Genomic DNA, 40,826 nt, shown 5'->3' on the forward strand with positions numbered 1-40,826 from the left:
GCTCTCCGCCTGGAACATCCAACTCTGATGTTCCGGACTAACCGCTGACCTGCCACAACTTGCTCTGAGCGGGCCGGGATTCCGGGATCCTTCCGCCCGACTGAGCAGATTCCCCCTGAGGGGCAGTCTCACCCGGCTCGGCCCACGCCGCATCCAGCACGCCACGCGTCTGCTCCTCCGCCTCGGCGAACAGGTGAGCGTACGTCCGCAGCGTCGTCATGACGTCCTTGTGCCCCAGCCGCTTTTGTACGACCTTCGGATTCTCCCCACCAGCGATGAGCACGGAGGCGTAGTGGTGGCGCAGCTCGTGCCAACGCCGCGCCTGAAGATCCGCCTTCTTGCAGATGTTCTTGACCGCCCAGTCGAGCGTCGACTCGCCGATCGGCTTGTGCCCCGGCATCGTGAACACGAGCCCGGCCCACTCCCCGCCAGCCGCTGTCGGGTGCGCGGCAACGTAGGCCGCGAGCAGGTCGACCGCTCGTTGTGTGAGTGGGATGGTGCGAAGGCCGGCGCCGGTCTTCAGCTTGTCGAAGTACAGACCCTTGCCCCCCTCGTACACCATTTGCCGGTCAACGCGCAGGGTCCGCCGGAGGAAGTCGATGCGGTCGAGGGTGAGTCCGCGAATCTCGCCGGAGCGGAGGCCTGTCAGCGCGGTAAATTCGATCATGGCGGCCCACAGCGGCTTGTACGCAGCTGCGATCATCTGCCGGACCTCGGCCACATCCGGAGGCTGCACGGTGGCCTCAACGAGCGTGGGGGCTTTGATGCCGTCGAACGGACTCACGGCGATGACGCGGTCGACGACGGCCAGCTTGAAAACGCCACGCACGTACCGCGCGACGCGGTTCGGGTAGCCGCCCTTCAGCTTGTACTTCGTGGTGAGGAGCTGCTGCCAGGCGCCGGCCTCGCTGGGCTTGATGGAGCGGATCTGCCGGTTGCCCCATTCGGGAATCAGGTAGCGGTCGAGGGCGCCGCGGTACTCCTTGACGCTGCGGCCGATGATGTTCTGGGCAGGCAGCCACGTCTCAAGCGCATACTTCTCGACGGTGACAACGCCTGCCTTTGGGTCGAGCCAGGATCCGGTCTGCTTCGCAGACTCCTGCTTGATGATCTCCTGCTCGGCCTCGGTCTTTGTCCGGTGAAGCGACGTAATCTCGCGGCCGTTGGGGGCGTCGTAGCGGGCCTGCCAGCGCTTGCCCTTCCCGTGGACCTTGGATGCGACGAGCCCTTTGTGTTCGCCGCATTCAGGGTCCCCGGGCGCAGGGCGGCTCTTGTGCCAGCGGTCAGCGACGTATCCCATGCAGTGCCCCCAGGATGGTTCCGGCGTCGAAGCCGGCTCCTGCGAGTGCGTACGCGGCTTGCGTGCGGAGCTCGGGGTGGTGCGCGGCCTCGGTGTTGATGACGGCGACGGGTCGGCCGTCGCTTATGGCGGTGAATGCGGCGATCCCGCGTCCGAGGTTAGCGGCTATCACTGGGCTGGATTCGGGCATCGAGCACCCCCGTGCGTAGGCGACCCGGAGCGATGGACTCCGGGTGTCGGGAGCATATGCCGTGTGACCACATGGTCGCTATCTGTATGCGCAAATTGTTGAAGGTTGCACGCAAAACGTCTTCAGATCAGACCGTGCTGGCGCAAAACGTCCAAAGCCGCCTTCGTGGACGCCTTGATCTCCGCAGCGGAAGCGTGCTCCGACGCTCGCACCAGAGCATGCGTCAGATCCACTTCGAGCCGCTCCTCGTCGATCACGGCCTGCACATCCACGTCCTGCCATCCGCCTGGGGGCGCCTTCCCGGCTAGAGCGTCGTCGATCCATGTGTCCGGCAGGCCGAGGGCCTTGACGATGGGGTAGAGGGACTGGGGCAGGCGGGCCTTCGGCGGCTGGCCTGACTCGGCGTTCTGCACGCTGCGGTGGGAGACGCCGGCCTTGGCGGCGAGGTCTTCCTGTCGCAGGCCTTCGGCGGCACGCCTGCTGGCGATGGTGCGGCCGATCCTCGACCAAACTTCCGGGTCGCGGTTCATGGCGGCCTCTCCTCTGATCACTCCGTTGCGTCCTGCCCGACGCTCGCTAGGCACCGATAGGCACCGATAGGCAACAGGTTAGACGGTGATCAAGGCCCATGCGAGACGGGATCCGGGCAGCTTTACCCAAAGAAGAACGGGGCGCATCCATCCGGCTACAGGATGCATCTCAATGCGTCTCACGTTGCTTCGTTGCGCATCGATGTGTATCGTCCTTCCTGTGCAGCCCGATGGACCGAAAATCCGACGGCAGCGCGAGCTACGCGGCTACGGCCTGCGCGGATTCGCCAAAGCCGCCCGAATCAGTCACGCCTACCTCTCTCGCATAGAGAGAGGCGAACGGCGCCCGCAACCCGAGGTCATGGCCCGCATAGCCAGCGTCCTCAACTGCCGGATCGCCGACATCCAACGAGACGCAACGGAGAGCAACGATGAGCGACAGGATCGCTGACTCGCCCCTGATGACCACCAAGGAACTGGCCGTACTTCTTCGGAAGTCGCCGGCCGCAATTCGGCAGATGCGGTACCGGGGCGACGCGCCCCGCGGCTTCCGCCGTGGCCGAGACACGCTCTACCGCCGGTCCGAGGTGGAGCGGTGGCTGGCGGCGCAGGAGGCCGGGGACCGCATCGGCCAGCGCGCCGCGGCCTAACCCCCAACGAATTCGGGGCCGGACGGACCAGGCCCGGTCCGTACACGACCCCTCGAACCCACTGACAAGGAGTGGATCCATGAATCTCATGGTACCGACGAACATCCCTTCGGGTGACCGGCGCACGACGCGCGTCGCCCTCCCGCCCGCGCTGGACCCGCTGCACGACGCGTCCCGTCGGCCGATGCCGGCGCCGCCGTTGGACATCGCGGTGAGGCAGGCGCGTTGGGCGCTGGAGAAGTACGGGTCCGCGAGCATCCACGACCTGCGCGCGATGGTGTCGGCGGCGACGGTGCTGGACGGGATGCTGCGGGATGTGCTGGCGGCGTTGGACGCGGAGCGTGCCGCATGAGCGCCCTCAAGGACGCCGTGCAGGCGTTCGTAGACACTGGCTGGTCGAAGCAGGTCGCCCGCGAGATCGTCGCGGCGGTCCGCGCCGAGGCGATGGACGCTGCAACTCGGAAGTTGCAGGCCGCAACCCAGCAGCTCCGCGCCCAGGTAACTGAGCTGCTGGCGGAGCGGCACGCCACGAATGAGGCCCTCGCCGAGGCGCACGAGGCGCTGCGGGTGCAGCGGGACCGGATCGCCGAGCTGGAGACCGCGATCACGCACGACGACCCGTGCCGTCCGTGCGGTTGCTCGAAGCGGTTCGACCGCCACGCCTGGGGTTGCCCCACACTGCCTGCCGACGACGTCCCGCTGCTGGGACAGCGGGAGGGCCTGGACGACGACGAGCCGGACGACTGCATCGCCATCCCGGATGACTGGCGTGCGCGTCGGCAGTTGGAGGACCCGCACACGAGTCCGCTGCACCACGACTACGCCGTGCCCCGCGACCTGCCGTTCATCCCCGGCCAGACGACCGGCCGTTGCCCCAAGGGCCACACGTTCGAGGACTGCACCTGCGGAGGTGACCGCTGATGGGCCGCCGCTGGATGCGACGCCCGCTCGCCAACCACAAGTTGCGGGCCGACGACTGCCGACGTCACCCCGGCATGTGGATCGAGGTCGGCATCTACAACTCCGGCCAGTCCGCCCAGTCGACGGCCCGGCACATCTGCCGCGCCGACACCCTGCCGCAGTACGCCCCGGCTGGGGCGTTCGAGACGCGTACCGCGCTCGTCGACGACGGCACCGCCCTGTACGCCCGCTACACCGGAGACGCCCGATGACCGACCTCGCCATCTACCAGCCCGGCAGCCTCGCCGCCCAGATGGACTACGCCAAAGCCATGGCCGCCTCCGACCTCCTCCCCCGCCAGTACCAGGGCAAGCCCGCCAACCTCCTCTGGGCCATCTCCTACGGCCAGACCCTCGGCGTCGCCCCCCTGACCGCCGTCCAGTCCATCCACGTCATCAACGGCAAGCCCACCGCTTCCGCCGACCTGATCGCCGGACTCGTCCGCCGCGCCGGCCACAAGCTGCGGGTGAACGGCGACGACAAGCGGGCGGTCGCGCAGATCATTCGGGCTGATGACCCGGAGTTCACGTTCGAGGTCGTGTGGACGATCGAGCGGGCGCAGGCGGCGAAGCTGACGTCGAAGGACACGTGGAAGAACTTCCCGGCCGCGATGCTGAAGGCGCGGGCGATCACGGAGGTGGCGCGGGCCGCCTGCTCGGAGATCTTGCAGGGGACGATCTACACGCCGGAGGAGCTCGGAGCGAACGTCGACGCGGACGGGATGCCGATCGAGGCGCCGGTGCAGCAGCTCCGGCCGGTGCAGCAGGACGAGCCGGACCCGTGGGCCACGCCGACCCGGGACTTCCTCGCGGAGGCCGAGGCCGCTGCCGATGTCGATGCCGTTCGGCAGATCTGGCGCGAGGCGAAGCAGGCGGGCATGCCGGCGCCGGTCCTGAACGGGATCGTCGAGATCAGCAAGCTGAAGGCCACCCGGTCGGAGCCGGAGGTGGTGGAGGGCGTCGTCGTCGAGGATGTCGAGCTCCCCGCCGACGAGCACGCCGCCGCCGTCGCCGCCATCCGCGCCTTCGCCGACGAGCACGGCATCGACGACATCGACCGCGACGCCCACGCCGCTCTCGGCGCCCCCCTCGATGCCGTCTCGGCCGCCGCGATCTGGGGCCTCCTCTCGGCCCTCACCGACGGCGCCAACGCTGACGCCATCGCCAGCTGACCCACGCACAGCGGGGCGCCCCGGCCGGAATCTGGGGCGCCCCACTCCCAAGGAGTAGCACATGTCGCTGAAGGACCAGGCCACCCGCGTGGCCATCCTCGACACCCTCGCCAAGACCATCGCTGACGAACTCAAGGCGGCGAAGGCCGACCTGGAAACCGGGCTCCGTGCCGCGAAGGCCGAGACCGGCACGCAGACGATCGCCGTCGACCTGAACGGCGCCGACATCGGCAAGGCCACCCTCGTCCAGAACAAGCCCGCCGCGACCGTCGTCAACGAGGCGGCCCTCCTCGCCTGGGTCCGCACCGTGGCGAAGAGCGAGATCACCACCCGGATCGTCACCGAGATCCGGCCCGCGTGGCGCAAGCAGCTCCTCGACACCCTCACGGCCACCGGTACGGCGGAGTGGGCGGACCCGGAGACCGGCGTCATCCACACCGTCCCCGGCGTCGAGCTGGTCGGCCGGGCGGCGCACACCCGGCTCACGATCCCTGCGGAGGGCAAGGCGGCGATCGGCCGGGCGTGGCGGTCCGGTGAGCTGAAGAGCATGGGGCTGCCGGAGCTGACGGCCGGCGAGCAGGAGGTGGCGTGATGCGACTCCCCTTCATCTCCCGCCGCCGCGCGCAGATCAGCATCGCCGTCGCCACGGCCGGGCTCCGTGCCGACCTCGAAGCCACGCAGGCCGAGCTCGCCACCGAGCGTGCCGACCGTCGGAAGGCCGAGGCCCGCGCGGCCCAGCTGGACCAGCGGCTGTACGAGATGCAGCTCACGACCGAGCTCCACGACCAGGAGCTGCACGCGAAGGAGGCCGACGCGTGACCACCGAGACTCCCGTGGTGGGGATGACCACCCTCCCCACCACGGGCACCAACCGCTACATCCCCGCCCACGGCACGGAGTCCCGCTACCGCGGCGCCCGCAATGGCTCCTGGACCCGCTGCCACTGCGACCTCTGCGTCGCCGCCCACTCCCGCGCCTGCAAGCGCCGCAGCCTGGAACGCCTCTCCGGCAAGCCCCCGCTGTACCCGGGCGAACCGCTCATCCAGCACATCAAGAAGCTCAACGAGGCCGGCATGAGCAACGAGCTCATCGCCCGACGCGCAAGGGTGGCGTCCTCCACCATCAGCTACCTGGTCCGAGGCCTCACCAAGTCGTGCCTTCGGAAGAAGGCGCTCCGGATCCTGGCAGTCCAGCCTGGCGACTTCGACGAGCGTGCGGAGCGTCCTAGCGCCGGAAGCCGTCGCCGACTGCAGGCTCTGTACGCCATCGGCCACAACCCGGAGGCCATCTCCGCCGAGACCGGCATGGCCACGTCTGCGATCAGCTCGATCGCCAACGGGCACACCCGGCAGATCGACGCTCCGTCCGCCACGGCCATCGAGAAGGCGTACACCGTCCTCCGAAACATCGAGGGAACGAGCGCCAAGGCGCGTCGCCGGGCAGCCCAGATGGGCTGGCGGGATCCGCTGTGGTGGGAGGACATGGGCCACATCGACGACCCGGCCTTCGACCCGACTGCGGCCGAGCAGGAGCTGAACCGGGACGAGCTGGCCCGCCTCCGCCGCGAGGAGATCGAGCACCTCGCCTCCTACGGCTTCGAGGCCGAGCAGATCGCCGAACGCCTGAACCTGCACATCAGCACCGTCCGAGCCGTCCTCCACGAGATCCGTACCGGCCAGCGCCGAGACAGGAAGGCCGCAGCGTGATGACTCTCGCCATCCCCGTGGAGATCGCCGAGCAGGGCGTGTGCGGGCAGGTCGACCCGGAACTGTTCTTCCCTGAGGCCGGCGGCTCGACGGTCCTTGCCAAGCGGATGTGCGCCGTGTGCCCGGTCCGCGTGCAGTGCCTCGACTGGGCACTCGCCAACGACGTCCGCCACGGCGTCTGGGGCGGCCTCTCGGACCGCGAACGCGCCCGCCTCCGCCGCCAGGCCGTCGAAGCCGCCTGACCCCACGCCCGGGGCTGTGCGCCCCGGGCACCCGATCCACCCTCCCGCACTCCAGGAAGAAGCCGCACATGCCGTGGTTCGCACTCGACGATGGGTTCGACACCCACCCGAAGGTCCGCAAGGCCGGCAACGCTGCGGCTGGACTCTTCACCCGCCTCGGGGCGCACTGCGCGAAGCACCTGACCGACGGCCACGTCGACGGCGCCATCGTCAGGGACTACGGCACCCCGGCCCAGATCCGCAAGCTTGTCGACGTCGGCATGCTCCACACCCCCGGTCACGGCTGCTCGCACCCGAAGTGCCAGCAGCCGGCCCCCGGCGACTACTACCTCCACGACTACCTCGACTACAACAAGTCGCGGAAGCAGATCGAGGCAGCCCGCGAGGCAGGTCGGCAGCGGCAGCAGAAGGGCCGCGACAACGCCCGCGACGACAGAAAGTCGCGCGATTCTGGAGCCAAACGCGGCGCAAACTCGCGTGAAAATGGCGCGAGTTTCGCTCCAAACCGAGACGAAAATGAGGGCCTGTTTCCGGAAGGAACCGCAGGTCAGGAGGATGTGTCACGGCGTGACACCCTCCAGGGTGCTACGGGTGTCCCATCCCCTCCCATCCCATCCAGTACTCCCTACGGGAGTACCTCCTCCCCTACCCCCTCCTCCAACCACAGCTCCGACGTGGTTCCCGCCAGCAGCGGAAGAGGAGAGATCCAACCCCTCATCGACGCCATGCTCGCCCGCGGCATGAACGTCACCTGGACGTTCCACGGCAGCGAATGGGTCGACCTCCGCGACGCCATCCGCCGAGTCGGCATCAACGACCTCGTTGACTACGCCACCCGCTCCTGGCAAGCAGCCCGCGACAAGCCCCACAGCGCCCGCTACTTCCTCCGCGGCTGGATCGGCCTCCAGGCCGCCGCCCCCGGCTTCACGCCGCCGCCCTCCAAGGGCCAGTCCTACCTCGCCCAGATGGCCGCCCACGCCGAGCGGCTCCGCGACCAGACAGGAGGTGCCTGATGCACCCCGCCCAGATCCCCGAACTCATCGCCCGTATCGCCCTTGCCGACCCCCGCGTCCGCCGCGAGGACCCGGTCGAGCAGACCGCCCAGATCGACATGTGGGCCGGCATCCTCGCCGACGTCCCCTACGAGTACGCCCTCCAGGCCGCCCACGCCCACTACGCCAAGTCGACGTGGCCGATCCTCCCCGCCGACATCGCCAGCCGCTGGGCCGCCGACGTGGCCGACCGCCTCAACCGTCACGTCGGCACCTTCGAGCCGACCGCCCACCCGTGGCTCGACCCCGACGACGAGGCCGGCTACCGCAGGACGCTCGCTGCCGAACGCCACGCCGTCGCCATTGGCGCCCAGCCCCCGAACGAGCTGAAGGCCATCACCGCCGGCCCCGCAGCTGCCGAAGTGCAGGCCCGCCTCGACCAGATGGGCACCTACATGCCCCCGTCGGTGAAGGAGACCCTCGCCGAGCTCCGGCCCGAGGCCGTCGAACGCGAGCGCCTCATCCGCTCCGGCCTCGCCGACCCCCGCTCCGTCGCCTGCCCCTGGGACGCCTGCCGCGCCCCCCAGGGACAGCGCTGCCGGACAAACGGCAAGGACCGCCGCGAGTACCACCCCGGCCGCATCCAGGCCGCCACAGCAGCCCTCCAGGACGTTGCGTGACGCCGGCCGGGCGCCTCGCCACCACCCGCGCCCTCCTCGACACCCCGCCCCCGGCCCCCGTCCCCGGACAGACCGCCATCCCCCTCGCCGCCATCGCCGTCATAGACGCCGCCGAAGAAGACGCCACCACCTGCGGCGACACCGACCACGCCCGCGCAACCCGCGTCGCCACCTACCTCACCGACAGCGGCTGGACCATCACACCCACCCAGGAGACCTGATGCCCGACCTGTTCGCCGGCCCCGGCGGCATCGACCACGCCGCCCGCCAGCTCGGCATCCACCTCACCGGCATCGAGTGGGACGCCAACGCCGTCGCCACCCGTGTCGCCGCCGGACTGCCCACCATCCACGGCAACGTCCGCGACTACCGGCCCGACCACACCCCGACCGAAAGCGTTCTCGCCGCCGGCCCGCCCTGCCAGACCTTCAGCATCGGCGGCACCGGCAAGGGCCGCGCCAGCCTCGACCTCCTCATCGCCGCCGTGAAGAACGCAGGCATCAACGGCCACGTCACCGTCCCTGCCGGCCTCGACGACCGCACCAGCCTCGTCCTCGAACCCCTCCGCTGGATCCTCGCCGCCAACAACGGCAACAACCCGTACCGCGCGATCGTCCTGGAGCAGGTCCCCGCGGTCCTCCCCATCTGGCAGGCGTACTGCGAAGTGCTCGAAGCCCGCGGCTACAGCGCCGCCTGCGGGGTCCTGAACGCCGAGGAGTACGGCGTACCCCAGACCCGCCGCCGCGCCGCCCTGGTGGCCCGCCTGGACGGCCCGGTGGCCCTCCCGAAGTCGACGCACCGCCGGTACGAGAGAGGCGTCCCGCAGGCGGCCGGAGACCCCACGCTCCTGCCGTGGCGGTCCATGGCCGACGCCCTGCCCGAGCGTGGCCCGTTCACCGTCGTCTCCAACTACGGCACCGGCGGCGACCCGAAGAACCGCGGCCGACGGTCGTCCGACCAGCCCGCGTTCACCGTCACCGGGAAGATCAGCCGCTTCCGGCTCTTCGACCCCGACGGCCGCGAACTCCCCCGCTTCACCCACGCCGAAGCCGGCCAGCTCCAGGGCTTTCCCGCCGACCACCCGTGGTCCGGCCGCGACATCAGCCAGCAAGTTGGGAACGCCGCACCCGTCCAGCTCGCCCGCGCACTCCTCACCGCGACCGCCGCCTGACATGCCGCAGGCCGCCCCCGCGGCAATCGGGGGCGGCCCGACACCGACACTACCCACGACAGGAGCACCCCGCCCGTGAAGTCGCCCGTCCCGTACTTCGGCAGCAAGCAGCGCATCGCCCCGTGGATCGTCAGCCTCCTGCCCGCCCACGAGCACTACGTCGAACCGTTCGCCGGCGGCCTGTCCGTCCTCCTCGCCAAAGCCCCGTCCCGCATGGAGACCGTCAACGACCTCGACGGCGAACTCATGACCTTCTGGCGCGTCCTGCGCGACCGGCCCCAGGACCTCGTCCGCGCCTGCGCACTCACCCCTCACGCCCATGCCGAACACGCTGCCGCCTACACCCCGGCCCTGAACGGAGACGAGCTGGAGACTGCGCGCCGCGTGTTCATCCGCCTCACCCAAGGACGCTCCGGCACCCTGCGGCGTACCGGCTGGCGGCACTACATCGATCCCTGCGGCTCCGCCACCTCCATGTCCGACCGTCTCGACGCCGCGGTCACCCGGCTCGCGGCCGCGGCTGAGCGACTGCACGAGGTCAGCCTCGACTGCCGGCCCGCCCTCGACCTGATCGAGAAGTACGGGCGCGGCCGCGAGGTCCTGCTGTACGTCGATCCGCCGTACCTCGGCACGACCCGGCCGTGGTCGAACTACCGCGTCGAGATGAAGGGCGACGCGGACCACCGCGACCTCGCGGCCGCGCTCCGGGGAGCCACCGCCACCGTCGTCCTGTCCGGGTACGACAGCCCCCTGTACGCCGACCTGTACGCGGGTTGGCACCGGTACGAGCAGCAGACCATGACCGGCAACGCCAAGACGGCGAAGGACCGGACCGAGGTCGTGTGGGCGAACCGTCCGCTCGCCGGCCAGGACGGACTGTGGCCCGCCGCTTGAGCATGCCGCAGGCCGCCCCGCTCGTCGGAAGCAAGCAGGGCGACCCGACCCGACACTACCCACGACAGGAGCACACCGTGGCCCCCACCCTGACCGAGCACCTCGCGGCCGTCCGTGCCGAACTCCTCGCCGGATTCACCACCGAGGAGTGGGCCGTCGGCCGAGTCCTCTGCCCCGCCGGCGAGAAGTGCACCACGCAGACGGCGATGCCGAGCCTGTTCGTGCCGCTGAAGACCGGGCGTCTGCCGATGCACCGCGGCTTCCTCGGCAAGCCGTGCGACGGCGCCCACCAGAAGCCCACGACGCCGCCGCTGCGCCTCCGCCCCACCACCTGACCTTCGCCGCACGCCGGGTCGTCCCCGTGGCGGCCCGGCCCCAACACCAGGAGCAGCACATGACCGCCGATCTCCCCGACTTCCTGATCACCTACATGGAGAAGCAGCGCGCCACCCGCGCCGACGCGGTGAACGCCGTCCTCAGCTCACTCACTGAACGCGAGCAGGGCCTCGTCCACGACGCCGCCGTCATGGGCTACGTCCAGGGCATGCGGCACCCCGAAGGCGAGCGGATCGGCAAGGACCGACAGACGGTCGCCCTCGTCCTCGACGCCTGCCTCGCCTTCCCCGACCTGTACCCGACCGTCGCCGGGATCCGGGACGCCGCCCGTCAGGCCAGCGGAGCCCACATCTGCCCGGACGGCGAGCCCTGCCCCGGCCACGACGAGCCCGCCGCCGGGCTGGACGCCGCCCAGCCGGCCAACGACCCGCTCACCCCGGCCGACCGCCAGTTCCTCCGCTTCGCCCTCGCCCAGGCCGCCGCCGTCATGTTCTCCGAGGACGACTTCACCGACGAGGACTGGGCCGCCCTCGAACGCCTCCGCGCCTTCGCCGGACCGTCCCCCGAGGAGCAGGCCGCCGAGACCCTCGCCGCCGCCGACGTCGAGGAGGACGAGACCCGATGACCCAGCCCGAACCCGCCGTCGGCAGCGTCTGGCGATCCCGCTACACCACCGGCCTCCGCGTGATCGTCAACGCGACCGACAGCTACAACGGCGTCCAGGTCACCGACCTCGACCCCACCGGCCAGCTCCGAGACCGAAGCCGCTGGACCACCGTGCAGATGCTCCACAACGCCTACGAGGAGGAAGGCCGATGACCGCCGCCTCGTACCCCGTCATCCGCTGCGACGGCAGCACCCTCTGCGACGCCGAGGCCGGCTACCCCGGCGCCACGACAGTCGCCGAGGTCCGCCGCGGCGCCCGTGAGTGGCACCCGCGGCCCGGCGGCCGCGACATCTGCCCCGACTGCTGGAAGGACGGCCGTCGATGACCCGCCACCTCGCCATCGACCTCACCCACCTCGCCGACGCCTGGCAGGAAGCCCTCGGCTACCCCCTCCAGCAGCTCGACGGACACCTCGCCTCCACCATCGGATCGGACTTCGGCCGCGCCCAATCCCGCATCTCCAGCCAGCCCCGGCGCTTCACGCCCCTGGTCACCGACTACGACGCCACTCTCACCGCGCTCCGCACCCTCGGCCGGGACCTCGTCGACGCGCCTACCGGCACCACCATCCGCATCACCACCGGAAAGGAACAGCCGTGACCCAGCCCGAACCCTACGAGCTCCCCGCCCTGCACTTCACCACCGCCGGCCCCGACGGCACGACCATCGCCCACCGTGTCGACATGTCCGCCCCCATCAGCCTCCGCGACCGGGCTCTCCTCCGCGCGCTCCTGTCCACCGCCTACGGGCTCCTGAACGCGACCGAGGCCGACGCCATCCGATCCGACAGGAACGCCCGATGACCCAGCCCGAGCCCGCCCAGCCCCAGCCCCAGCCGACGACGGACCCCCTCCGCAACCTCGTCGACCGCGCCGAACGCGGCCAGCTCACCGGAGACGAAGCCGCGCGGCTCCGCGACGGCATCGGACAGCTGTACGCCGAGATCGAGCGGATGAAGCTCCTCGTCGCCGCCAGCAGCGAGGACGGACAGGCCGTCCGCATGGCCGCCCGCTTCGCCGAGAAGGCCAACGAGCAGCGCACCCGCGCCGCCCGGGCCTCGGCCGCCCTCGACGCCGTCACCTCGCCCGAAGCCATCCGCGCCGCCGCCTTCGCCATCAGCGACTACGCCCTCACCCACCTCGGCCGCGACCTCGGCACCATCCACATCGAACCCATGGCCGAAGCCGGACTCCGCGCCGCCCTCGACGCCCACACCAACCCCAAGGACCAGACGTGACCGCCCCACTCACCCCCGGCGACATCATCCACGGCTTCGCCCACGGCGCCTTCGGCCGCGACCACTACCACTGCGTCCGCATCGAAGCCGTCGGCCCCGACTGGATCGTCGCCCGCGACCCCAACCGTGGCGACCACGACGACCCCAGCTTCACCTCCGGCCGGCACGCCTTGGAGCTCTGCCAGGAAGCCCGCGACGAGCCCTGCCCCAACGACGACCCCTGCCCCCTGGCCAACGTCCGGCAGCCGCTTACCTCCTGGCTGACCCAAGGGACCCGCGACCTATCCATCCCCGACCCCCGCTGACCGGACGACCCCCGCACAACCCCCAGACACGGCAAAGCCCCCACCCGCAATGGGTGGGGGCTTCCCCTATGCCCTACTCGTCCCGCTTCAGATCGGTTCGTTGACCCTGCCGGCTCTTCCGCGACTCGAAGTACGGCTTAGCCACCCGATAGTCGACCACCTTCGTCCGGCCCACCGGCACCACCGGCGGGAAGTCCGGATCCGTTCGCGCGATCGTCGACACCCGCTGATGGGTGATGCGTGGCACCACCCCGTCGGCGACGAGGCGGCGCGCTAGCTCTCTGAAGCTCACCATGTCTGGCCCCCCTTCGGGCTCGGTCATGGGCACCATCTTCCCTGACTTGGTTGCCACTTGGCAACGAAGTCACTACGCTCGTTCTGGCAACAACAAAGCGCCCCGGTCGGTGGCTAGACCGGCCGGGGCAGCCCATCCCTGCTGCGAACAGGAGACAGGCCCATGCAGCGTACAAGCCAGCCCCCCAACATCCCCACCCTCCTCGGCGCACTCGCCGACCGGCTCGACGCCAAGTACGCCACAAAGCCCGTCGACGAGCGCCTCGTCCTCGCCCAGTGCCTCGTCGTCACCGACACCGCCCACGGCAACACCGCCACCGCCGAGACCGCCGAACGCGCCCTCGTCGACGCCCTCCCCCCGATCCGCCACGGTGACACCCGCGCCGACTACGCCACCCGCCTCCGCCTCATCGCGACGGGAGCCGTGGCCTGATGGACACCCCCACCTACGAGGCGCCCCCCGAGCCGGACTACAGCCCCCGGCCGAACCCGATCGCCGACACCCCCGCCACCCACGACGCGTGCGCCCGCGACTACGCCGCCGCCGCCCCCGTCCGCGCCGAACTCGACAAGCAGGCCACCCGATGAACCGCATCACCGCCCCCGACCACATCCTCCAGGCCCTCCGCTACGCCGCCGAATGGCTCACCATCAACCGCCCCGGCCAGCCCATGACCGAAATCGGCCGCCGCGGCGCCGCCCTCCTCACCGCCCAGGAAACCCACCCCGACGACCAGCAGGCCACCGACAAGCTCACGAGGGAGCTCCTCGCCCTCATGCCCGCGCCCAGCACCGGCACCCGCGCCCAGTACGGCCAGCAGCTCCTCGACGCCACCGCGAGGGCCCGATGAACCTCGCCTGGGTCAAGACACCCCTCCTCGTCCCCGCCTCGCTCCTCTCCGCAGGCAGCCTCGCCTGGACCACCTGGTCCCTCGTCGACCTCCTTGGCGCCGGCCCCATCGGCCTCACCGTCGCCATCGGCGCCGACATCATCTGGGCCAGCGTCATCTGGGCCGAAGCCCGCGGCCTCCGCATCGCCGGGTACCGCTGGCCCGTCGCCGCCATCGGATGGGCCGCGCTCCTCGCCGTCGCCGTCTTCCTCGTCTGGCACGGCATCGACCGCGCCCACGCCGCCATGGCCGTTGCCGGACCGCTCCTCCCCGTCGGCGCCAAGCTGGTCTGGCTCCTCGCCATCTCTGACATGCGCGACCCCGCCGCCCTCACCGACGACGAACGGGCGCAGCTGGCCGCCATGGAGCGCGCCATGCGGTTCGACGAGGCGACGCACCGGTACGCCCTGCGGCGCCGCGAGATGGACGCCGAGGGCCTCCTCGCCGACGTGTCCGTCGACTTCGAGATCGAGCTTGCCCGCCAGGACAAGGCCCGCGAGCTCGCCCGCCGAGCACCGATCGCGATCGCCCCGATCACGCCCGAGCAGACCCCGAGCAGCCCGATCACGCCCGCGAGCACCCCCGAGCAGCCCCACGCTTCGGGGCGCCCCGAACCCACCGCGACCAGCGCGATCGCCGATCGCGAACAGAAGAGCATCGCCGATCTCGCCCGCGAACAGGTCGCGATCCACCCGACCAACCCGGCCGCCACGGACGCGATCTGCACGCTCCGCCCCGACGCCGATCGCCCGTCCGTGGGCGCCGCTGTTCGCCGTGCTCGCCGCGAGATCGATGGAGGAACCTACCGATGATCTGGGCAACCCTCGGCGGCGTCACCATCGGCCTCGCCCTCCTCATCCGCCACCTCATCCAGTGGTGGCCCGGCCTCAAGTCCCTCCAGGCCGCGCCCCTCCAGCACGCTGGCCGTCTCCTCCCGTTCATCGCCGCCTGGTGCTACGGCGCCCTCGCCATCCTCACCCTCGGCGGCCTCATCGGCTGGGCAGCGGACACCACCCTGTGGATCACGAACTGGCTCGGCGACGCCGCCCTCGTCTGGGGCGTCGGCGGACAAGCCGGCGTCACCTCCCGAGGCGGCGCCTACCTTCCGCTCACCCAGACCGGCGGCGCCCTCGTCCTCCTCCTGACCGTCGCCCTGGTGACGGCCGTGAAGAAGTCCAGCCGCGGCCAGGATCTGAAGGCCGGGGCGTGGTGCGGGATCTGCCTCGGCACCTCGGCCGGGATCGCCGGGTTCGCCGCCGTCCCGCTGGCGCAGGCCGCGAACACGATCGGCGCGACCGTGTACGGGGCGATCGCATGACCGCCGACGAGCTGACGCCCGTGGAGGAGCCTGAGCGCTCCTCCCGGGCGGCCGGCGGATGCGTCCTGGTCCTCGGCCTTGGCGTGGCCGGGGGAGTCGTGCACGCGGTTCCCGAGCTCGGCTACACGGTTGCCGGGGCGCTGGCCGTAGTCGCGGTCGGCAAGGTCCGCGCATCACTTTCGCGGCGCCGCGAAAGCGACGAGACCGAGGCGGACGAGGCCGAGCCGGTCGACATCGTGGCCGTCCTCCAGGAGTTCGGCGAGGGCGGGCACAGCGTCCTCCTCACCGTTCTGAAGGACGCTGCCGGACTCCCCGACACGAAGGCCGTGCGCGCGCTCCTCGACGAGGCCGGCATCCCCATCAAGCGAGGGGTGCGTACCCCGGGCGGTAACGGGCCCGGTGTCCACCACGGCGACATCCCGACCCCTCTCCCCGAGAGCGACGCCCCTTCTGGCGGCTGTGTTTGTGCAGGTCACGCTGCCAACGCCAACACCAACAACACGGCGGAAGGGGGGGCCGGAGAGGGGTTGCGTGTAGACCGCATCGGCCACGCCGGGACCATCGTCCGCACCCCCGCCGAAGCCGCCCGCCACCACGCCGTCACCCCCTGAGAGGAGCACCCCATGGCGCTCAAGCAGCCCACCCCCGCCCCCGACGACCCCCGCCTGAAGGGCCACGAGACGACGTACAGCAGCAGCCGAGGCGGCTGGACCCGACCCGAACCGAAACCCACCCCCGGCACCCCGAAGAAGGCGTAGCCCCGACTGTCAGTGGCCGCCGCTACCGTAGGACCATCACATCCGTCGTTTGCGGAAGCTGCCCGCCCTCGACGGAGGACCACAGCCCCGCCCCTGGAACAGCGCACCGGGGAGCGGGGCTTCCTCATGCCCCTCCCCGGCCCGGCCCCTGGACGGTAGGTTCACCTGATCGTCACAGCATCACCAGGAGCCGCCATGACCCAGCCCCCGCCCTACGGCACCCCCCAACCCACCTGGGGGCCACCCCCGCCGAAGAAAGGCATGAACGGCTGCGCCATCGCCGCCATCATCGGCGCCGGCATCCTCGGCCTGGTCATCCTCCTCGGCATCATCGTCGCCGTCTTCAGCAGCGGCAGCAGCGACGACAGCAAGCCGCGCCCCGCGAGCAGCAGCGCCCCCACGAAGGCCGCACCCACCAAGCCGCCGGCCGCCGCAGCGCCCCCGGTGACGGTGACAGCCAAGCCCGCCAAGTTCAGCCCCTCCGTGCTCCACGACGGCACCACCGTCTACACGAGCGTCAAGGTCACCATCACGAACCGCGGCGAGAAGGCCCTCGACATCAACCCGCTGTACTTCACGATCACCGACGCCAACGGGTCGAAGCACACGGCCGAGCTGGGCGTTGACGAGCAGCAGATCGCCACCGTCGACCTCGCGCCCGGCGAGAACATCAGTGGCGTCATCACCGGCAAGGGGCGGTTCGCCCCCAAGTACGTGACGTACGTCAACGGCCTGTTCGGCGACGGGATCCGCGGAAACGTCGGATAGCGCCCCGACTGCCCGCACTTGGGTGCATACTCGAAGACGGATGAGGCGACCTGATGGGCGAGAGGGTCGGCGCGTAAGGACCCCAGTCACCCCCCGGACTGGGGTCCTTCTGCATATCCTGGGGTCAGCCGATGAAAGGGGTCGACCATGGCGACGCCACTTACCGCCGACCAACTCATAGCCGCCCTCCGCGCCGAGGGGGTGAAGGTCATCGAGGTCCCCGGCTGGCGCACCAACAACCGGAACCACAAGGGCGCCTGGGGCCCCATCCACGGCAGCATGCTCCACCACACCGTCACCCCCAAGACCATGAGCGCCGTCCCCATGTGCTTCAGCGGCACCGGCGACCTGCCCGGCCCCCTCTGCCACGGCGTCATCCGCCGCGACGGCACCGTCCACCTCGTCGGCAACGGCCGCGCCAACCACGCCGGCGGCGGCGACCCGAACGTCCTCCAGGCCGTGAAGGACGAGCGGTACACGACCCGCCCGCCAGAACCGCACCAGCACCAGGGCAGCAGCGGGGCCGTGGACGGCAACGCGCACTTCTACGGCTGGGAGTGTGAAAACCAGGGCGACGGCAAGGACCCCTGGCCCGCCGTGCAGGTCGAGGCGATGGTCCGCGTGTCCGCCGCGCTCATGCGGGCGCACAAGTGGTCGGAGAAGTCCACGATTGGGCACCGCGAGTGGTCGGATTGGAAGAACGATCCCAACGGTCCTGACAACGTTGTCAGCATGCCTGGCCTCCGCACCCGCATCGCCGCACGCCTCGCCCACGCCGCCAACTGGAACCCCAACACCCCCGCCCCGACGCCCCCCAAGGACACCCAGGTGACCACACCCGCCGTCACACACCTCACCCGCAGCGAAGACGTCATCCTCATCCCCGGCAGCCCCTACCAGATCTCCTTCACCGGCGAATACGCCGACGAACCCGCCGACCACGGGACCGGTGGCTACACCTTCCTCCAGGACTCCGCCTACCTCGGCCGCATCACCCTCGAACTCCTCGGCCTCCAGGCCGGCGAGTACGTCGACGTCCGCGTCCTCGAGACCCCGACGGGCGGCAGCCCGGTCATCGGCGACGCGGCGCAGGTCGACGGCCGCGGCGACGGCAGCCAGCTCGTGAAGCGGGTAGTTCCCGTCGTGGGTAAGCCCGCTGCGGGGAACCGGGTGTCGATCCAGGTCACCAACCAGGCCGACCATGACATCACCCTCAGCTTCGCCCGCGCCATGACCCTCTCGTGGCCGCTGTAGGCGCAGTGGATGAGCCGACACTCGGCGAGCTGCTCCGCGACGTCCAGTCCGACGTACGCGCCATACGCGACGCCCAGACCAGCTACCTCACGAAAGAGATGTACGAAGTGAGGGAGAAAGCGCTGGAACGGCGCGTGACGGCCCTGGAGGAGAGCCGCCAGACCTGGGTGCGGCTCGTCGTGAGCGCCTTTGCTCTGCCGCTCCTTGTCCTCCTGGCTGCTGTGGCGTTGGGGGTGCGGCCGTGAAGCGCACCGTGCGGAAGAACCTGACGTGGCTGGGCTGCGTGCTCGCGCTGGCCATGGCCATGGGCGCAGGCCTGGCGTACGCGCGGGGCGTGTCCGACCGCGTGGACCGGCTGGAGTCCGACCGGGCGGCCCTGGCGCAGCAGGTCCGCGAGCTGGGCGGGACCCCAGTGGTCGGCCCCCGCGGTGAGACCGGCGCGGCCGGGCAGGACGGGGACGTCGGACCCTCAGGTCCCCCCGGCCCCACAGGCGCGCCCGGGAAAGACGGCGCCGACGGCGCTGCCGGGAAGCCGGGCCCCAGCGGATCCCCCGGACCGTCGGGCCAGCCCGGAAAGGACGGCGCTGACGGCACCAACGGACGTGACGGCGCCCCCGGCCCCACTGGGCCCGTCGGACCCTCCGGACCTTCGGGTCCTGCCGGCCCATCAGGGCCCCCAGGGCCCACCGGCCCCCCCGGTCCAGTCGGCCCTCAGGGCGACAAGGGCGAACCCGCCGACGCCTGCCCCATCGGCTACGTCGGCACCACGTTCGACTACCAGGGGACCACCTACTTCGGGTGCAAGAAGGAGGAGCAGCCGTGACTGACGAGTTGTACCCGTGGGTGCGCCGCGAGGGCGAGCGCGGCCAGGCCTACGCTGCTTTCCAGGAGTTCTTGCGTCTCGGCCCCCGCCGTACTGTCGTGGCCGCAGCCGCAGCCGCGGGCATCAGCGCGGACTCGGCATACGACTTGTCCAAGCGGCATGACTGGACCGCCCGGTCGACCGCCTACGACCAGCACCTCGCCTCCGCCGCCACAGACGGCCTCGCGTCGCAGATGGCGTCCGCTCGCGACGACAATCTGAGCCTCGCGGACAAGTTGCGCGGGCACCTGTCCGACCAGCTCGACGGGTTCATCCGTGACCGTGACGATCCGACTGTCCGCTGGTCCCAGGCCCTCGCCGCCATGGTCCGCCTGGAAGAGCACGCGTTCCGGCTGAAGGACGACCCCAAGACGTCCGCCGTCCGCGATCACGTGCAGCAGCTGCTCAACCGCGTCGAGAAGGCCATCGGCACGTGATCCTCACCCCGGCCGAACTCGCCTCCCTTACCCCCGCCGAGCTGGAGCAGCTCGCCGAGGGGCTGGAGAAGCTTGTCCTCGACCGGGAAGCTGGCAAGGTCCCCTGGCTGTGTGACATCCCCGACTGCGACGGGCAGCCCCACCCCGGGCGTCCGGGCCGGCACTCCCGTGCCGCGCAGCGCCCGCCGGTCGGGGACGAGTGGGATGTGTGGCTTGCGCTCGCCGGTCGCGGCTGGGGCAAGACCCGCACCGGCGCCGAGTGGGTCATCGAGCAGGCCCGCCACCTCGAGCGTGGGGCGCTCATCGGTCCGACCGCAGCGGACACCCGGGACATCCTCGTCGAGGGCGAGTCCGGCATCCTCGCGTCCGCCCCGGCGACGTTCCGCCCCGACTACCAGCCGTCCAAGCGGCGCCTCGTCTACCCCAACGGGGCCATCCAGGTCTGCTACTCCGCCGACGAGCCGGACAGGTTGAGAGGTCCGCAGCATCACTACGGCTGGTTCGACGAGCTCGCCGCCTGGCGTTACCTCCAGTACGCGTGGGACATGGCGCAGATGGGCATGCGCCTCGGCGACCACCCCCGCATCTGCATCACGACCACCCCGCGGCCCCTGCCACTGATCAAGCAGCTGCTGAAGGACCCGCGCACGGCTGTGGTCCGCGGCTCGACATACGACAACCTCGACAACCTCGCCGAAACTTTCCGACGTGCCGTCATTGCCAAATATGAGGGCACCACGTTGGGGCGGCAGGAGCTCGACGCCGAAGTCCTCGAAGATCTTCCGGGCGCTCTCGTGGCCCGCGCGCTCATCGACCGGGCGCGGGTGACGCCGGCCGACGTGCCGGAGCTGATCTCCATGGCCGTCGGCATGGACCCCGCAGGTACTGGCGCAGGTGACGAGACCGGCCTCGTCGTCACGGGCTGGGGCGTGGACCAGCACCACTACGTCCTCGCCGACGCCTCCGCGAAAAGGACCCCCGACCAGGCCGCGCGGGCGGCGTACGCGCTGCTGGAGGAGCACGGCGCCTCCTACATCGTCGTCGAGGACAACGGTCCCAAGGACTGGCTGGAGGAAGTCCTGCGCCGCGTGTGGCGGGACCTGCACCCTGGCGAGACGACGCCGCCGCCGATCCGCCGGGTCAACGCCTCGAAGGGGAAGAAGCTGCGGGCACAGCCGGTGGCGATGCTGTACGAGCAGGGCCGCGTCCACCACGTCGGCTCCCTGCCCGAGCTGGAGGACCAGCTGACCACGTGGATCCCCGAGGAGTCCCCCAACTCCCCCGACCGGGTCGACGCCGAAGTTCACGCGATCACCTACCAGATGAAGCGGGACCGCGGCACTCGCACGGAGCTCGTCAACCCGCACGTTGCGGCCCGCCGTCAGGGGCGCGCCGCAGGACAGCACCCGGCACTGAAGGCACGACAGGCCGCTCGAAGGGCATGATGGGATCGAAATGGAAACGTATCCGCTTCTCGCAGTGCTGGTGATGGCGTTGGCCACCGCCCGCGTCACCCGACTCATCACCCGCGACCGCATCTTCGACGCCCCGCGGCGAGCCGTCCTGCGCGCCCTGCCCGACGACCACCTGCTCGCCTACCTCGTCGTCTGCGACTGGTGCGTCTCGGTCTACACGGGCACGCTCGCGGCCGTTGGCGGGGCGTGGGCGGGATGGTGGCCGTGGGCGTGGGCGCCGGCGCTTGCGCTCGCCTTCTCGTACGTGACCGGCTACCTGGCGTCCAGGGAGGGCGAGGGCTGATGGCGATCTTCCGCAGGCGCACCAAGGACGGGCCGCTGCTCCCTGAGCAGCCGGACACCTCCGTCACCCCGCGCAGCATCACCGCTGCCGCCATGCCCATGGCCGGCCCCGGCGTGAAGATCGCGGACCGGGCGCGCAAGCAGGCCGCCAACTCGGACTGGCAGCGGCAGGGCTGGTACTACTACGACGTCATCGGCGAACTCCGGGCGCCGCTCGTGTGGATTGCGAACGCTGTGTCGCAGGCGGACATCCACGCGACTGAGCTGGATCCGGCTACCGGAAAGCCCACCGGCCCTTCCGAGGATCCCACTGCTGTGAAGGCTGCGGCGCAGGTTCTCGGCGGAGCAGCGAAGCGGGCGACACTCTTGCGTGTCCTCGCTCTCTGCTGGCAGGTCCCCGGTGAAGCGTGGGTCATTGTCCGCCCCCGCGGGAAGGGGGCGCCGGATGAGTGGATCGTGCTGCCGCCGTCTCAGGTGAAGACGAAGGGCACTGGGGCGAACGCGTCCTGGGAGTACCGGGATCCGAAGCTGGGCACCGACGTTCCCCTCGACGCCCGCAGCCGCTTGTTTCGTATTTGGGCTCCGCACCCGGCTGACTTCATCCAGGCCGACTCTGCTATCCGTCCCGCGCTGCCGATCTGTCACGAGATCGAGCGCTGCTCCCAGACCATCGCCGCCCAGCTCAACTCCCGGATCGCTCTGGCTCCGATCATGCTGCTCGCCGACGAACTCGACTTCCCCCGAGGCGACCACGAGACCAGCGCCATGGCCCTCATGGAGGAAGTGCTGGCTGCCGCAGAAGCTTCCGTGCAGCAGCCCGGGACGCCTGCGGCGATCGTGCCGCTCGGCCTGAACGCACCCACTGACATGATCGCGAGCGGCGGTGCGGTCGCATTCGTGTCGCCGACTACCGAGTTCGTGCAGGGTCTGGACGACCTCCGCGACAAGGCTCTTGACCGGCTGGCCGCGACTCTCGACATGCCCAAGTCGGTGGCTGCTGGGTCCCAGGACGAGTCGAACCACTGGTCGGCGTGGCAGGTCGAGGAAAGCACTTACAAGATCTTCATCGAGCCCCTGCTCCGCGAACTCGGGGACGCCCTGACTGAGCAGTGGTACCGGCCCGCGCTTGTCGCGATGGGCATGAGCGAGGAGCAGGCGGCCCGCTACGAAATCGGCTGGGACACCACGAACATCGTGGCGCGCCCCGACGATACCGAGAACCTGCGGGACTTGTACGACCGGGTCCTGATCTCCGACGAGTACATGCTGACGGAGAACGGGATCCCTCTCGACGCCATGCCGGATGAGGCGGAGCGGGAACGCCGACTGCTGGAGAAGTACACGAGCTCGTCGCCCGCGATCCTGTCCGAGCCGGGTATCGCAGAGGCGTTGGGGATGCCGCAGCTGGCTGCCGCGCAGGCCGCGGCGGCCGAAGAGGCGCCGGAACCGCCGCAGGGGCAGCAGCGGGCGCTCCCCGCGACGCAGGACGCCGAGCCGGAGCCGGAGGCGGTACCGGACGGTCTGACGGCGGCGGCTGAGCTGCTCGTGTTCGATGCCCTGTCGCGCGCGGGCGGGCGCCTGCTCACGCGGGAGAACCGGGGTCAGTTCGTCTCGACGCCGAAGCACGAGCTGCACACCGTGATCCACTCTCGTCCTCAGGGTCCCGATGACCTGATGAAGGACTCGTTCCAGTTTGCCGATCAGGTTGCGGACGCATGGAGGATGGACGGCCAGCGGTTCGGCGCCATGCTGCGAGAGTACGTGCACCACCTGCTTGCCACAGGAAAGCCGCACAACCGAGGTGAGCTGCGGTTCCAGCTCCGGAGGATCCTTCCGTGACCACGCTGCCGTCCGATGACGGGCTGCCGCAGAGGCTCCGCGCGGAGGCGTTTATCCGCGAGGGCGAGCAGCGGGTTGCCCGCACCTGGTTCCGCTCCTTGACGCGCTGGCTCGACCGCGTTCGGCCTGCCGTGGTCCGAGGCGACACCGTCGACCCCGCCCGCGTGTCGGACCATCAGGGGTTCTGGACGGAGCAGGTCGACGTCGAGGTCATGCCGGTTGTGTCCGGGATCCTGCAGCAGGCGGCACGGCGGGTGCGCCGACCTGGGGTGCCGGCGGCGGACACGTGGGTGTCGACGTACCTGAACGAGGCCGGCAACCGCTTGGTCAGGCTGCCAGACGAGGTGTACGGCCTGATCGTCGCCGAGCTGGAGCGCGGGATTCGGGAGCAGGAGTCGATCCCGGACATCGTGGCTCGGGTGTCGGCGGTGCTGACGGCGACGGGGTCGGAGCGGTGGCCGAACCGGGCGGTGACGGTGGCGCGGACGGAGACGCTCGCGGCCGTGAACGCCGGGGTGTTTCGGTCCGCGCAGCTGGAGGCGGAGCAGCGGGGAGATCCGGCGCCGTTCAAGCAGTGGATCGCCACGGCGGACCCGCGCACGCGGGACACGCACCGGGAGGCGGACAAGCAACGCACGCTGCTGTCTGAGCCGTTCCGGGTCGGGGGCGCGCAGCTGCTCTACCCCGGCGACCCGACTGGCCCGGCCGGGGAGGTCATCAACTGCCGGTGCTCAATGATCCCGGTAGTACTCGGCGAAGAGATCGACTGGACAGACAGGCAGGAACCATGACCCACGAGAACTGGTTCGAGATGGACGGCGGCTTCATCCCCGTCGTGGTGGAGGAGACCGGGCCCGCCGAGGTGACGCTGTCCCTCGCGTTCCCCGAATTGGAGGAGGACTCTGATGGCTAGGACGTGGAGTGCGGTGCTGGCCCGGCTGGGTGTGCCCACCGGCGACGGCCGCATCATCGACCCGGTAGGCGGCTCGTCCCGCGACCTGCCGCTCCCGCTCATGTGGCAGGAACTCTCGGACGACGGCCACGGCGGCAGCCGGATCGTGGGCCGGATCGAGACGCTGCGGATCGCGGACGGCATGGTCACCGCCACCGGCAGCATGCTGGAGGACATCCCCTACTCGGTCACGGAGCAGCTGGAGGCCGGTGTCGTCGGCCCGTCCGTCGACCTCGATGACATCGAGTACGTGATGGGTGAGAACGAGCAGCTCGTCATCACCCGCTGGAGGATCGCGGGCGCGACGCTGGTCAGCATCCCGGCATTCGCTGACGTGTCCCTCACCCTCGACCCGCTCCCTGCCGAACCGGTGGATGCGCCGGAGGCCGTCTACGAGGACGCCCTGTGGGCCTCTGCCGGACCCGAGCAGCTCCCCCCGGCCGACTGGTTCCAGCGCCCCGACGTCGACCGCCTGACGCCCCTCACGGTCACCGACACGGGCCGCGTCTTCGGGCACATCGCAGGGTGGGACACCTGCCACGTCGGCCTGCCCGGATGCGTCACCCCGCCGAGCTCGCCAACCGGGTACACGTACTTCCACGTTGCCGAGCAGCGCACCAGCGACGGCGCCGTCCTGCCCGTCGGAACGCTCGTCGCCGGGCCCCGGCACGCTGACGCGCAGCTCGCGTTCCGCGCCGCGCAGGAGCACTACGACGACCCGTCCGCCGCCGTTGCCCGCGTCGTCGCAGGCGAGGACGAACACGGCATCTGGGTGGCCGGCTGGCTGCTCCCCGGGGCCACGGCTGAGGCGCTGGACGTGTTCCGGTCGTCACCCGTCTCTGGTGACTGGCGGCGTGTGGGCGGGGCGTTGGAGCTGATCGGCGTCTGCTCGGTGAACACGCCTGGCTTCCCGGTACCGCGTGCGCGGGTGCACTTCGCGGCGGGTGCGCAGCGGGCCCTGATCGGCTCGTTCGGCATCACGCCCCAGCAGGGGGCCTTCCCGGCGCCGGGAAACATGCAGGTTAACGAGACAGAACAGGCTCGTGCCCGGTGGGCCTGGGCCGCAGCGACGACGGAGGACTGACATGGGCAAGTGCGGCTGCGGAGGCAGTAGGACCCTCATCGACTATCAGCTGACTTACAAGGACGGCACCACCGAGGTCGTCAAGCACGAGGACGGTGGCCTCGTTCGCGTCCGACAGATCCGGGCTAAGGCCACGCAGACCATCACGTACAAGGCGATCCCCCGCGCGAAGTAACACGCCGCAGGCCGGGCGCCTATTACAAGGCGCCCGGTTCGCGGTACCCTGCACCTAGCTTCGACGCTGGCGGTGGGCCGGTCGACGCAGACGAGAGACACATGTCGTTCTGCCGACCGGAAGGAGACCACCGTCATGGCAGACGAGCAGACCCCCGAGACCCCCGAGCCGGTCACCTTCAACATCGCCGACGCTACCGACGAGCAGCTGCTCGCCGAGTACGGGCGCGTCCGCACCGCCGGAGCCGAACTGTCCGCCCAGACGGACGCCGACCCGACCGAGCTCTCCGGCCTTGCCACGCAGCTCCAGGAGCTGTCCGCCGCGATCGCCGAGCGCAAGACCCGCGCCGAGGCCACGCAGGCCGCCCGCGACGCGTTCGCCGCCGCGCCCGAGCTCACCATCCCGGCACAGGTCATCCCCCAGACCACGCCGGAGATCAAGGTCGAAATCGGCAGCGACATCAACGTGACAGAGGCAGTTCAGGCCGCCGTTACCGCTGCGGTTCCGTCCGTCTCCCAGATGGCTGCCCAGACCACCCTCCCCCAGGTCCCGGCGCCCAAGGACAACGGCACCACCATCACCGCCCACGTCCTCCCCTCCGCCGCCGGCTTCGTCCGCAAGAACGCCGGCGACGCGTTCAGCGGCGTCACCGAGATCTCCAACGCCCTCATCCAGAACGCCCAGTCGTTCGGGTCCAAGGGCGCGCCCGGAACCCGGCAGGCCATCGCCCAGTTCCGCCGCAAGCGAGACGACGCACTCGTCATCGACACCCTCGACGGCAACGAGACCATGGGCATCCTCCGCCACGCCCGCGACGAGAAGCGCCTCTACGGCGGCTCCCTCGCCAAGGCCTGGCAGCACTCCATCGACACCGGCGCCTCGTCCCTGACGGCCGCCGCCGGCTGGTGCGCCCCGTCCCAGAACGACTACGACCTCTGCCGGAACTGGTCCGCTGGCGTCGGCACCCTCGACCTGCCGACCGTCACGGTCACCCGCGGTGGCATCAACTACACCGACGAGCCGATCTTCCCCGACATCTACGCGAACGCAGTCGCGGCCGGCGGCGGCTCGAACTTCCTCACCGAGGCGCAGGTCATCGCCGACACCGCGAAGACCTGCTCGGAGATCCCCTGCCCGACGTTCGAGAACCGGCGCCTGGACGTCATGGCGCTCTGCATCCGCGTCAGCTTCCTCCAGGCCGCGGGCTTCCCCGAGGTCGTCAACGCCTGGCAGGACGGCCTCCTCGCCGCCCACGAGGCGGAGATGAACCGGCTCATCATCGCCGACCTCCTCACCCGCGCCGGTGCGGCCACCACGTTCGCCAGCCCCGACCCGGATGGCGACAGCTTCACGTCCTCCCTCCTGGCCGCCGCCGAGCTTGCGGCCGAGGACATCCGCTACCGCTTCCACATGGCGTGGAACGCCACCGTGGAGATCGCCCTGCCGCACTGGGTCCTCCCGCAGATCCGGGCCGACCTCTCCCGCCGCAACGGCGTGAACCTGCTCCAGGTCTCCGACTCCGAGATCGCCTCGATGTTCTCGGTCCGCGGCGTGCGCATCCAGTTCGTCCGCGGCTGGCAGGACGGCCTCATCACCGGCGGCGCCCTCAACGCCACGTACCCCGGTGGCGACGCGGCCACCCCGTTCATGACCGCCCTGCCGTCCAGCGTCAGCTTCCTCGCGTGGCCGGCCGGATCGGTCGCGGTGGCCCGTCAGGACGTGGTCACCCTGACCAACGTCTACGACGCGGCGTCGCTCGCGCAGAACGAGTTCACGAGCCTGTTCGCGGAGGAGGGCTTCGCGCCCATCTACCCGTGCCCCGGCCAGCGCCTCTACACGGTCACCGGCTGCGTCGGCGGTCTGACGGGCGCCGCGGCGATCAACTGCACCGACGACACCCCGTAACCCTCCCCTGATCCGGCGCCCCCGCTCGTCGTCCCTGTGGCGGGGGCGCCCCCAGGAGCAAGGAAGGAGGGACCATGGCAGTACTTCAGCCCAACCGTGAGCTGATTGCGCCGCCGCCCACGCAGCGCGTCCGCTACGGCCTGTTCAGCGCAGCTGCGGTCGTGCCCATGTCCGACCGGATGCTGGGCAACGGCTTGCAGTTCTACGCCGATCACTGCGGCGAGTTCACCGAGCTGTACAACCAGGAGTGTGGCGTCGACTCTCCGGTCAAGACGCCGAACGAGGGCACCGAGCTCATGGGCACGGACCCTTACTGGCTGGAGACTCGGCTGCGCTGCGGCACGGTCGGCCGGACCGCCGAGGAGATCAGGTCCGCTGCTCAAGGTCGCTTGACGGCTGCTGAGCAGCGTCGCGTCGAAGACGTGCTGTGGAACGGGATTGCCACTCAGCCGGACGTCCTCAACCTGGTCAACAACGCCGGAACAACGATCGTCACTCCCCTGGCGCCCGGTGCTGGGGCCGCGATCTCCGCCCTGGAGAACGCGTTCTACCAGATGACGGGGTACGTCGGCACCATCCACGTCAACACGCAGGCAGAAGGCGCCCTGGAGTACGCGGGGTTCCTCAACCCGGAGGCCGGTGTCCTGCGCACGCGCAAGGGCTCTGCGGTCTCCCTGGGCGACGGGTACGGCATCAACGGCCCTGCCGACGTTGCGCCCGCAGCGGGCTTCGTGTGGGCGTTCATGACCGCGTACACGACCGTGTGGCGGTCCACTGACGACCAGATCCCTCAGCCCGACCCGCGGCGCGCCATGGACCGCACCCTCAATCAGTGGGACGTGGTCTCGGAGCGCGTCTACGCCGCAGCGTGGGCATGCCCCGAGGTGTTCGCCGTACAGGTGCCGATCGCGGCTCCCGCGACGGCCGCAACTTTGGCGGTGCCGGCATGAGCAGGATGAAGGACTGGGCAGTCGTCGTACCGGCTGCCGGTGAAGTGGAGGCGACAGCGGTGGCGCTACTCGCGCTGGCGGACAGCCCCGCGGACGTCCGCACTGACGGGAACGGCAGCGAGTTCCTCGTTCCGCCGTACCTGGCCGATCGCTACAACGAGAGCACGCGCCCGAAGCCGCGGCGCCGCGCGAAGAAGGAAGAGGGTGACGAGTAATGGCTGTCGAGTGTGTTCGGCTGTCGCGCGGCAAGAGGGTGCGCATCACGAAGCTGAACGAGTGTGGGGCGGTGGTGAACGGGGCGAACTCGACCCTGACTGCCGAGGCGCTCGTGACGGGAACTTTCACCCCGAACTATGCCGACGCGCAGGAGATCTCGATCCTCAACGCCAACGGCGACGAGTGCATCTCTGACCGGTCGGCCGTGTCGCTCCGTTGGATCGACATCTCGCTGAACGTGTGCACGTGGGATCCGACGATGATCAACCTGATCACCGGCGACCCGCTCGTCCTCGACAACGCCGCCACCCCGAACATGGTCGGCTGGTCCATCGACACCGACGTCACGGGCAGCGCGAACTTCGGCCTGGAGATCTGGTCTGGGATCGCTGGCCAGTCCTGTGACCCGGCCGGGAACACGAAGTACCAGTACTGGCTGCTTCCCTGGGTCCGGGACGCCCAGTGGGGCGAGTGGCTGCCGGCGCAGAACGACGGCATCACCGCCACGTGGACGGCGCGGGCTGTGACGGGTGGGTCCTGGGGTGTCGGCCCGTACGACGACGTCCTCCGGGACGCGGTGACGCCGGCGACTCTGACGGCGCTGACGACGCCGATCGGGGACACGGAGGTGCTGCGGTCGATCACGACGTCGGCGCCGCTGCCGACGGCCGTGTGTGGCGCGACGGTGCTTCCCGTTCCGTAACCGAGCCGGGTTCCTGGCCGACGGCTCCCGGCCAGGAACCCACTCTCCGTAGGGACCGAGGATGACTACTGCCCTTTACACCCCGGGCCCCTGCGAGTGGCCCATCGACACAACCTGCTGCCCCGACTGGGACACCTACCCGGAGGAAGTCCGCACGCGTGCGACGACGTTCGCCACGTCGATCCTCTACGCGCTCACAGGCCGCCAGTTCGCCCAGTGCCCTGTGAACTACCGGCCGTGCGGCCCGAAGTGCGGGTCCGGTCCGGGCTACATGTCGTGGCCCGTTGGAACCCCCGGGGTGTCCGCTGGCGGCGGCCCGTGGATGCTGCCGTACGTGGACGCTGGCGTGTGGCGGAACTGCGGTTGCTCGGGCGGCTGCTCCTGTGCCGCGGCGTGCGAGGTTCCGTTCCCGACATCCGTGGCTTCAGTCGCTTCGGTCACTGTCGACGGCGCCGAGCTGGACCCGACGGCGTACCGGCTCGACTCCTGGCGCGGCATTCCGCGGCTGGTCCGCATCGACGGGGAGTGCTGGCCGCAGTGCCAGGACATGTCCCTGGGGCCGGACGAGGTAGGGGCGTTCACGATCGTCTACCAGCCCGGTCGGCCGCTCCCGCTGGCTGGGCAGATCGCGGCGGGCGAGTACGCATGCGAGATCGCTAAGGCCTGCACGGGTGCCGACTGTGCGCTGCCGCAGCAGATGGCGTCCCTGTCCCGTAACGGCGTGGACATTGAGGTCGTCGACCCGACCACGGTCGCCGAGGACGGCCTGACGGGACTGCCGAACGTGGACCTGTGGATCAGGTCCGTAAACCCCGCGCGCCGCGCCCAGCGATCGCGCGTGGCTTCAGTGGACACGTACAGGGGACGGTTCTCATGACGAAGGCGCTCGAGCTCGCGCAGATCCTCCTCGGCTGCCTGGAGAACGCTTTGCAGGCGCCGCATCCGTGGCCTGTCTCCTCGGATCGGGTGATGCTGCGCGCGGGCGAGCAGGTCATCCCCCTCGCCTCCACGATGGGCGACGAATGCTGCGCCGGCCTCGGCTACGTCCGGATCGCCAACATCTCAGGCGCCCGCGACCTTCGCGACCCGCTCGTACAGTCCGGCTGCTTCTCCGCCGAGCGGATCCTGACGCTCGAGCTCGGCGTGTACCGATGCATTCCCACTCCGGCCGCTGACCAGATCATCACCGCCGCCCAGTGGGACGAGGCCGCACTGAAGCTGGACGCCGACCAAGGCGCCATGGAGAAGGCCGTCTGCTGCGCCTTCAACGATCCCACCGACAGCCTGCGGATCGGCACCGTAGTGGTCGGCGCGTACGAACCCGTCGGCCCGGATGCGAACTGCATCGGTGGCCGCATGACCGTGAACATCCAGATGGAGGCGTGCTGCTGATGGCCACGAAGAAGACCCCTACGGCCCGTCTGCGGGTGCGGACCAGCTTCGATGGGTTCCGCCAGGGCGAGGAGCACGAAGGCCCCCTGGAAGGCCCGGTGCTGGGCTGGATTGAGCTGGGGCTGATGGAGGTGATTGCGGGTGGCGAGACTCAGGCTCGACCGGGCAGCGCTGAACCGGACGTTCCGGGCGACGAGTCGGAGTGAGGGCGAGATCGCTGCCCGGCAAGTCGTGGCGCGGGCGAAGGTGCTGGCCCCCGTGGACACGGGCCGACTCCGGGCGTCGATCCGGGTGGAGCGCCGGTCGATCCTGGGCCTCCGGCAGCGGTGGACGGTCGGCTCCGATGTCGAGTACGCCCCGATGGTCAACGACGGCACTCGGCCGCACGTGATCCGGCCACGTCGAGCGAAGGCCCTGAAGTTCAAGGTCGGCGGCCGGACCGTGTACGCCAAAGTCGTGCACCACCCGGGCACGCGTGCCCACCCGTTCCTCGACCGCGCTCTCGCTGATGTCGCGCGCGCACGTGGATACAGCATCACCCAGCGATAGGCTGTTGCTATGGACGACGACAAGACGATCGAGAACACCACTTACAAGCTGACGATCGCCGACAAAGAGTACGAGTTCGGCGAGCCCGACCCCGAGCTCCTGGAGCGCATGGTCCTGGTCAACCACATGAACGCCGGCGGTCTCCTCACCATGGAGGCGGTCACGAAGTGGCTGGCCTCGGCGGCCGGACCGGTGACGTGGGCCCAGATCATGAAGCGGTTCGTCAACGGCGAGGTGACCGTCGAGCACCTGATGGGAGCGGTGGGCGATCTCGTGAAGCTCGTGACCGGAAAGCAGGTAGCCGCCGCAGATGCGGAGTGATCTGTCTCCTCTTGCGCGAGGGCCGGTTCCGATAGTGATCGGAGGCCAGGGCTTCGAGTTGGCATGGCGTCCTGCTGCGGAATGGACCACCGTGCACGCGGAGATGGACGTGATTCGCCTCCTGTCGGAGGAGGACCGGTCCGCCATCGGCCGGATGCTCGTCGACGGCACCGTGACACCTGACAACGTTGTCGCTGCCGCGCATAACGTGCTGGAGGCCGTGACCGGACGCCGCTGGTGGGAAGGCCAACGCCTCCTCCTCATGTCCACCCAGCCCGACGCCCTCGGCCACCTCACCCTGGCCGGCGTCGACCCGTGGCAGCGATCTGCCTACGAGTGGTGCGCCGCCACCTATGCCCTGTACACGCGGAACGCCGACGAGAAGGAACGCCTCCGCTTTGACTTCCAGCTCTCCCTACCGCCCAAGGGCTACGAGGACGCCTGGGGTGACAGCGGAGGCGATGACCCCGAGGCCGTAGAGCAGGCCCTGGCCGGATGGAGTGGAAGGTAGCGATGGCCAATCAGGCTGAGGTCGACCTCGTCGTCAACGCCGCAGGGGCGCTTCCGGATCTCGAACGGCAGCTGACGCACATCATCGACGCCCTGGAGGCGGGTGCCGACGAGATCGACGTCCAGGCGTCGCTGGGCGTGGCTCAGGCAGTCGACACGATGACGGCCCAGCTCGACCAGGCGATCGCTGCTGTCGACCGCACGGACCCGACGATCGACGTCGATGCGGCACTCGACCTGCGGCAGTCGCTCACCAACTTGCGCGAGGACGTCGACGTCGTCGTCCGCGACGTGAACGCTGGCGTCGATCCCCTGTCGCTCTCGGCGAACCTGGACCTTGCCGATTCCCTCCGAGACATCACGCGCGATGTGCAGTTCATCGTGCAGGACGTCGAGCGGAGCCAGGAGATCCAGCTACAGGTGGAGCTGGACGAGGAGCGAATCAGGCACTTCCGAGAGCAGATCGACGGGCTCGAGGGCTCGACGCGGAACCTGAACCTTCGGGGCGGCCGGGCGCTCGGAATGTTCGGTACAGCTCTGGCAGGTATCACGGTGGCCGGTGGCCAGGCCGTCAACGCGCTCGCCGCCGTGGCCGCCGCCGTGGAGCAGGTCGGCCCTGCCGCAGCTGTCGCCACGTCCGGGATCCTGACGATCCAGCTGGCCACGAACACGCTCAAGCTGGCGATGGTCGGCGTCTCGGACGCCATCCAGGACGCGTTCGACCCGAAGGTCAAGCCGGAGGATCTGGCCAAGGAGATCGAGGGGCTTGCCCCGGAGGCGCAGAAGTTCGTCCAGCAGCTCGTATCCATGCGCGGCCAGCTCCAGGACATCCAGCAGGAGGTCCAGAACAGGGTGTTCGCGGGGCTCAGCACGGACCTGAAGTCGCTTGGGGACACGCTTGGTCCGGTCATCACGCCGGCGCTGAACCGCAGCGCGGACTCGCTGAATGCCATGGCGCGGGGCGCCGCTGCGGCTGCTGTACAGATGGGCAAGGAAGGGGTCCTCGGGCAGGCGCTCACGGGCGCGAACACGGCCCTGGAGACCCTGGAGAAGGTGCCCGCCCGTGCCGTGAAGTCGTTCAGCTTCCTCGCTGCCGCCTCGTCGCCGGCGCTGAACCGCATCGCGACCGCCGTCGACAAGGTGTCGCTGAACATCCAGAACAAGCTCGAGCGCGCCTTCAAGTCGGGGGAGCTGGAGAAGGCCATCGACCAGGCGGTCGCAACGATAGGCCAGCTGGGACGGTCTCTGGGGAACTTCGGAGCCGGCTTCCGGAACATCATCAACGGGATTGAGCAGAACGGGCAGGGCCTGTTCGACATCCTGGAGCAGGTCTCCCAGGCGTTTGAGGACGTCACCGCCACGAAGGGCTTCCAGCAGGGCCTGCGCGCCCTGTCGGACACGGCCCGGGTCGTTACGGCCACGGTACTGCCGCTGCTGTCACAGGCTCTTCAAGCGCTCGGGCCGATCCTGGAGGCACTGGCTAAGCCGGTTCAGCTGCTCGTCCAGTCGCTCGGCGGCGCACTGAGCAAGGTCATCACTGCTCTCGGGCCGGTCCTTGAATCGCTCGCCACGGCCATCGGGAAGCTCGTCCCGGTCTTCACCCCGCTGATCGACCTTCTCGGGACGTTGATCTCGGCGATCCTGCCGATCCTGATCCCGCTCTTTGATGCCCTCGGCACCGCCTTCGAGGCGGTCGCGCCTTTCGTGCAGGTACTGGCCGACACCATCGGTGCTGTCCTGAAGCCGATCCTGGAGAGCCTCGGCCCGATCGTGACAGCGTTCATGACCCCCTTCGTCTCGCTCTACCAGGCCGTTTTCCCCAAGTTGACCGAGATCCTGTTGGAGTTGCAGCCGACCCTCATTCAGCTCGGGGAGGCGCTCGGCCAGGTACTGGAGGCTGCCGCTCCCGTCCTTCAGGCGTTCATCGACACGTCGATCGCTATCGTCGACAAGCTCCTGCCGCCGATTCAGCCTCTCATTGACGTTCTGCTTTTCCTGGCGGAGACGGCACTGAAGGGTGTCGCCACCGTGCTGACCGAGTTTGTCGTGCCAGCCCTTCAGGTCGTAACGGACCTCTTCAACGGGGACTACCAGTCCGCAGTCATCAAGTCGCAGGCCATCACGCAGGGCTTCAAGGATGCTGCGGTAGCAGCGTTCCTGGAGCTGCGGAACCAGATCAATCAGGCCATGGTCAACGCCATGGCGTCGATCCAGCAGTTCGTGCAGAACCTGGAGGTCCAGTTCGTTATGGCCGTCCAGCGCAAGGTGGACGAGGTGGTGCAGAACTTCCGGGATCTGCGGGATCAGGCAGCTCAGGCGCTGGCCGATCTGCCGGGCCGCATGTTCTCGATCGGCGTCGACATCATCAACGGACTCACCGGGGGCCTTCTCTCCCAGCTGGGCGGCCTCATCAGCACCGCCCAGAGCATTGCGGATTCGATCTCGTCCACCATCTCCAGCGCGCTCGACATCCATTCCCCGTCCCGCGTAACGCGCGAGCTGGGCAAAAACGTGGTTGAGGGCCTGGTCGCAGGCATGCTGGACAAAAGGAAGGTACTGGCCGAAACCTCCGAAGCCATGGCCAAAATCGTGGAGAAAACATTCAACCCCAGCAGGGGATTCTCCAGCGTCGCCCGAGACGCCATGCCGACCTTCACCGGTAAGGGCACTTCGGTACTCAACGTCTACATCGGTAACCAGTTGATCAAGCAGATCGTGAACGATCAGTTCAAGTCCTTGGTCGACCAGCGTGACCGAACTCTTGCCCAGGGGGTACGCATCTGATGGCCACCCACATTCTCGTGCCCATCAACTTCGCTGTCTTCGGGGCCGATCAGGTCTTCGTGCAGCGCGGCCTTTCGGCTACCGGCCCGTGGACCACGGTGGGGACTACCACGCTGGTCGACGGAGACGGCTTCTTCTACGACAACACGGCACCGTTCGACACCTCTGTCTGGTACCGCATCCAGGACACCGACGGCTCCGTTTTCGCGACCATCCTCGGACCCTTCTCCCTGGCGTCCTCAGGGAACGTCGTCCTGTCGGATCCTCTGCGGCCTTGGGCAGACATCGAGTTCGGGTTCTGCGACACGGCCGAACAGCTCACCACGCAGGCCTGCGCACCCGGCGGAATCGAGTTCGTGTGGTCCCGCTTCGGAGGCCGCACCCGCAGAGCTGACGTTGGGCTCTTCGACCGGCTCGACTCGGAGACACCAGCTGACGTTTGGGCCCGTCGCAAGAACCTCGACGGTTCCGCCACCGTACTGACCAAGACACTCGACGCGGCCCAAAGGATGTACGAACTGCTCACTGCCGGCGGGCCGCTCTACCTGCGGGCGCCGGCCGAGTACGGCCATGCGGACGCGTTCATCCAGCCCGGCGACGTGGCCGACGACTACCTCTCCGAGAGCGTCGACCAACGGCTTCCGCACCGGATTTGGACCATTCCCTACACCCTGGTGGACCGGCCGACCGGCATGCAGCAAGGCGCCGCCTGCGCTACGTGGTGCGCTGTTGCCGAGGCCTTCCCCACCTACGCCGCCCTCACTGCCACTGGCGACACCTGGGCAGAAGTCGCAGCCGGCACCACTGTGTGCCCGTAAGGAGTCGCATGCTCACCGCCACACCGCTGTACCGGCAGATCCTCCGGGGCCCCCACAAGCGGGCGTTTACCGTTGACGTCACCGACATCGACGGCGTCGTGCGCGCCTCCGGACTGGTGCCCTTCGACGGTGAGGTACAGGCTTCGCTGACGCAGCGCGTGACCCGGTCGGCGTCCTTCACCCTGGACGATTCCTGGTACCCCGCTACTGCCGACGACGCGTTGTCCCCGGAGTTCGCTGTGGTGCACATCCGGGCCGGGATCGACTACGGCAACGGCCTGACCGAGCTGTTCCCAGTGTTCACGGGCCGGGTCGACACGGTCAGGCGTAACCCGGAAGGGTCCGTGTCCTTCTCCTGCTACGACCTGGCGCAGGACGTGATCGGTTTCGGGTTCGAGCAGCCACGGACGACGTCGTCCGCCACAACTCTGGCCGAGCTACGCAGCCTGATCCTCGAGGCCCTGCCCCAGGCAGAATTCGGCACCGACACGGTAACCGATACCCCGACGCCGGTGCTGACGTGGGACGACGACCGCGGGCAGGCCCTTGACGACCTGGCCCAGTCGGTCGGTGGCCGCTGGTACGCGCTGGGCGACGGCACCTTCGTTGTCCGGGACTTCAGCTACACCGAAGGAACCGTGGCCGCCACCTACGCCGACGGGCCCCAAGGAGTGGTCACCTCGGCCACGATCGCCCGCTCCCGTGCCGGCGCCTACAACTCGGTGGTCGTGGTCTCGGAGAGGCAGGACGGCACCGACCCGGTCAGGATGCCAGCCCGTGTCACTTCTCCTACGGATCCGCTGTTCTTCGGCGGCCGGTACGGGCGGGTGTCGCAGGTCATCAAGGTGCAGACGCCGCTGACGGTGACGCAGGCGCAGACGATGGCGCAGACGCAGTTGCAGGCCTCGGGGGCGCTTCGGGAGCAGTGGACCGTGGAGATGGTTCCCGACATGACGCTCGAGCCGGGAGACACGGTGAGCTTGGGCTACCGGGGGCGGACGGCCACGCAGATCGTGGATCAGGTGACGTACCCGCTGGACAACCAGACAGTGATGCAGGTGCAGTGCCGTGCCGGGATCCCGGCGCAGTAAGGGGACGACATGGACACGACGCTGAATTACGGCTGGCCCTATCCGGAGTGCGATCCGCCGCTGGCGGAGGACGCCGCGCTTATCGGACAGCTGGGGACGCTGGCCTGGGCTATCGACGACACAGTCGGTGACATTGCCGCCAGGGCCCAGACACAGCTCATCGCCCCGCAGCACGCCCGCGTATCGCAGACCGCCGATGTCGCCGCCACGGACGTTCTCGTCACGGCCGTGTTCAACTCCACGCAGTTCGACCAGGGAGGCCTGGTCAACGGGTCCTTCAACATTGTGGTGAACGAGGCAGCCTGGTGGCTGATCGGCGGATATGCCACCACCACGTCTGCTACCGCCATGAACACCCGCCTGCGGTTCACCGTGGACGGGATGGCCGTCTCGTCGTGGACCGATCAGGCTGGCGTCTACAACACCACCGGCCAGCATCCGTACGGAACTGTCCTGCTCCAGCTGACGGCTGGCCAGGTGCTGGGCATGGAGGTCACCCACAACGCTGCGGCCGGCACGAGCTGGACCCATCGCGAGTTCCTGTGGGCGCTGAAGGTGCTGGCCTCATGACCAACATGACGAACATCCTGGCCGCCGCCAAGGGCGGACCGTGGTCCCAGGTACGCACCGGGACCGTGTCGTCGTTCACGACCAATCAGGCGGTCGTGTCGGTCGGCGGATCGACCTTCACCGCCGCCTACCTGAAGGGCACGACGCTGACTGTCGGAGCCCTTGTCGCGGTCCTGCGTACTGACGCGTCCTGGCTCGTCCTCGGCGTGCTGGCCGGCGTCGGCGACAACCTGATCACCAACCCGTCGTTCGAGAACTCGGCTCCGGGCACGTTCCCTACGGGCTGGTTCCAGGCCAACACCAGTAGCACGGCCGTCATCACCACGGAGACGACCGCAGGGGCTCCGGATGGCGACCAGGTGGCACGGGTCTCTGGCGTGGCGGTGGGCACGACGTCGTACCTCTACTCGAACCCGATCCAGGTCACGACCGGCGATCAGTTCGCCTTGTCCGCCTTCGCGGGTGGCGACTATCAGCCGGGTGACGTGCAGGGCGCGGACGCGGCCGTGGTCGCCTTGTGGTTCGCCAACGACACGAACCTCTACCCGACGACGTCGTCGCCCGACACGGTCGTCTCGACCGCCACGGACATCGTGCAGGCGCCCCCGTACACAACGCTCGGGGGAACTGTCACGGCGCCCGTAACAGGCTTCATGCGGGTTGCGCTGCGCTCCACCACCCAGGACTCCCAGGTCATTCGCTGGGACGCCGTTGTCGCAAGGAGAAGCTAATGGGGACCACAGCCCGGGGCTACACGTATCCGACATACGCCGCAGCCAACAACTTCCCGGCTCAGCTTCAGACGCTGGCCACGAACGTGGACACGGACGTCACGGCGGTTGCGACGGGAATTGTTTCCGCCTTCGAAGAGCCCAGTGTGCGGCTGTCCAAGTCGGTTTCACAGGCCGTAGCCAACAACACGAACACGACGATCACCTGGGGAACAGAGGACTTCGACACCAACAACATGGCCAACCTGGCCGTCGACAACACCCGTATCCAGCTCCAGACGGCAGGAACCTACCTTCTGTCCGGACACGTGAACATGGCCCCAGCGGCGGCCGGCAGCGTAGCTGTCATTCTCACGTCTTCGGCTGGCGCATCCCCGAATCCCGTCGGAGTGAGCAAGGCCCTCGACAACGACAAGAACACCAACCTGTCGTGGACCGTGCTGCACCGCACCACGTCAGTGCCCGACAACCTCACGGTTTTTGTCCGGCAGAACTCGGGCGGCTCCATCAATGCCGTATCCGGATCCTTCACGGCCACGAAGGTGAGCAACTAATGCCGAGTACTCCCCGCGGCTACCCCTATCCGGCCGCCGGTGACCCGACCGACATTCCCGGGGACATCGAACGCTTCGCCACAGCCGTAGACACCGACGTCAAGTTCGTCGATGGGATTGCCGGCCCCAGGGCCATGGCTCAATTCGTGGGCACCATCAGCAACGTCGTGCCAGGAACGGCCACGAGCGGCTTGCTCACGTGGCAGCTCACGGACTTCAACACGCTGATCCGCCATCCACTGGACATCACTCTCACCCCCAGCGAGCCGGCGTTCCAGCCGGTAACCGGCGTGAACACGACGTTGCTGCATGCCAACCGCTTCGGCATCTACCAGGTCATGGCGCAGGTACAGCTGCAGAGCACGACGTCCGGGTCGGGTATCGACATGTTGGGCGTGGAGCTCGTCGACTGGACCGGAGGGGTCATCGCCCGGGACACGACCCATGACGTCACCTTCACGGCCGACACCACTCGAATGATCGACGTTTCTGCTCTCGTCCGAATTCCCAATCCAGGCGTCTCGGGGGGTAACGGAATTTCCCTGCGTGCTGTCGTCGGCCGTTCTTCGGGCGCCGCGTCGGCCACCTTCGGGCGCCGGTCCATCACGTTCCTTCGAATGAACAGGTTTTGATCATGAAGAAGTACTTGTTCGACCTCGCGTACACCGTCGTCGGCGCGTTCGCCCTGACGCTGGCGGCCCTGGCCGCAGCGGCGGAACCGTTCGACGTGCTCACCTTCGACTGGGGCACGGCCCTCACGGTCGCTGGTTCGGCTGCCACGCTGACGCTGCTCCACGGGGTGGCCGCGCGGTTCCAGGGCGACCCCGATCGGGCCAGATTCGGCAAGCCCAGCAGCTGACGCTAGGCCGGAGGCTCGGGCAGCCGGGCCACGAACGTGCCGATCCCGGGTTCCATGTACGCCAAGCCCGCGGCCCGCAGCTCCTTCAGGACGCGGGTCGCGGTCACCCGGCTGATGCCGGTCTCCTGGATGATCTCGTGCACCGACGGCAGACGGGTACCGGGCGGGTACGTTCCGTCGTCGATCCGCTCCTCCAGGAGCGCGTACACCTGCCGCCACCTGGGGATATCCGGCATCCAGTCCATGCCGGGGACGGTAGGACCGCCACGTCGTCTAGGCGACATCAGACCACCTAGTCCACCCATCCCCCCTATGACACCTATAACAGCGCGTGTACTGTGAGCTACACGACAGACCCCCGCGACCGTGCGACCGGTCCGGGGGTACGGACGACACCCTCGGGAGGTCTCGTCATGGCCGACACTACCCGGCCGCCGCAGGCCCGTACAGGCGCCAAGACGTCGGGGTACTGCCAGCTCGACTATGGGCACCAGTACTGCTCGCCCGGGCCTGTAATGGCCGACGGGGTGGAAGTGCTGCCCCGGTCCTGCTTCTGCCCCTGCCACGAGGGGACGACACGGTGAAGCGATGCCACCGCTGCGGGTATCCCATCGTCGGCGAGGCCCTCGAGGACACGCCGGAGTCGGTGTCCGGCGCCCGGCCCACGCTGTACTGGCATGTGACGCCCGCGGACTGCGCCGAGGCGAAAGAGCAGCGGATGGCGTCTCCGTTGCAGCGGCGCCTGCGCCGCGCTTGATCTCCTGCTCGCCCGTGGTCACGGCGGACCATGGGCGAGCAGGGTGCTGCCCCGGCCGGCTAGCTTCCGGCCGGGGCTTTCTTGGGTACTAGCAGGTCGGGGAGCTGAATGTGGAGCTCGTGGGCGATGAGGACCAGGTCGGAGAAGGTGGGATCTCGTTCTCCTCGCTCGTAGCGCTGGACGCTGCGGCGTTCCTTTCCGATGTGGTCGGCTAGCTGGTCTTGCGATAAGCCCGCTTCCTTGCGGTAGCGGGCGATGTTCTCTCCCAGCTGCCTGCGCTGGTCGATGACCCAGTCAGGCAGAGGGGCTCTTCGTGTCGGCACGATCACACGGTTTAGGTAGCGATCATCCCGAGTCAGTACCCAAGTGGCCGCTTCTCGGGTGTGCGGGTCGAGTCGTACCCCAGGGCGTTTCCACTGTGAAGACGTGAGCGGATGTTCCAGCAGGTCAAGTCACCTGGAGCGTTCCGGAATCCTTCCGGTGAGAGGCCAGATTCCGGAATCTTTCCGCAGTTTCACGTGACGCCTTGTGACACTTTGAGACGGCACGATACGGGCTCAGGTGCAGGTCAGAGGCCTTGCAGACCCCTCACCAGGTCAGACGCTCTCCGCCTGGAACATCCAACTCTGATGTTCCGGACTAACCGCTGACCTGCCACAACTTGCTCTGAGCGGGCCGGGATTCCGGGATCCTTCCG

The 40,826-nt window shown here is 69.2% G+C and carries 64 protein-coding genes; 59 read left to right on the forward strand and 5 right to left on the reverse strand.

Going from position 1 to position 40,826, the window contains the following annotated elements; genetic code table 11:
* Positions 1-37: 37 nt before the first annotated feature.
* Positions 38-1,300 (reverse strand): tyrosine-type recombinase/integrase, encoded by a 1,263-nt coding sequence (locus tag ACZ6CZ_RS34425; RefSeq protein WP_467185729.1) that lies wholly within the window; start codon positions 1,298-1,300, stop codon positions 38-40.
* A gap of 312 nt (positions 1,301-1,612) precedes the next feature.
* Positions 1,613-2,020, reverse strand: a complete 408-nt coding sequence (locus ACZ6CZ_RS34430; protein ID WP_467185728.1) for a helix-turn-helix domain-containing protein — start codon at positions 2,018-2,020, stop codon at positions 1,613-1,615.
* 202 nt (positions 2,021-2,222) lie between these two features.
* On the opposite strand from ACZ6CZ_RS34430, the gene ACZ6CZ_RS34435 reads away from it, so the two are divergent.
* The 23 genes from ACZ6CZ_RS34435 (at position 2,223) to ACZ6CZ_RS34545 (ending at position 13,031) form a co-directional block, all read left to right on the forward strand.
* Positions 2,223-2,471, forward strand: a complete 249-nt coding sequence (locus ACZ6CZ_RS34435) for a helix-turn-helix domain-containing protein (protein WP_469029407.1) — start codon at positions 2,223-2,225, stop codon at positions 2,469-2,471.
* Positions 2,452-2,670 carry a helix-turn-helix transcriptional regulator gene (locus ACZ6CZ_RS34440; RefSeq protein ID WP_467185727.1) on the forward strand — a complete coding sequence of 73 codons (219 nt, stop codon included), beginning with the start codon at positions 2,452-2,454 and terminating at the stop codon, positions 2,668-2,670. The genes ACZ6CZ_RS34435 and ACZ6CZ_RS34440 overlap by 20 nt, the downstream gene beginning before the upstream one ends.
* 79 nt (positions 2,671-2,749) lie before the next feature.
* Complete coding sequence (locus tag ACZ6CZ_RS34445) at positions 2,750-3,022, forward strand: hypothetical protein (RefSeq protein WP_467185726.1); 273 nt, start codon at positions 2,750-2,752, stop codon at positions 3,020-3,022.
* Positions 3,019-3,591, forward strand: coding sequence for a hypothetical protein (locus ACZ6CZ_RS34450; RefSeq protein WP_467185725.1), 573 nt, complete (start codon positions 3,019-3,021; stop codon positions 3,589-3,591). Before ACZ6CZ_RS34445 ends, ACZ6CZ_RS34450 begins: the two co-directional genes overlap by 4 nt.
* Positions 3,591-3,842: a hypothetical protein gene (locus ACZ6CZ_RS34455; protein ID WP_467185724.1), complete on the forward strand. Its 252-nt coding sequence runs from the start codon at positions 3,591-3,593 to the stop codon at positions 3,840-3,842. The genes ACZ6CZ_RS34450 and ACZ6CZ_RS34455 overlap by 1 nt, the downstream gene beginning before the upstream one ends.
* On the forward strand, positions 3,839-4,801 hold the full coding sequence (locus tag ACZ6CZ_RS34460; RefSeq protein ID WP_467185723.1) for a recombinase RecT: 963 nt from the start codon (positions 3,839-3,841) through the stop codon (positions 4,799-4,801). Before ACZ6CZ_RS34455 ends, ACZ6CZ_RS34460 begins: the two co-directional genes overlap by 4 nt.
* A gap of 61 nt (positions 4,802-4,862) precedes the next feature.
* Positions 4,863-5,393, forward strand: coding sequence for a hypothetical protein (locus ACZ6CZ_RS34465; protein WP_467185722.1), 531 nt, complete (start codon positions 4,863-4,865; stop codon positions 5,391-5,393).
* On the forward strand, positions 5,393-5,620 hold the full coding sequence (locus ACZ6CZ_RS34470; RefSeq protein WP_467185721.1) for a hypothetical protein: 228 nt from the start codon (positions 5,393-5,395) through the stop codon (positions 5,618-5,620). The genes ACZ6CZ_RS34465 and ACZ6CZ_RS34470 overlap by 1 nt, the downstream gene beginning before the upstream one ends.
* Entirely contained in the window at positions 5,617-6,507 is an 891-nt protein-coding gene (locus ACZ6CZ_RS34475) for a hypothetical protein (RefSeq protein WP_467185720.1), read from the forward strand. Before ACZ6CZ_RS34470 ends, ACZ6CZ_RS34475 begins: the two co-directional genes overlap by 4 nt.
* A complete protein-coding gene (locus tag ACZ6CZ_RS34480) occupies positions 6,507-6,749 on the forward strand; it encodes a WhiB family transcriptional regulator (RefSeq protein ID WP_467185719.1) in 243 nt (80 codons plus the stop codon). The genes ACZ6CZ_RS34475 and ACZ6CZ_RS34480 overlap by 1 nt, the downstream gene beginning before the upstream one ends.
* A 68-nt stretch (positions 6,750-6,817) precedes the next feature.
* Complete coding sequence (locus tag ACZ6CZ_RS34485) at positions 6,818-7,762, forward strand: hypothetical protein (RefSeq protein WP_467185718.1); 945 nt, start codon at positions 6,818-6,820, stop codon at positions 7,760-7,762.
* Entirely contained in the window at positions 7,762-8,421 is a 660-nt protein-coding gene (locus ACZ6CZ_RS34490; protein ID WP_467185717.1) for a zinc finger domain-containing protein, read from the forward strand. Before ACZ6CZ_RS34485 ends, ACZ6CZ_RS34490 begins: the two co-directional genes overlap by 1 nt.
* The gene (locus tag ACZ6CZ_RS34495) at positions 8,418-8,642 is read left to right on the forward strand and encodes a hypothetical protein (protein WP_467185716.1); all 225 of its coding nucleotides are present in this window, start codon (positions 8,418-8,420) and stop codon (positions 8,640-8,642) included. The genes ACZ6CZ_RS34490 and ACZ6CZ_RS34495 overlap by 4 nt, the downstream gene beginning before the upstream one ends.
* Entirely contained in the window at positions 8,642-9,592 is a 951-nt protein-coding gene (locus ACZ6CZ_RS34500) for a DNA cytosine methyltransferase (protein ID WP_467185715.1), read from the forward strand. Before ACZ6CZ_RS34495 ends, ACZ6CZ_RS34500 begins: the two co-directional genes overlap by 1 nt.
* Positions 9,593-9,667: 75 nt before the next feature.
* A complete protein-coding gene (locus ACZ6CZ_RS34505) occupies positions 9,668-10,486 on the forward strand; it encodes a DNA adenine methylase (RefSeq protein ID WP_467185714.1) in 819 nt (272 codons plus the stop codon).
* A 77-nt stretch (positions 10,487-10,563) separates the two neighbouring features.
* Positions 10,564-10,821 (forward strand): hypothetical protein, encoded by a 258-nt coding sequence (locus ACZ6CZ_RS34510; protein ID WP_467185713.1) that lies wholly within the window; start codon positions 10,564-10,566, stop codon positions 10,819-10,821.
* A 59-nt stretch (positions 10,822-10,880) separates the two neighbouring features.
* Positions 10,881-11,447, forward strand: coding sequence for a hypothetical protein (locus tag ACZ6CZ_RS34515; protein WP_467185712.1), 567 nt, complete (start codon positions 10,881-10,883; stop codon positions 11,445-11,447).
* Entirely contained in the window at positions 11,444-11,641 is a 198-nt protein-coding gene (locus ACZ6CZ_RS34520) for a hypothetical protein (protein ID WP_467185711.1), read from the forward strand. Before ACZ6CZ_RS34515 ends, ACZ6CZ_RS34520 begins: the two co-directional genes overlap by 4 nt.
* Positions 11,638-11,814 (forward strand): hypothetical protein, encoded by a 177-nt coding sequence (locus ACZ6CZ_RS34525; RefSeq protein ID WP_467185710.1) that lies wholly within the window; start codon positions 11,638-11,640, stop codon positions 11,812-11,814. The genes ACZ6CZ_RS34520 and ACZ6CZ_RS34525 overlap by 4 nt, the downstream gene beginning before the upstream one ends.
* The gene (locus ACZ6CZ_RS34530; protein WP_467185709.1) at positions 11,811-12,089 is read left to right on the forward strand and encodes a hypothetical protein; all 279 of its coding nucleotides are present in this window, start codon (positions 11,811-11,813) and stop codon (positions 12,087-12,089) included. Before ACZ6CZ_RS34525 ends, ACZ6CZ_RS34530 begins: the two co-directional genes overlap by 4 nt.
* Positions 12,086-12,292 (forward strand): hypothetical protein, encoded by a 207-nt coding sequence (locus tag ACZ6CZ_RS34535; protein WP_467185708.1) that lies wholly within the window; start codon positions 12,086-12,088, stop codon positions 12,290-12,292. Before ACZ6CZ_RS34530 ends, ACZ6CZ_RS34535 begins: the two co-directional genes overlap by 4 nt.
* The gene (locus ACZ6CZ_RS34540; protein WP_467185707.1) at positions 12,289-12,726 is read left to right on the forward strand and encodes a hypothetical protein; all 438 of its coding nucleotides are present in this window, start codon (positions 12,289-12,291) and stop codon (positions 12,724-12,726) included. Before ACZ6CZ_RS34535 ends, ACZ6CZ_RS34540 begins: the two co-directional genes overlap by 4 nt.
* Positions 12,723-13,031 carry a hypothetical protein gene (locus ACZ6CZ_RS34545; protein WP_467185706.1) on the forward strand — a complete coding sequence of 103 codons (309 nt, stop codon included), beginning with the start codon at positions 12,723-12,725 and terminating at the stop codon, positions 13,029-13,031. The genes ACZ6CZ_RS34540 and ACZ6CZ_RS34545 overlap by 4 nt, the downstream gene beginning before the upstream one ends.
* A 73-nt stretch (positions 13,032-13,104) precedes the next feature.
* Here the strand turns inward: ACZ6CZ_RS34545 and ACZ6CZ_RS34550 are convergent, their stop codons facing one another.
* The gene (locus ACZ6CZ_RS34550; RefSeq protein WP_467185705.1) at positions 13,105-13,353 is read right to left on the reverse strand and encodes a hypothetical protein; all 249 of its coding nucleotides are present in this window, start codon (positions 13,351-13,353) and stop codon (positions 13,105-13,107) included.
* Between the two features lie 135 nt (positions 13,354-13,488).
* Here ACZ6CZ_RS34550 and ACZ6CZ_RS34555 point away from each other — a divergent pair, with 135 nt between their 5' ends.
* The 36 genes from ACZ6CZ_RS34555 to ACZ6CZ_RS34730 all read left to right on the forward strand — a co-directional run bounded on the left by ACZ6CZ_RS34555 (position 13,489) and on the right by ACZ6CZ_RS34730 (position 39,372).
* A complete protein-coding gene (locus tag ACZ6CZ_RS34555) occupies positions 13,489-13,758 on the forward strand; it encodes a hypothetical protein (RefSeq protein WP_467185704.1) in 270 nt (89 codons plus the stop codon).
* Positions 13,758-13,913, forward strand: a complete 156-nt coding sequence (locus ACZ6CZ_RS34560; protein ID WP_467185703.1) for a hypothetical protein — start codon at positions 13,758-13,760, stop codon at positions 13,911-13,913. Before ACZ6CZ_RS34555 ends, ACZ6CZ_RS34560 begins: the two co-directional genes overlap by 1 nt.
* Entirely contained in the window at positions 13,910-14,176 is a 267-nt protein-coding gene (locus ACZ6CZ_RS34565) for a hypothetical protein (protein WP_467185702.1), read from the forward strand. The genes ACZ6CZ_RS34560 and ACZ6CZ_RS34565 overlap by 4 nt, the downstream gene beginning before the upstream one ends.
* The gene (locus ACZ6CZ_RS34570) at positions 14,173-15,027 is read left to right on the forward strand and encodes a hypothetical protein (protein WP_467185701.1); all 855 of its coding nucleotides are present in this window, start codon (positions 14,173-14,175) and stop codon (positions 15,025-15,027) included. Before ACZ6CZ_RS34565 ends, ACZ6CZ_RS34570 begins: the two co-directional genes overlap by 4 nt.
* The gene (locus ACZ6CZ_RS34575) at positions 15,024-15,533 is read left to right on the forward strand and encodes a hypothetical protein (protein ID WP_467185700.1); all 510 of its coding nucleotides are present in this window, start codon (positions 15,024-15,026) and stop codon (positions 15,531-15,533) included. Before ACZ6CZ_RS34570 ends, ACZ6CZ_RS34575 begins: the two co-directional genes overlap by 4 nt.
* A complete protein-coding gene (locus ACZ6CZ_RS34580; protein ID WP_467185699.1) occupies positions 15,530-16,144 on the forward strand; it encodes a hypothetical protein in 615 nt (204 codons plus the stop codon). Before ACZ6CZ_RS34575 ends, ACZ6CZ_RS34580 begins: the two co-directional genes overlap by 4 nt.
* Before the next feature lie 12 nt (positions 16,145-16,156).
* Positions 16,157-16,291: a hypothetical protein gene (locus ACZ6CZ_RS34585; RefSeq protein ID WP_467185698.1), complete on the forward strand. Its 135-nt coding sequence runs from the start codon at positions 16,157-16,159 to the stop codon at positions 16,289-16,291.
* Positions 16,292-16,486: 195 nt separating this feature from the next.
* A complete protein-coding gene (locus ACZ6CZ_RS34590; RefSeq protein WP_467185697.1) occupies positions 16,487-17,059 on the forward strand; it encodes a DUF4352 domain-containing protein in 573 nt (190 codons plus the stop codon).
* Between the two features lie 147 nt (positions 17,060-17,206).
* On the forward strand, positions 17,207-18,313 hold the full coding sequence (locus ACZ6CZ_RS34595) for a peptidoglycan recognition protein family protein (protein WP_467185696.1): 1,107 nt from the start codon (positions 17,207-17,209) through the stop codon (positions 18,311-18,313).
* Positions 18,301-18,558 (forward strand): hypothetical protein, encoded by a 258-nt coding sequence (locus tag ACZ6CZ_RS34600; protein ID WP_469029383.1) that lies wholly within the window; start codon positions 18,301-18,303, stop codon positions 18,556-18,558. The genes ACZ6CZ_RS34595 and ACZ6CZ_RS34600 overlap by 13 nt, the downstream gene beginning before the upstream one ends.
* Entirely contained in the window at positions 18,555-19,136 is a 582-nt protein-coding gene (locus ACZ6CZ_RS34605) for a collagen-like protein (RefSeq protein WP_467185694.1), read from the forward strand. Before ACZ6CZ_RS34600 ends, ACZ6CZ_RS34605 begins: the two co-directional genes overlap by 4 nt.
* Positions 19,133-19,612, forward strand: coding sequence for a hypothetical protein (locus ACZ6CZ_RS34610; protein ID WP_467185693.1), 480 nt, complete (start codon positions 19,133-19,135; stop codon positions 19,610-19,612). The genes ACZ6CZ_RS34605 and ACZ6CZ_RS34610 overlap by 4 nt, the downstream gene beginning before the upstream one ends.
* The gene (locus tag ACZ6CZ_RS34615; RefSeq protein WP_467185692.1) at positions 19,609-21,057 is read left to right on the forward strand and encodes a terminase large subunit domain-containing protein; all 1,449 of its coding nucleotides are present in this window, start codon (positions 19,609-19,611) and stop codon (positions 21,055-21,057) included. The genes ACZ6CZ_RS34610 and ACZ6CZ_RS34615 overlap by 4 nt, the downstream gene beginning before the upstream one ends.
* 10 nt (positions 21,058-21,067) lie before the next feature.
* Positions 21,068-21,370 (forward strand): hypothetical protein, encoded by a 303-nt coding sequence (locus ACZ6CZ_RS34620; protein ID WP_467185691.1) that lies wholly within the window; start codon positions 21,068-21,070, stop codon positions 21,368-21,370.
* Complete coding sequence (locus ACZ6CZ_RS34625; RefSeq protein ID WP_467185690.1) at positions 21,370-23,208, forward strand: hypothetical protein; 1,839 nt, start codon at positions 21,370-21,372, stop codon at positions 23,206-23,208. Before ACZ6CZ_RS34620 ends, ACZ6CZ_RS34625 begins: the two co-directional genes overlap by 1 nt.
* A complete protein-coding gene (locus tag ACZ6CZ_RS34630) occupies positions 23,205-23,999 on the forward strand; it encodes a phage minor head protein (RefSeq protein ID WP_467185689.1) in 795 nt (264 codons plus the stop codon). Before ACZ6CZ_RS34625 ends, ACZ6CZ_RS34630 begins: the two co-directional genes overlap by 4 nt.
* A complete protein-coding gene (locus ACZ6CZ_RS34635) occupies positions 23,996-24,121 on the forward strand; it encodes a hypothetical protein (RefSeq protein WP_467185688.1) in 126 nt (41 codons plus the stop codon). The genes ACZ6CZ_RS34630 and ACZ6CZ_RS34635 overlap by 4 nt, the downstream gene beginning before the upstream one ends.
* On the forward strand, positions 24,114-25,244 hold the full coding sequence (locus tag ACZ6CZ_RS34640) for a hypothetical protein (RefSeq protein ID WP_467185687.1): 1,131 nt from the start codon (positions 24,114-24,116) through the stop codon (positions 25,242-25,244). The genes ACZ6CZ_RS34635 and ACZ6CZ_RS34640 overlap by 8 nt, the downstream gene beginning before the upstream one ends.
* A 310-nt stretch (positions 25,245-25,554) precedes the next feature.
* The gene (locus tag ACZ6CZ_RS34645) at positions 25,555-27,324 is read left to right on the forward strand and encodes a major capsid protein (protein ID WP_467185686.1); all 1,770 of its coding nucleotides are present in this window, start codon (positions 25,555-25,557) and stop codon (positions 27,322-27,324) included.
* 74 nt (positions 27,325-27,398) lie between these two features.
* Positions 27,399-28,274, forward strand: a complete 876-nt coding sequence (locus ACZ6CZ_RS34650; protein WP_467185685.1) for a hypothetical protein — start codon at positions 27,399-27,401, stop codon at positions 28,272-28,274.
* On the forward strand, positions 28,271-28,489 hold the full coding sequence (locus tag ACZ6CZ_RS34655; protein WP_467185684.1) for a hypothetical protein: 219 nt from the start codon (positions 28,271-28,273) through the stop codon (positions 28,487-28,489). The genes ACZ6CZ_RS34650 and ACZ6CZ_RS34655 overlap by 4 nt, the downstream gene beginning before the upstream one ends.
* A complete protein-coding gene (locus tag ACZ6CZ_RS34660; RefSeq protein ID WP_467185683.1) occupies positions 28,489-29,193 on the forward strand; it encodes a hypothetical protein in 705 nt (234 codons plus the stop codon). Before ACZ6CZ_RS34655 ends, ACZ6CZ_RS34660 begins: the two co-directional genes overlap by 1 nt.
* 418 nt (positions 29,194-29,611) lie before the next feature.
* Entirely contained in the window at positions 29,612-30,070 is a 459-nt protein-coding gene (locus tag ACZ6CZ_RS34665) for a hypothetical protein (protein ID WP_467185682.1), read from the forward strand.
* Positions 30,067-30,585, forward strand: coding sequence for a hypothetical protein (locus ACZ6CZ_RS34670; protein ID WP_467185681.1), 519 nt, complete (start codon positions 30,067-30,069; stop codon positions 30,583-30,585). The genes ACZ6CZ_RS34665 and ACZ6CZ_RS34670 overlap by 4 nt, the downstream gene beginning before the upstream one ends.
* The gene (locus tag ACZ6CZ_RS34675; RefSeq protein WP_467185680.1) at positions 30,585-30,791 is read left to right on the forward strand and encodes a hypothetical protein; all 207 of its coding nucleotides are present in this window, start codon (positions 30,585-30,587) and stop codon (positions 30,789-30,791) included. The genes ACZ6CZ_RS34670 and ACZ6CZ_RS34675 overlap by 1 nt, the downstream gene beginning before the upstream one ends.
* The gene (locus ACZ6CZ_RS34680; RefSeq protein WP_467185679.1) at positions 30,727-31,134 is read left to right on the forward strand and encodes an HK97 gp10 family phage protein; all 408 of its coding nucleotides are present in this window, start codon (positions 30,727-30,729) and stop codon (positions 31,132-31,134) included. The genes ACZ6CZ_RS34675 and ACZ6CZ_RS34680 overlap by 65 nt, the downstream gene beginning before the upstream one ends.
* 9 nt (positions 31,135-31,143) lie before the next feature.
* The gene (locus ACZ6CZ_RS34685; RefSeq protein WP_467185678.1) at positions 31,144-31,455 is read left to right on the forward strand and encodes a hypothetical protein; all 312 of its coding nucleotides are present in this window, start codon (positions 31,144-31,146) and stop codon (positions 31,453-31,455) included.
* Between the two features lie 103 nt (positions 31,456-31,558).
* The gene (locus ACZ6CZ_RS34690; protein WP_469029397.1) at positions 31,559-31,966 is read left to right on the forward strand and encodes a hypothetical protein; all 408 of its coding nucleotides are present in this window, start codon (positions 31,559-31,561) and stop codon (positions 31,964-31,966) included.
* A gap of 2 nt (positions 31,967-31,968) precedes the next feature.
* Positions 31,969-34,749: a phage tail protein gene (locus ACZ6CZ_RS34695; RefSeq protein WP_467185676.1), complete on the forward strand. Its 2,781-nt coding sequence runs from the start codon at positions 31,969-31,971 to the stop codon at positions 34,747-34,749.
* Positions 34,749-35,567 carry a hypothetical protein gene (locus ACZ6CZ_RS34700; RefSeq protein WP_467185675.1) on the forward strand — a complete coding sequence of 273 codons (819 nt, stop codon included), beginning with the start codon at positions 34,749-34,751 and terminating at the stop codon, positions 35,565-35,567. Before ACZ6CZ_RS34695 ends, ACZ6CZ_RS34700 begins: the two co-directional genes overlap by 1 nt.
* A gap of 8 nt (positions 35,568-35,575) precedes the next feature.
* Positions 35,576-36,658, forward strand: a complete 1,083-nt coding sequence (locus ACZ6CZ_RS34705; RefSeq protein ID WP_467185674.1) for a DUF5047 domain-containing protein — start codon at positions 35,576-35,578, stop codon at positions 36,656-36,658.
* 9 nt (positions 36,659-36,667) lie between these two features.
* Positions 36,668-37,228: a hypothetical protein gene (locus ACZ6CZ_RS34710; protein ID WP_467185673.1), complete on the forward strand. Its 561-nt coding sequence runs from the start codon at positions 36,668-36,670 to the stop codon at positions 37,226-37,228.
* The gene (locus ACZ6CZ_RS34715) at positions 37,225-37,959 is read left to right on the forward strand and encodes a hypothetical protein (protein ID WP_467185672.1); all 735 of its coding nucleotides are present in this window, start codon (positions 37,225-37,227) and stop codon (positions 37,957-37,959) included. Before ACZ6CZ_RS34710 ends, ACZ6CZ_RS34715 begins: the two co-directional genes overlap by 4 nt.
* Positions 37,959-38,513 (forward strand): hypothetical protein, encoded by a 555-nt coding sequence (locus tag ACZ6CZ_RS34720; protein WP_467185671.1) that lies wholly within the window; start codon positions 37,959-37,961, stop codon positions 38,511-38,513. Before ACZ6CZ_RS34715 ends, ACZ6CZ_RS34720 begins: the two co-directional genes overlap by 1 nt.
* Positions 38,513-39,145 carry a hypothetical protein gene (locus ACZ6CZ_RS34725; RefSeq protein ID WP_467185670.1) on the forward strand — a complete coding sequence of 211 codons (633 nt, stop codon included), beginning with the start codon at positions 38,513-38,515 and terminating at the stop codon, positions 39,143-39,145. The genes ACZ6CZ_RS34720 and ACZ6CZ_RS34725 overlap by 1 nt, the downstream gene beginning before the upstream one ends.
* A 2-nt stretch (positions 39,146-39,147) precedes the next feature.
* Positions 39,148-39,372 (forward strand): hypothetical protein, encoded by a 225-nt coding sequence (locus tag ACZ6CZ_RS34730; protein ID WP_467185669.1) that lies wholly within the window; start codon positions 39,148-39,150, stop codon positions 39,370-39,372.
* Positions 39,373-39,374: 2 nt separating this feature from the next.
* On the opposite strand, the gene ACZ6CZ_RS34735 is transcribed toward ACZ6CZ_RS34730, so the two are convergent.
* Complete coding sequence (locus ACZ6CZ_RS34735; RefSeq protein WP_467185668.1) at positions 39,375-39,617, reverse strand: winged helix-turn-helix domain-containing protein; 243 nt, start codon at positions 39,615-39,617, stop codon at positions 39,375-39,377.
* Between the two features lie 571 nt (positions 39,618-40,188).
* The gene (locus ACZ6CZ_RS34740) at positions 40,189-40,458 is read right to left on the reverse strand and encodes a helix-turn-helix domain-containing protein (RefSeq protein ID WP_467185667.1); all 270 of its coding nucleotides are present in this window, start codon (positions 40,456-40,458) and stop codon (positions 40,189-40,191) included.
* Between the last annotated feature and the right edge of the window lie 368 nt (positions 40,459-40,826).

It is taken from the genome of Streptomyces sp. NPDC041135 (assembly GCF_055592085.1).

Coding starts and splice junctions, on each gene's coding strand:
- ACZ6CZ_RS34725 (WP_467185670.1), top strand. CDS start 38,513: ATGCCGAGTACTCCCCGCGGCTACCCCTATCCGGCCGCCGGTGACCCG.
- ACZ6CZ_RS34440 (WP_467185727.1), top strand. CDS start 2,452: ATGAGCGACAGGATCGCTGACTCGCCCCTGATGACCACCAAGGAACTG.
- ACZ6CZ_RS34645 (WP_467185686.1), top strand. CDS start 25,555: ATGGCAGACGAGCAGACCCCCGAGACCCCCGAGCCGGTCACCTTCAAC.
- ACZ6CZ_RS34525 (WP_467185710.1), top strand. CDS start 11,638: ATGACCGCCGCCTCGTACCCCGTCATCCGCTGCGACGGCAGCACCCTC.
- ACZ6CZ_RS34670 (WP_467185681.1), top strand. CDS start 30,067: ATGACGAAGGCGCTCGAGCTCGCGCAGATCCTCCTCGGCTGCCTGGAG.
- ACZ6CZ_RS34690 (WP_469029397.1), top strand. CDS start 31,559: ATGGACGTGATTCGCCTCCTGTCGGAGGAGGACCGGTCCGCCATCGGC.
- ACZ6CZ_RS34620 (WP_467185691.1), top strand. CDS start 21,068: ATGGAAACGTATCCGCTTCTCGCAGTGCTGGTGATGGCGTTGGCCACC.
- ACZ6CZ_RS34560 (WP_467185703.1), top strand. CDS start 13,758: ATGGACACCCCCACCTACGAGGCGCCCCCCGAGCCGGACTACAGCCCC.
- ACZ6CZ_RS34585 (WP_467185698.1), top strand. CDS start 16,157: ATGGCGCTCAAGCAGCCCACCCCCGCCCCCGACGACCCCCGCCTGAAG.
- ACZ6CZ_RS34735 (WP_467185668.1), bottom strand. CDS start 39,617: ATGGACTGGATGCCGGATATCCCCAGGTGGCGGCAGGTGTACGCGCTC.
- ACZ6CZ_RS34595 (WP_467185696.1), top strand. CDS start 17,207: ATGGCGACGCCACTTACCGCCGACCAACTCATAGCCGCCCTCCGCGCC.
- ACZ6CZ_RS34700 (WP_467185675.1), top strand. CDS start 34,749: ATGGCCACCCACATTCTCGTGCCCATCAACTTCGCTGTCTTCGGGGCC.
- ACZ6CZ_RS34550 (WP_467185705.1), bottom strand. CDS start 13,353: ATGACCGAGCCCGAAGGGGGGCCAGACATGGTGAGCTTCAGAGAGCTA.
- ACZ6CZ_RS34445 (WP_467185726.1), top strand. CDS start 2,750: ATGAATCTCATGGTACCGACGAACATCCCTTCGGGTGACCGGCGCACG.
- ACZ6CZ_RS34500 (WP_467185715.1), top strand. CDS start 8,642: ATGCCCGACCTGTTCGCCGGCCCCGGCGGCATCGACCACGCCGCCCGC.
- ACZ6CZ_RS34465 (WP_467185722.1), top strand. CDS start 4,863: ATGTCGCTGAAGGACCAGGCCACCCGCGTGGCCATCCTCGACACCCTC.
- ACZ6CZ_RS34575 (WP_467185700.1), top strand. CDS start 15,024: ATGATCTGGGCAACCCTCGGCGGCGTCACCATCGGCCTCGCCCTCCTC.
- ACZ6CZ_RS34655 (WP_467185684.1), top strand. CDS start 28,271: ATGAGCAGGATGAAGGACTGGGCAGTCGTCGTACCGGCTGCCGGTGAA.
- ACZ6CZ_RS34715 (WP_467185672.1), top strand. CDS start 37,225: ATGACCAACATGACGAACATCCTGGCCGCCGCCAAGGGCGGACCGTGG.
- ACZ6CZ_RS34710 (WP_467185673.1), top strand. CDS start 36,668: ATGGACACGACGCTGAATTACGGCTGGCCCTATCCGGAGTGCGATCCG.
- ACZ6CZ_RS34555 (WP_467185704.1), top strand. CDS start 13,489: ATGCAGCGTACAAGCCAGCCCCCCAACATCCCCACCCTCCTCGGCGCA.
- ACZ6CZ_RS34450 (WP_467185725.1), top strand. CDS start 3,019: ATGAGCGCCCTCAAGGACGCCGTGCAGGCGTTCGTAGACACTGGCTGG.
- ACZ6CZ_RS34625 (WP_467185690.1), top strand. CDS start 21,370: ATGGCGATCTTCCGCAGGCGCACCAAGGACGGGCCGCTGCTCCCTGAG.
- ACZ6CZ_RS34660 (WP_467185683.1), top strand. CDS start 28,489: ATGGCTGTCGAGTGTGTTCGGCTGTCGCGCGGCAAGAGGGTGCGCATC.
- ACZ6CZ_RS34540 (WP_467185707.1), top strand. CDS start 12,289: ATGACCCAGCCCGAGCCCGCCCAGCCCCAGCCCCAGCCGACGACGGAC.
- ACZ6CZ_RS34435 (WP_469029407.1), top strand. CDS start 2,223: ATGTGTATCGTCCTTCCTGTGCAGCCCGATGGACCGAAAATCCGACGG.
- ACZ6CZ_RS34460 (WP_467185723.1), top strand. CDS start 3,839: ATGACCGACCTCGCCATCTACCAGCCCGGCAGCCTCGCCGCCCAGATG.
- ACZ6CZ_RS34565 (WP_467185702.1), top strand. CDS start 13,910: ATGAACCGCATCACCGCCCCCGACCACATCCTCCAGGCCCTCCGCTAC.
- ACZ6CZ_RS34480 (WP_467185719.1), top strand. CDS start 6,507: ATGACTCTCGCCATCCCCGTGGAGATCGCCGAGCAGGGCGTGTGCGGG.
- ACZ6CZ_RS34515 (WP_467185712.1), top strand. CDS start 10,881: ATGACCGCCGATCTCCCCGACTTCCTGATCACCTACATGGAGAAGCAG.
- ACZ6CZ_RS34705 (WP_467185674.1), top strand. CDS start 35,576: ATGCTCACCGCCACACCGCTGTACCGGCAGATCCTCCGGGGCCCCCAC.
- ACZ6CZ_RS34430 (WP_467185728.1), bottom strand. CDS start 2,020: ATGAACCGCGACCCGGAAGTTTGGTCGAGGATCGGCCGCACCATCGCC.
- ACZ6CZ_RS34520 (WP_467185711.1), top strand. CDS start 11,444: ATGACCCAGCCCGAACCCGCCGTCGGCAGCGTCTGGCGATCCCGCTAC.
- ACZ6CZ_RS34675 (WP_467185680.1), top strand. CDS start 30,585: ATGGCCACGAAGAAGACCCCTACGGCCCGTCTGCGGGTGCGGACCAGC.
- ACZ6CZ_RS34530 (WP_467185709.1), top strand. CDS start 11,811: ATGACCCGCCACCTCGCCATCGACCTCACCCACCTCGCCGACGCCTGG.
- ACZ6CZ_RS34455 (WP_467185724.1), top strand. CDS start 3,591: ATGGGCCGCCGCTGGATGCGACGCCCGCTCGCCAACCACAAGTTGCGG.
- ACZ6CZ_RS34570 (WP_467185701.1), top strand. CDS start 14,173: ATGAACCTCGCCTGGGTCAAGACACCCCTCCTCGTCCCCGCCTCGCTC.
- ACZ6CZ_RS34685 (WP_467185678.1), top strand. CDS start 31,144: ATGGACGACGACAAGACGATCGAGAACACCACTTACAAGCTGACGATC.
- ACZ6CZ_RS34695 (WP_467185676.1), top strand. CDS start 31,969: ATGGCCAATCAGGCTGAGGTCGACCTCGTCGTCAACGCCGCAGGGGCG.
- ACZ6CZ_RS34425 (WP_467185729.1), bottom strand. CDS start 1,300: ATGGGATACGTCGCTGACCGCTGGCACAAGAGCCGCCCTGCGCCCGGG.
- ACZ6CZ_RS34720 (WP_467185671.1), top strand. CDS start 37,959: ATGGGGACCACAGCCCGGGGCTACACGTATCCGACATACGCCGCAGCC.
- ACZ6CZ_RS34470 (WP_467185721.1), top strand. CDS start 5,393: ATGCGACTCCCCTTCATCTCCCGCCGCCGCGCGCAGATCAGCATCGCC.
- ACZ6CZ_RS34635 (WP_467185688.1), top strand. CDS start 23,996: ATGACCCACGAGAACTGGTTCGAGATGGACGGCGGCTTCATCCCCGTC.
- ACZ6CZ_RS34640 (WP_467185687.1), top strand. CDS start 24,114: ATGGCTAGGACGTGGAGTGCGGTGCTGGCCCGGCTGGGTGTGCCCACC.
- ACZ6CZ_RS34650 (WP_467185685.1), top strand. CDS start 27,399: ATGGCAGTACTTCAGCCCAACCGTGAGCTGATTGCGCCGCCGCCCACG.
- ACZ6CZ_RS34590 (WP_467185697.1), top strand. CDS start 16,487: ATGACCCAGCCCCCGCCCTACGGCACCCCCCAACCCACCTGGGGGCCA.
- ACZ6CZ_RS34490 (WP_467185717.1), top strand. CDS start 7,762: ATGCACCCCGCCCAGATCCCCGAACTCATCGCCCGTATCGCCCTTGCC.
- ACZ6CZ_RS34485 (WP_467185718.1), top strand. CDS start 6,818: ATGCCGTGGTTCGCACTCGACGATGGGTTCGACACCCACCCGAAGGTC.
- ACZ6CZ_RS34580 (WP_467185699.1), top strand. CDS start 15,530: ATGACCGCCGACGAGCTGACGCCCGTGGAGGAGCCTGAGCGCTCCTCC.
- ACZ6CZ_RS34730 (WP_467185669.1), top strand. CDS start 39,148: ATGAAGAAGTACTTGTTCGACCTCGCGTACACCGTCGTCGGCGCGTTC.